General features: G+C 43.2%; 44 protein-coding genes (1 of these 44 running past the window's edge). 15 read left to right on the plus strand and 29 right to left on the minus strand.

Annotated features, from left to right (window positions below):
- Positions 1 to 220: 220 nt before the first annotated feature.
- The 3 genes from csrA to recA form a co-directional block, all read right to left on the minus strand.
- Positions 221 to 418, minus strand: coding sequence for a carbon storage regulator CsrA (gene csrA / locus L2748_RS10245; protein WP_006082602.1), 198 nt, complete (start codon positions 416 to 418; stop codon positions 221 to 223).
- Positions 419 to 1,084: 666 nt separating this feature from the next.
- Positions 1,085 to 3,712, minus strand: coding sequence for an alanine--tRNA ligase (alaS, locus tag L2748_RS10250; RefSeq protein WP_220781120.1), 2,628 nt, complete (start codon positions 3,710 to 3,712; stop codon positions 1,085 to 1,087).
- A 300-nt stretch (positions 3,713 to 4,012) separates the two neighbouring features.
- Positions 4,013 to 5,089, minus strand: coding sequence for a recombinase RecA (gene recA / locus L2748_RS10255; protein WP_220781119.1), 1,077 nt, complete (start codon positions 5,087 to 5,089; stop codon positions 4,013 to 4,015).
- Positions 5,090 to 5,406: 317 nt separating this feature from the next.
- On the opposite strand from recA, the gene mutS reads away from it, so the two are divergent.
- Complete coding sequence (mutS, locus tag L2748_RS10260) at positions 5,407 to 7,986, plus strand: DNA mismatch repair protein MutS (protein ID WP_220781122.1); 2,580 nt, start codon at positions 5,407 to 5,409, stop codon at positions 7,984 to 7,986.
- A 105-nt stretch (positions 7,987 to 8,091) separates the two neighbouring features.
- Here the strand turns inward: mutS and rpoS are convergent, their stop codons facing one another.
- From rpoS to rlmD, 13 genes are all read right to left on the minus strand, one after another.
- Positions 8,092 to 9,060 carry an RNA polymerase sigma factor RpoS gene (gene rpoS, locus L2748_RS10265; RefSeq protein WP_220781118.1) on the minus strand — a complete coding sequence of 323 codons (969 nt, stop codon included), beginning with the start codon at positions 9,058 to 9,060 and terminating at the stop codon, positions 8,092 to 8,094.
- Between the two features lie 77 nt (positions 9,061 to 9,137).
- Positions 9,138 to 10,034, minus strand: coding sequence for a peptidoglycan DD-metalloendopeptidase family protein (locus L2748_RS10270; protein ID WP_373317211.1), 897 nt, complete (start codon positions 10,032 to 10,034; stop codon positions 9,138 to 9,140).
- A gap of 50 nt (positions 10,035 to 10,084) precedes the next feature.
- Complete coding sequence (locus L2748_RS10275) at positions 10,085 to 10,720, minus strand: protein-L-isoaspartate(D-aspartate) O-methyltransferase (RefSeq protein WP_220781116.1); 636 nt, start codon at positions 10,718 to 10,720, stop codon at positions 10,085 to 10,087.
- 91 nt (positions 10,721 to 10,811) lie between these two features.
- Positions 10,812 to 11,564, minus strand: a complete 753-nt coding sequence (surE, locus tag L2748_RS10280) for a 5'/3'-nucleotidase SurE (RefSeq protein ID WP_220781115.1) — start codon at positions 11,562 to 11,564, stop codon at positions 10,812 to 10,814.
- Positions 11,561 to 12,628: a tRNA pseudouridine(13) synthase TruD gene (gene truD, locus L2748_RS10285; protein ID WP_220781114.1), complete on the minus strand. Its 1,068-nt coding sequence runs from the start codon at positions 12,626 to 12,628 to the stop codon at positions 11,561 to 11,563. The genes surE and truD overlap by 4 nt, the downstream gene beginning before the upstream one ends.
- Before the next feature lie 88 nt (positions 12,629 to 12,716).
- Positions 12,717 to 13,196: a 2-C-methyl-D-erythritol 2,4-cyclodiphosphate synthase gene (gene ispF, locus L2748_RS10290; RefSeq protein ID WP_220781113.1), complete on the minus strand. Its 480-nt coding sequence runs from the start codon at positions 13,194 to 13,196 to the stop codon at positions 12,717 to 12,719.
- A gap of 67 nt (positions 13,197 to 13,263) precedes the next feature.
- Positions 13,264 to 13,956, minus strand: coding sequence for a 2-C-methyl-D-erythritol 4-phosphate cytidylyltransferase (gene ispD / locus L2748_RS10295; RefSeq protein ID WP_220781112.1), 693 nt, complete (start codon positions 13,954 to 13,956; stop codon positions 13,264 to 13,266).
- Positions 13,957 to 14,025: 69 nt separating this feature from the next.
- Complete coding sequence (gene ftsB / locus L2748_RS10300; protein WP_220781111.1) at positions 14,026 to 14,322, minus strand: cell division protein FtsB; 297 nt, start codon at positions 14,320 to 14,322, stop codon at positions 14,026 to 14,028.
- Positions 14,323 to 14,409: 87 nt separating this feature from the next.
- Complete coding sequence (gene eno, locus L2748_RS10305) at positions 14,410 to 15,705, minus strand: phosphopyruvate hydratase (protein WP_220781110.1); 1,296 nt, start codon at positions 15,703 to 15,705, stop codon at positions 14,410 to 14,412.
- Between the two features lie 124 nt (positions 15,706 to 15,829).
- Positions 15,830 to 17,470, minus strand: a complete 1,641-nt coding sequence (locus tag L2748_RS10310; protein ID WP_220781109.1) for a CTP synthase — start codon at positions 17,468 to 17,470, stop codon at positions 15,830 to 15,832.
- Between the two features lie 115 nt (positions 17,471 to 17,585).
- Positions 17,586 to 18,389, minus strand: a complete 804-nt coding sequence (gene mazG, locus L2748_RS10315) for a nucleoside triphosphate pyrophosphohydrolase (protein WP_220781108.1) — start codon at positions 18,387 to 18,389, stop codon at positions 17,586 to 17,588.
- Positions 18,390 to 18,513: 124 nt separating this feature from the next.
- Entirely contained in the window at positions 18,514 to 20,721 is a 2,208-nt protein-coding gene (relA, locus tag L2748_RS10320) for a GTP diphosphokinase (RefSeq protein ID WP_220781107.1), read from the minus strand.
- A 216-nt stretch (positions 20,722 to 20,937) separates the two neighbouring features.
- On the minus strand, positions 20,938 to 22,275 hold the full coding sequence (gene rlmD, locus L2748_RS10325; RefSeq protein WP_220781106.1) for a 23S rRNA (uracil(1939)-C(5))-methyltransferase RlmD: 1,338 nt from the start codon (positions 22,273 to 22,275) through the stop codon (positions 20,938 to 20,940).
- Between the two features lie 114 nt (positions 22,276 to 22,389).
- Between rlmD and L2748_RS24710 the strand changes: the two genes are divergently transcribed.
- From L2748_RS24710 to L2748_RS10335, 3 genes are read left to right on the plus strand one after another with little or no spacing between them, the layout of a single operon-like run.
- On the plus strand, positions 22,390 to 23,277 hold the full coding sequence (locus L2748_RS24710; protein ID WP_444544726.1) for a HAMP domain-containing protein: 888 nt from the start codon (positions 22,390 to 22,392) through the stop codon (positions 23,275 to 23,277).
- 18 nt (positions 23,278 to 23,295) lie between these two features.
- A complete protein-coding gene (locus tag L2748_RS10330; RefSeq protein WP_444544725.1) occupies positions 23,296 to 25,164 on the plus strand; it encodes a response regulator in 1,869 nt (622 codons plus the stop codon).
- A 1-nt stretch (position 25,165) separates the two neighbouring features.
- Positions 25,166 to 25,771: a YjaG family protein gene (locus tag L2748_RS10335; protein ID WP_220781105.1), complete on the plus strand. Its 606-nt coding sequence runs from the start codon at positions 25,166 to 25,168 to the stop codon at positions 25,769 to 25,771.
- Positions 25,772 to 25,865: 94 nt separating this feature from the next.
- Here the strand turns inward: L2748_RS10335 and L2748_RS10340 are convergent, their stop codons facing one another.
- On the minus strand, positions 25,866 to 26,768 hold the full coding sequence (locus L2748_RS10340; RefSeq protein ID WP_220781104.1) for a LysR family transcriptional regulator: 903 nt from the start codon (positions 26,766 to 26,768) through the stop codon (positions 25,866 to 25,868).
- Between the two features lie 319 nt (positions 26,769 to 27,087).
- Between L2748_RS10340 and L2748_RS10345 the strand changes: the two genes are divergently transcribed.
- The 3 genes from L2748_RS10345 to recN all read left to right on the plus strand — a co-directional run bounded on the left by L2748_RS10345 (position 27,088) and on the right by recN (position 34,511).
- Positions 27,088 to 30,687: an ATP-binding protein gene (locus tag L2748_RS10345; protein WP_220781103.1), complete on the plus strand. Its 3,600-nt coding sequence runs from the start codon at positions 27,088 to 27,090 to the stop codon at positions 30,685 to 30,687.
- Positions 30,688 to 30,774: 87 nt separating this feature from the next.
- Complete coding sequence (locus tag L2748_RS10350) at positions 30,775 to 32,409, plus strand: response regulator (RefSeq protein WP_220781102.1); 1,635 nt, start codon at positions 30,775 to 30,777, stop codon at positions 32,407 to 32,409.
- A 440-nt stretch (positions 32,410 to 32,849) separates the two neighbouring features.
- Positions 32,850 to 34,511 (plus strand): DNA repair protein RecN, encoded by a 1,662-nt coding sequence (gene recN, locus L2748_RS10355; RefSeq protein ID WP_220781101.1) that lies wholly within the window; start codon positions 32,850 to 32,852, stop codon positions 34,509 to 34,511.
- A gap of 74 nt (positions 34,512 to 34,585) precedes the next feature.
- Here the strand turns inward: recN and L2748_RS10360 are convergent, their stop codons facing one another.
- The 9 genes from L2748_RS10360 to glyA form a co-directional block, all read right to left on the minus strand.
- Entirely contained in the window at positions 34,586 to 35,080 is a 495-nt protein-coding gene (locus L2748_RS10360; protein WP_220781100.1) for a phosphatidylglycerophosphatase A family protein, read from the minus strand.
- On the minus strand, positions 35,080 to 36,039 hold the full coding sequence (gene thiL / locus L2748_RS10365; RefSeq protein WP_220781099.1) for a thiamine-phosphate kinase: 960 nt from the start codon (positions 36,037 to 36,039) through the stop codon (positions 35,080 to 35,082). The genes L2748_RS10360 and thiL overlap by 1 nt, the downstream gene beginning before the upstream one ends.
- A gap of 169 nt (positions 36,040 to 36,208) precedes the next feature.
- On the minus strand, positions 36,209 to 36,616 hold the full coding sequence (gene nusB / locus L2748_RS10370; protein WP_220781098.1) for a transcription antitermination factor NusB: 408 nt from the start codon (positions 36,614 to 36,616) through the stop codon (positions 36,209 to 36,211).
- 14 nt (positions 36,617 to 36,630) lie between these two features.
- Entirely contained in the window at positions 36,631 to 37,107 is a 477-nt protein-coding gene (gene ribH, locus L2748_RS10375; protein WP_012154420.1) for a 6,7-dimethyl-8-ribityllumazine synthase, read from the minus strand.
- 145 nt (positions 37,108 to 37,252) lie between these two features.
- Positions 37,253 to 38,356, minus strand: coding sequence for a bifunctional 3,4-dihydroxy-2-butanone-4-phosphate synthase/GTP cyclohydrolase II (gene ribBA, locus L2748_RS10380; RefSeq protein ID WP_220781097.1), 1,104 nt, complete (start codon positions 38,354 to 38,356; stop codon positions 37,253 to 37,255).
- Between the two features lie 155 nt (positions 38,357 to 38,511).
- The gene (locus tag L2748_RS10385; protein WP_220781096.1) at positions 38,512 to 39,177 is read right to left on the minus strand and encodes a riboflavin synthase; all 666 of its coding nucleotides are present in this window, start codon (positions 39,175 to 39,177) and stop codon (positions 38,512 to 38,514) included.
- Between the two features lie 3 nt (positions 39,178 to 39,180).
- The gene (gene ribD, locus L2748_RS10390) at positions 39,181 to 40,302 is read right to left on the minus strand and encodes a bifunctional diaminohydroxyphosphoribosylaminopyrimidine deaminase/5-amino-6-(5-phosphoribosylamino)uracil reductase RibD (protein WP_220781095.1); all 1,122 of its coding nucleotides are present in this window, start codon (positions 40,300 to 40,302) and stop codon (positions 39,181 to 39,183) included.
- A gap of 68 nt (positions 40,303 to 40,370) precedes the next feature.
- Complete coding sequence (gene nrdR, locus L2748_RS10395) at positions 40,371 to 40,820, minus strand: transcriptional regulator NrdR (RefSeq protein WP_220781094.1); 450 nt, start codon at positions 40,818 to 40,820, stop codon at positions 40,371 to 40,373.
- A gap of 186 nt (positions 40,821 to 41,006) precedes the next feature.
- On the minus strand, positions 41,007 to 42,263 hold the full coding sequence (glyA, locus tag L2748_RS10400) for a serine hydroxymethyltransferase (protein ID WP_220781093.1): 1,257 nt from the start codon (positions 42,261 to 42,263) through the stop codon (positions 41,007 to 41,009).
- A 279-nt stretch (positions 42,264 to 42,542) separates the two neighbouring features.
- Here glyA and ettA point away from each other — a divergent pair, with 279 nt between their 5' ends.
- The 8 genes from ettA to L2748_RS10440 all read left to right on the plus strand — a co-directional run bounded on the left by ettA (position 42,543) and on the right by L2748_RS10440 (position 53,926).
- The gene (gene ettA, locus L2748_RS10405; RefSeq protein ID WP_220781092.1) at positions 42,543 to 44,210 is read left to right on the plus strand and encodes an energy-dependent translational throttle protein EttA; all 1,668 of its coding nucleotides are present in this window, start codon (positions 42,543 to 42,545) and stop codon (positions 44,208 to 44,210) included.
- Positions 44,211 to 44,481: 271 nt separating this feature from the next.
- The gene (locus L2748_RS10410) at positions 44,482 to 45,681 is read left to right on the plus strand and encodes a hypothetical protein (RefSeq protein ID WP_220781091.1); all 1,200 of its coding nucleotides are present in this window, start codon (positions 44,482 to 44,484) and stop codon (positions 45,679 to 45,681) included.
- A 156-nt stretch (positions 45,682 to 45,837) separates the two neighbouring features.
- A complete protein-coding gene (locus tag L2748_RS10415) occupies positions 45,838 to 46,959 on the plus strand; it encodes an acyltransferase family protein (protein ID WP_246616153.1) in 1,122 nt (373 codons plus the stop codon).
- A gap of 55 nt (positions 46,960 to 47,014) precedes the next feature.
- Complete coding sequence (locus L2748_RS10420; RefSeq protein ID WP_220781090.1) at positions 47,015 to 48,109, plus strand: metallophosphoesterase; 1,095 nt, start codon at positions 47,015 to 47,017, stop codon at positions 48,107 to 48,109.
- Positions 48,110 to 48,541: 432 nt separating this feature from the next.
- Positions 48,542 to 49,654, plus strand: a complete 1,113-nt coding sequence (locus tag L2748_RS10425) for an efflux RND transporter periplasmic adaptor subunit (RefSeq protein WP_220782346.1) — start codon at positions 48,542 to 48,544, stop codon at positions 49,652 to 49,654.
- Positions 49,655 to 52,768 (plus strand): multidrug efflux RND transporter permease subunit, encoded by a 3,114-nt coding sequence (locus L2748_RS10430; protein ID WP_220782347.1) that lies wholly within the window; start codon positions 49,655 to 49,657, stop codon positions 52,766 to 52,768.
- 238 nt (positions 52,769 to 53,006) lie between these two features.
- Complete coding sequence (locus tag L2748_RS10435) at positions 53,007 to 53,216, plus strand: hypothetical protein (RefSeq protein WP_220782348.1); 210 nt, start codon at positions 53,007 to 53,009, stop codon at positions 53,214 to 53,216.
- A gap of 236 nt (positions 53,217 to 53,452) precedes the next feature.
- Positions 53,453 to 53,926 (plus strand): LabA-like NYN domain-containing protein, encoded by a 474-nt coding sequence (locus tag L2748_RS10440; protein WP_220782349.1) that lies wholly within the window; start codon positions 53,453 to 53,455, stop codon positions 53,924 to 53,926.
- A gap of 84 nt (positions 53,927 to 54,010) precedes the next feature.
- On the opposite strand, the gene L2748_RS10445 is transcribed toward L2748_RS10440, so the two are convergent.
- The 3 genes from L2748_RS10445 to L2748_RS10455 all read right to left on the minus strand — a co-directional run.
- Positions 54,011 to 55,723, minus strand: a complete 1,713-nt coding sequence (locus tag L2748_RS10445; RefSeq protein ID WP_246616218.1) for a glycogen synthase — start codon at positions 55,721 to 55,723, stop codon at positions 54,011 to 54,013.
- 3 nt (positions 55,724 to 55,726) lie between these two features.
- Complete coding sequence (gene glgC, locus L2748_RS10450; RefSeq protein ID WP_220782350.1) at positions 55,727 to 56,995, minus strand: glucose-1-phosphate adenylyltransferase; 1,269 nt, start codon at positions 56,993 to 56,995, stop codon at positions 55,727 to 55,729.
- Positions 56,996 to 57,056: 61 nt separating this feature from the next.
- Positions 57,057 to 57,671, minus strand: partial view of a glycogen/starch/alpha-glucan phosphorylase gene (locus tag L2748_RS10455; protein ID WP_220782351.1) — the final stretch only. The gene runs 1,866 nt beyond the window's last position; only the last 615 of its 2,481 coding nucleotides appear in the window; the start codon falls outside the window, past its right edge; its stop codon occupies positions 57,057 to 57,059.

The following is a 57,671-nucleotide window of genomic DNA, read 5'->3' on the forward strand; positions in this document are numbered from 1 at the left end:
TCTCAAATCATTCTGATACAGATCAGAAGTTGCCGCCTTCAGATGGCGTGCCTGACTTTTCAGACTGAATGCGCTGGTAAATCTCTTCACGCAAGTTCATCACACAGAAGAGACTTCTTCTAGTCGTCTATATACGACACTGAAACTGAATATAAAGTAATAAAAAAGCCAGTTGCTTACACAACTGGCTTCTAGAATTCTCAAATCATTCTGATACAGATCAGAAGTTGCCGCCTTCAGATGGCGTGCCTGACTTTTCAGACTGAATGCGCTGGTAAATCTCTTCACGATGTACAGAGACTTCTTTAGGTGCATTTACACCAATTCTTACTTGGTTACCTTTAACGCCTAATACAGTGACAGTTACTTCGTCACCAATCATCAGTGTTTCACCAACACGACGAGTCAATATCAGCATTACTTTGCTCCTTTAGTTCCTAATTCTGCTTTATACGGCATAATTCCGTTATATTTATATTATAAGGTTAGCTTAGTACAATTTAACAGTATTCTATTAGAAAAGCGTCAACTAATTACACCTTTTCTAGTATTAAATCACAGTTTTTTAGTTGAAACCTTTTTAACCACTTTAAGTGTAACTTTAACCAGATAACGGACATCATCTAGCATTATCATTAAACTAACATGAATGAATACAATACCAAAATTAAAGCCCAATTTACCTAACCTTTAACTAAATAAAGCCGCAAAACACCCAAATAAAACACAACGCAAATCGCTTACTAACCAGAAGGAAAATCCATAGCGCTAATATTTTAATCCTAAAGTGAACTTAAATTTCAATATCACTGCGCCTATTTCAACCAGTTAATAATACTGGTAGCTATCACCATAAAGATTTGCTCGCTTGGCAGAGTTTCAAGGTAAGCTCATTGAGCGCTTCTTGATAGCAGCTTTAGCGATACTTAGTGGTTATCGCTTCCGCCCTCCTCCCACAGATCCTATATCTGACTGCCAAGGAAAGGCAAAGCATCATTAAAGCCGCTAAAACTCACAAATATGACGGATTTTTTCCATAAAAAAAGCGCCCTAGGGACGCTTTTTCAAGCTAGACAGCTATAAATTAAGCAAGCTTAGCAGTAATCCATGGAAGCACTTGCTCTAACGCTGCGTCTAAGTTCTCTGGCTGGCTACCACCGGCTTGTGCCATATCAGGGCGTCCACCACCCTTACCGCCAACCTGAACAGCAATAGATGCTACCAGCTCACCCGCTTTAACTTTACCGGTTAAGTCTTTAGTCACACCCACGATAAGGTTAACTTTGTCTTCGCCAGCAATCGCTAATACCACAATACCTGATTGCAGCTTTTGCTTAAGTTCATCTTGTAAGCCGCGAAGCGCACCCGCGTCTACACCTTCAAGCTTCTTAATAAGCACTTTAGCACCGTTAACTTCAACCGCTTCACCGGCAAGGTCAGCACTTGTTGCTGCAGCAAGTTTATCTTTTAACTGTGACAGCTCTTTTTCAAGTTGCTTAGTTTTGTCTAACTGCGCTTTAAGCTTAGCCACAACTGACGCGCTATCGCCTTTCAGTAATGCCGCCGCCTCTTCAAGCTCTGCCTGCTGCTTAGCAACATAGGCCATAGCAGCAGCGCCAGTTACCGCTTCGATACGGCGAACACCAGCGGCAATACCACCTTCAGAAGTGATCTTGAATAGACCGATATCACCGGTACGACCTACGTGTGTACCACCACATAGTTCGATAGAGAAATCGCCCATAGTCACAACACGTACTTCAGCATCGTACTTTTCGCCAAACAGTGCCATTGCACCTTTTTCTTTAGCGGTTTCAATGTCCATCACTTCAGCTGTTAGCTCGTGGTTACGACGAATTTGCGTATTCACTAGCTCTTCAACTTCTTTTAGCTCTGACGCTTTTACGCCTTCAAAGTGAGAGAAGTCAAAACGTAAACGTTCTGGATCAACCAGCGAACCTTTCTGGCTCACGTGCGTACCAAGTACTTGGCGTAAAGCTGCGTGTAAAAGGTGAGTCACAGAGTGATTCAATTCAGTTCTATGACGTAGCTTCTTATCAACATTAGCCGTCAATACTTGACCAACCTTAATAGAACCAGCAGCTACACGACCGATATGACCAATTGCTTGAGCATACTTTTGCGTATCAGTTACAGTGAATTCAATGCCATCGGCAATCAACACACCTTTGTCACCACACTGACCACCAGACTCGCCATAAAATGGTGTGTTATCAAGTACGATAACAACATCATCGCCAGCGTTAACAGAGTCAACCGACTCACCCGCTTTAAAGATTGCCGTCACTGTCGCTTGGTTATTTAGCTCTGTGTAACCAGTGAAACAGCTTTGTTCATCAATTTTTAGACCTTCGTTGTAGTCTGTTTCAAATTGACCCGCTGCTTGTGCACGGCTACGTTGCTCAGCCATTGCCGCTTCAAACCCTGCTTCATCAACAGTGATATCACGCTCACGACAAACGTCAGCAGTTAAATCAACTGGGAAACCGTAAGTATCGTAAAGTTTGAACGCTGTTTCGCCATCTAGAACCTTAGTTGTTAGCTCGTTTAACGCAGCATCTAGAATACCTAGACCACGCTCTAGTGTACGAGCAAACTGCTCTTCTTCAGCTTTAAGCGACTTTTCTACAATCGCTTGAGTTTCAGTCAGACCTTTTGCAGCATCAGCGCCCATCACTTCGATAAGTGTTGGCACCAACTTATAGAAGAAGCTTTCAGTCGCACCTAACTTGTTACCATGACGTACTGCACGACGAATAATGCGACGTAGTACATAACCACGGCCTTCGTTTGATGGCATTACACCGTCAGCGATCAAAAATGCACATGAACGAATATGGTCAGCAATCACGCGTAGTGATTTATTTTCTAAATCAGTTACACCAAGAATTTCTGCAGTTTTCTTAATTAGCGCTTGGAAAATATCGATTTCGTAGTTTGAATGTACGCCCTGCATAATTGCAGCGATACGCTCAATACCCATGCCCGTATCAACTGATGGCTTTGGTAGTGGCTTCATCTCACCGTCAGCTTGACGGTTGTACTGCATAAATACGATGTTCCAAATCTCGATAAAACGATCGCCATCTTCTTCAGGAGTACCTGGACGACCGCCCCAGATATGATCGCCATGATCATAGAAGATTTCAGAACATGGACCACATGGGCCAGTATCGCCCATTTGCCAGAAGTTATCTGACGCGTAAGCTGCGCCTTTATTGTCGCCAATACGGATAATGTTTTCTGCAGCAACACCAATCTTTTTATTCCAGATCTCAAATGCTTCATCATCTGTTTCATAGATAGTGACGCATAGGCGCTCAGTCGGTAGCTTTAATTCTTCAGTTAGGAAAGTCCATGCAAACTTAATCGCATCTTCTTTAAAGTAATCACCAAAACTGAAGTTACCTAACATTTCAAAGAAAGTATGGTGACGTGCGGTGTAACCAACGTTATCTAAATCGTTATGCTTACCGCCCGCACGAACGCAGCGTTGTGAAGAAGTTGCACGAGTATAGCTACGCTTATCTGCACCCAAAAACACATCTTTAAACTGGTTCATACCCGCATTAGTAAATAGCAGTGTTGGATCGTTCGCTGGAACGAGAGAGCTACTATCAACTACCTGGTGACCATTGGTGCGGAAATATTCCAAAAAAGCACTTCGCAGTGCTGCAGTGGTTTGATACATGAAACCGTCCTGAATTAGGTTATGCAAATAGCCCTTAATGAGCTGAGATAAATTTTTATGGATAGCATTATAAGCAGAGTCATGTCTAACAACCAGCCCTGTTGATACAAAACTGTGTCGCGAATGGAGAAATAGCAGAGAGATAGCAATCAGCAACGCATTACAGACATAAAAATCATGCCTATTAATCTTTTCTAACGCGGATAAAACAAAAATCGCGGCGTGCTATTAGCACTGCCGCGATTATCAAGTTCAACAACCTAACTCGATTAGTTAAGTCATTTAGCGAATAACTTACCGTTAAAACACTTCGCCAGTTTCTAAATCTACATTGTCACCAGCGGTGTCTGCTGCATTACCTGCATCAGCTACGTCTTTTTCACCGTTGCCCAAAAGCATAGCGCGCAGTGTAGCCTCAATCTCATCTGAAATTGTAGGGTTTTCGATTAAGTATTTACCCGCGTTTGCGCGGCCTTGACCAATCTTATCGCCTTTATAGCTGTACCACGCACCCGCCTTTTCAATTAGCTTATGCTGCACACCTAAGTCAACTAACTCGCCAGTGCTGTTAATGCCTTGACCGTAAAGGATTTGGAACTCAGCCTGCTTAAATGGCGCCGCAATCTTGTTTTTGACAACTTTCACGCGCGTTTCGTTACCAATCACTTCTTCACGATCTTTAATCGCACCTGTACGACGGATATCTAAACGAACTGAAGCATAGAACTTAAGTGCGTTACCACCGGTGGTTGTTTCTGGGTTACCGAACATTACACCAATTTTCATACGGATTTGGTTAATGAAGATAAGCAAAGTATTTGACTGCTTAAGGTTACCTGCAAGCTTACGCATTGCTTGGCTCATCATACGCGCCGCAAGGCCCATGTGAGAATCACCAATTTCACCCTCAATTTCAGCTTTCGGTGTTAATGCCGCTACTGAGTCGACAATGATAACGTCAACCGCACCACTGCGAGTTAGTGCGTCACAGATCTCTAGCGCTTGCTCACCCGTGTCAGGTTGAGAACAAAGTAAGTTATCAATATCTACACCAAGCTTTTTAGCGTAAATAGGGTCAAGAGCGTGCTCAGCATCGATAAACGCACAAGTTTTACCTTGTTTTTGCGCTGCAGCAATCACTTCTAGGGTCAGAGTTGTTTTACCAGATGATTCAGGACCATAGATCTCTACGATACGACCCATAGGTAATCCGCCAGCGCCTAAAGCAACATCCAAAGCAAGCGAGCCTGTAGAAATTGTTTCTACATCCATTGAACGATCTTCGCCTAACTTCATGATTGAGCCTTTACCAAACTGCTTCTCAATCTGACCTAAAACGGCGTTCAGTGCTTTCTCTTTATTTGGATCTGTCTTCATTCCTATATCCTCTGGAGCACAGTGCGATTTGATATGGGCACTGTATTATCATTTCGGTGACGACTCTTTATGCCTTGGCTAGAGCCTCAATATGAAACTAGTATACTGTACAATCATACAGTATCAAGTGCTGTGTAAAAATATTTTACAAATAAATATAAATCAAACACTTACTGACATCACACACTAATACACAGTATTTTATTCACCAAACACTGTAAGAATTCCGCCTCAAGTGAGCAAAATATTGTTAAGATTGGTGCCAGTATTGTGTAAGGCGCTAATAGACGCCGCAGTAAATGACAGGCAAAAAATCGATGACTGCTATTGATCCCCAAGGTTTAGAAAAACACACCCCAATGATGCGTCAGTATCTCACTCTAAAAGCGCAACATCCGGATATGTTGCTCTTTTACCGTATGGGTGACTTTTATGAACTCTTTTATGAAGATGCAAAACGCGCATCAGAGTTACTTGGGATCTCACTCACTGCGCGTGGTAAAAGTGGTGGCGACCCTATTCCTATGGCAGGCCTCCCCTATCATGCTGTTGAAGGCTATTTAGCTAAACTGGTACAACTAAGAGTATCTGTTGCAATTTGCGAGCAAGTGGGCGATCCGGCTACATCAAAAGGCCCCGTTGAGCGTAAAGTTGTTCGTATTGTTACCCCAGGCACCTTAACCGATGAAGCTCTATTACAAGAGCGTCAAGACAATCTACTAGCGGCACTTTATCAAGGTAAGACTGGCTACGGTTACGCTACTTTAGATGTGGCATCAGGTCGCTTTGTTATTACAGAGCTTGCCAATACCGAAGCCTTAGAAGCTGAGCTACAGCGCACTAACCCTGCAGAACTACTTTATAGCGAAGACTTTTCGCAAATGAGTCTAATTGCAGGTATGAACGGCACACGCCGTCGCCCTGAGTGGGAGTTTGATTGCGATACCTGCCACCGTCTATTACTCAACCAGTTTGGTACTAAAGACTTAAAGGGCTTTGGTATCGAAGACGCTAGGCTGTCGCTTCAAGCCGCTGGTTGTTTAATGCAATACGTTAAAGATACTCAGCGCACTGCTCTGCCGCATATCAACTCAATTGTACGTTTCAATCAGTCAGACAGTATCGTGTTAGATGCTGCAACGCGTCGTAATCTTGAGCTCACAGTAAACCTCCAAGGTGGCCGCGATAATACTCTTGCTTCTGTGCTTGATAACACTGTTACCCCTATGGGCAGCCGTATGTTACAGCGCTGGATCCACCAACCACTGCGTAACCATGACATCATTCGTGCAAGACAAGCCTCAATTGAAGAGTTATTGGGTAACGGCAATCATGAGATCCTTGCAGAAGATTTAAAAGCCCTAGGCGATATTGAGCGTATTACCGCACGTATTGCTTTGCGTAATGCTCGCCCTCGAGATTTTGCTCGTTTACGTCAGGCACTGGCGTTATTACCGCAACTGCAACAAACCTTAACTCAGGCCAACGCACCGCACCTTAAATATCTATCTCAGGTGATTGGCGAATTTCCGCTAGAGCTTGAATTGTTATCTAATGCGATTGTTGATAACCCACCTATGCTGATACGTGATGGCGGCGTGATCCGTGAAGGCTACCATAAAGAATTAGATGAATGGCGTAAATTAAGTGAAGGTGCCACAGATTACCTACACGAACTTGAAGCGCGTGAAAAAGAGCAAACTGGGATCTCAACTTTAAAAGTAGGTTATAACCGTGTGCACGGTTACTACATTGAAGTGAGCCGTCGCGAATCTGACTTAGTGCCACTGAGTTACCAGCGTCGACAAACCCTAAAAAATACCGAACGCTATATTATTCCTGAGCTAAAAGAGCACGAGGAAAAAGTATTATCAAGCCAAGGCAAAGCACTCGCGCTTGAAAAGCAGCTCTGGGAAGAGTTGTTTGACCTTATCTTACCAAAACTACATGAGTTACAAGACTTCGCTCAAGCAGCCGCAGAATTAGACGTACTGTGTAACTTTGCTGAGCGTGCTGAAAGCTTTAATTACCATTGCCCAGAGTTAACTGGCACGCCGGGAATTCAAATAGAATCCGGTCGTCATCCAGTTGTCGAGCAAGTAAGTAAGAGCCCATTTATTGCTAACCCAGTAACTCTGAACAATGCGCGTAAGATGCTTGTGGTTACAGGTCCAAACATGGGCGGTAAATCAACTTATATGCGTCAAGTCGCTTTAATTACTTTGATGGCACATATTGGCTGCTACGTACCCGCTGAACACGCTGTCATTGGCCCAGTCGATCGGATCTTCACCCGTATTGGTGCATCAGATGACTTAGCATCAGGTCGCTCAACCTTCATGGTTGAAATGACGGAAACAGCCAATATTCTGCATAATGCTACGCCGAATAGTTTGGTATTGATGGATGAGATCGGCCGTGGTACATCTACCTATGACGGGCTTTCTCTTGCTTGGTCAGCTGCAGAGTATTTAGCCAAACACTTGCAAGCGATGACACTATTTGCCACGCACTACTTTGAGCTGACTCAGCTACCTGAACAATTAGAAAACGTTGAAAACGTGCACTTAGACGCGGTAGAACACGGCGATAGTATTGTGTTTATGCATGCAGTTCAAGAAGGTGCGGCAAGCCGCAGTTATGGCTTACAGGTTGCGGCACTGGCTGGTGTGCCTAACTGTGTGATTAGCGCTGCTAAACATAAGCTACACCAGCTTGAAAGCCGTGATCACGATCTACAGCAAAATAGCGAGCAACAAAACACCCAACAGAGCATGAGTTTTGCGCCTAGTGCGCCATCTCCCGCTCTAGAAGCACTGCAAAAACTAAACCCGGATGAGCTAACGCCAAGACAAGCACTTGATTACTTGTATAACCTTAAAAAATTAGCTTTATAGCTTGAGCTTGTAGGCATTAAACAATCGCCACAAAAAAAGCGCAGTTAAAACTGCGCTTTTTATTTATCTCATCTCAGACGAGACAGTAATATCAATCAGTATAATTTAAGCTTTAAAGATAGCTTCTACAGAAAGGCCCTGCGCCCCTAGTAAGTCTTTCAAACGCTTAAGCGCCTCAACCTGAATTTGACGAACTCTTTCACGGGTTAAACCAATCTCTTTACCGACATTTTCTAAGGTAGATGGCTCATAACCAAGCAAACCAAATCGGCGCGCTAGCACTTCACGTTGCTTAGTATTAAGTTCATCTAACCATTTGACCACTGATTTAGACATATCTTCATCTTGAACTTTATAATCAGGACCAACATTGTCATCGTCCGCTAATACATCAAGTAAGGCTTTATCACTTTCGCCGCCAAACGGGGTATCAACTGAAGTAATTCTTTCATTAAGCTTGAGCATACGGCTTACATCGCCACTCGGCAAATCCAGCTGCTCAGCAATCTCTTCTGCTGTTGGTTCATGATCGAGTTTATGTGCTAGTTCTCTTGCTGTGCGTAGATAAACATTTAATTCTTTGACTACGTGGATAGGAAGTCGAATTGTACGAGTCTGATTCATAATTGCTCGTTCAATTGTTTGTCTAATCCACCATGTTGCATAAGTTGAAAACCGGAAACCTCGTTCTGGGTCAAACTTTTCTACGGCGCGAATAAGCCCTAAATTGCCCTCTTCGATTAGATCAAGCAGCGCTAGGCCACGATTATTATATCGACGTGCAATTTTTACAACGAGTCTAAGATTACTTTCAATCATGCGGTTACGTGACTTTTCACATCCTTTAAGGGACTTACGTGAAAAATACACTTCTTCCTCAGCACTGAGGAGGGGGGAAAATCCAATTTCACCAAGATACAGCTGTGTGGCGTCTAGGTTTTTTTGCAAGTCATCTTGTACTTGCTGGTCTAACTCAGCTTCCTTAGTATTTTGATTAATATCATTGTTAGTTAACTCATTTACAGAGTCATTTTTTGCTTGCTCTGCTACAGCGGCATTAGTAGGTCTGCCCATAATATCTCTCCCGAATTTTTCCATTAATTTACTGCACTTCACTATCCTCCGATTTGCCAAAATTGGCGGCCAAGAAACTATTTCCTTGGCAAAAATTTAAGCGGGTTAACTGACTTTCCGTGATATCTAATTTCAAAATGTAACATCACTCGATTCGTGCCAGTACTTCCCATTTTCGCAACTGTTTGTCCAACATTAACAACTTGCTTTTCTTTAACTAAGATCTTGTCAGCATGCGCATAAGCACTTAGATAATCATCACTATGTTTGATAATAACTAAGTTACCATACCCCCGAAGTGCACTACCCGCGTATACCACTCTACCACTCGCAGCCGCTCTAATTGCATCACCTCGGTTACCGGCGATCTTTATCCCTTTGTTTCCCTGCTCTTTGGCTGAGAAAGTTCCAATCACTTTACCATTCACAGGCCAAGACCACTTACTCACCTTTGCAGGAAGCTCTGTCGGCTTGTGGATAACCTGGTTAGCATCTTGTTGATTGGTTGTTACAGAATACGCAGGCTTTTGACTTGGATCAAGTTGTTTTTTTGACCACTCTTTTTTACTAGCCTCACTCTCTACACTAGAGGTAGCCACCTGTTTTTCAACAGGTTTATCAGCTTTTACAGGCCATTTCTTTACCGTAGAAGTCGGTTTTGGGCTAGGCTTGCTATTTGTAACAGTTTTTTTAGAGTTTAAACTCAATACCTGTCCAGGGTAGATAGTATAAGGCTTTGGGAGTTTATTGGTGCTCGCAAGGTTTATAAAATCTTTATTTGCCCCCCAAGCAATTGAATAGAGTGTGTCACCCTTTTTGACTACATAACGCGTCCCCGTTATCGACCCTTTACTGATCGACCGTGCTGAAGGACCATTCAATGATTCTACAGGTGCAGGCCTATCGGCCTGAAAACTGCAACCAGACAATAGCAGCGATAAGCAAACACAAAAATAGCAAGCAAACCTCATTATTAACCTATCACCCCTAAACCAGCGACTATTCATTGTATAACCGACTAAAACTAAGCCAATTCGCCATTAACTAATGGTACAAAGCGAACCATCTCAATCACTTCTGAATTGTATTGACTTGCAACACGCGTAACTTTTAACAATTGTTGTGTCTGCTCCCCAACAGGGATAACCAATACACCACCATCAGCTAATTGCGCCAATAATGCTTCAGGTATCGAGCTCGCTGCAGCTGTCACCATAATCGCATCATAAGGGCCTTTACTCGGCCAACCTTGCCAACCATCGCCATATTTAAAAGCGATATTATGCAGATCAAGTCGCTTTAGACGTTGACGAGCTTGGATCTGTAAACTCTTGATCCGTTCAACCGTGCAAAGCTGCGGTACTAGCTGGGCTAAAATCGCTGCTTGATAACCTGACCCCGTACCAATCTCTAACACCTTAAGTGGGTTATTTTGCAGTAGTATTTCCGTCATACGCGCAACAATATAAGGCTGTGAAATCGTCTGTCCTTGGCCTATTGGGAGCGCTGTGTTTTCATAGGCTTTATGCCCAAGTGCCGGATCTAAAAACTGCTCTCGCGGTGTATTAGCTACCGCTTTTAACACTGGCTCATTACGGATCCCTGCCTCATACAGTTTTCTTGCTAAGTTCAATGCTGATGTTGAGGCAACAGGGGTCATAAATCAGTTTTCCAATATTTCAAATATAAACATACTAAAACAGTGTTCTTAGTCGCTAGTAGTCTAAAAGTGACCACGGAGCTTGCACCAGTTAATCAGCCAGCTGAGTTAGCCAGGTTTCTAATGCATTAATCTGTTCAAACGCTGTTAAATCGACCGTTAATGGCGTTATAGACACGTAACCATTAGCGACAGCATAAAAATCAGTTCCTTCACTCGCGTCTTGCTCATCACCCGGTGGACCTAACCAAAATATCTCTTTGCCAGCTGGATCTTGAGTTCTGACCATTCCTTCAGCTCGATGACGGGCGCCTAAACGCGTTATCTTCATGCCTTTAACTTCAGCTAACGGTAAGTCTGGCACATTAATATTCAAAATCTTATCTTGAGCAATCGGCTTATCTTGCAGTGCTTTAACAATTTTTAACGCGTAATGTGCAGCCGTATCGTAATGCTTTAACTCTCGTCCTGCTAAAGAGACAGCAATTGCTGGGAAGCCAAGAAAGCGCCCTTCCATCGCCGCTGCAACCGTACCAGAGTACAAGGTGTCATCACCCATGTTGGCACCCGCGTTAATCCCTGACACCACCATATCGGGTTCATCTTGATAAAGCTCTCTAATCGCAAGGTGCACACAATCGGTCGGTGTGCCACTCACTGACACAAACCCATTGTCTAAGGTATTGAGTCGCAGTGGATTGGTCAAGGTTAGTGAGTTACTTGCACCTGAACAGTTTCTATCTGGTCCAACCGTCAAGGTTTCGGCGATTTGATTCAAGGCAGCTGTTAATGCTGCAATACCTTCTGCGTTCACGCCATCATCATTACTGATCAAAATTTTCATTGCTGTGCCTCTGCATTTCTTTGCTCAGCTAGCATCTTTTGACGTGCGACTTCTTGCACATCCTGATAATTAAATAGCTCGCGCAGTATTGAAGTTGCGTAAGAGCCTGATGGTAATGCAAACTTTAGCGTAATGGTATCTTCATCTACTTGATATTGCAGATGTTGTGGCTCAAGTAACAAAGCACGTCGTTCTTGGTTTAACCCTGCTTGCTCTAAACCATCTTTATCGATTGTTAGCGCTTCAAGTGCTTGTGCCTCACATTCTGCAGCCTCAGCCTGTGCAAGCGCTAAACCACGCCCCCATAACGGCGCCGATAACTGGATATCTTTTTTGGCCAAACGTTCAATTAAAGTATCATCCCATTGCTCAGCTACAAAATAGCTCTTACTGCCGGCAAGCATCACACAGTCACCAGTTAATGTCGCAGTGCCATGTGTCGCTAAACGTGTGGATACCGCAGTATTAAAAAGGTTTGAGCGCACTGCAGACAGATACATACTGCGTTTATTTCTATCTTTTACTTTGCGACCAGTGAACATCTGGCGGCCAAATATCAGGTTCTTGCCATCATGGCCAAAACGCTGCTCACCAAAGTAATTAGGCACCCCTTGATCACCTATAAGCCCAATGCGTTTAATCACGTCTGCTATATCACTGACATTACGCAAAGTTAAGGTAAAGCGATTACCTGCTAATGCGCCTATGCGTAATTTTTTACTGTGACGAGAAGCACTCAACAGGGCAATTTTATCGCTATTTAATTGCTGCCAGTCAGGGGTGTCCTTGCCGGGAATGCGCACACCAAACCATTGCTCTGTAACGGCATGCTTATCTTTTTGCCCCGCATAAGTCACCTCTTTCGGGTGTACATGAGCAAAACTAGACAGCATTTTAGCAACTTCAACCGTATTAAGACCTTCTTTACGAATATGTAATAGGTGGTGCTCACCCTCGCCTGTTGGTGCAAAAGGTAAGATCTCCTGTACCTGAAAATCACTATTATGGGTACGTAGATCGGCAGTTGACGTCGGCTTGCCGTATAAATAATGTAATTCACTCATATCGCTTACTTGTCTCACTCATCTATCTTGCAGCGCAACCAATAAGTTGCTGTTATTTTGGCAGGCTCTTTACCCTTGCCATAAAACGCTAGGCTTTTATCATCAAGACGACGGCTTCAACCGCTATGCCTTCTTTTCTGCCGGTAAAACCTAACTTTTCAGTGGTGGTGGCTTTGACGTTGATATCGCTAATACCCGTCGCTAGATCTGCAGCCAGTACAGCTCTAATCGATTCGATATGCGGCGCCATTTTGGGTGCCTGTGCAATAACTGTCACATCTAAGTTAGATACCCTAAAACCCATATCTGTCGCTAATTTATAACAGTGTCTCAGCAAAACTCTGCTGTCTGCACCTTTAAATTCAGCATCGGTGTCAGGAAAATGCTTACCGATATCGCCTAGCGCCATCGCCCCTAATATCGCATCACTAATCGCATGCAGCACGACATCACCGTCTGAGTGAGCAACTAGCCCGACTTCATACGGCACTTCAACGCCACCTAAAATTAATGGCGGCTCACCACCAAATTTATGTACATCAAATCCGTGTCCGATTCTCACTTTCATTGCTACACCTGCTATATCCGTTATTACCATACCCGTTAGCGTTTTCGGGTGTTTTTTGTATGACTGACTAAATATGACTTTTAAGAAACAACGACGCTAATTGTAAGTCATCTGGGTGAGTCACTTTAATGTTGTCTGCCCGACCGCTCACAACAGCCGGCATAATCCCCGCCCACTCCATAGCAGACGCTTCATCTGTAATAAGCGCGCCTGCAGCGAGAGCATCGGTTAAGTTTTTCTTCAAACTATGTACAGGGAAAAACTGCGGCGTTAATGCATGCCAAAGCTGCTCACGACAAACAGTTGCGGTAATGACACCTTCAGCATTAGTTCTTTTCATCGTATCTCGCACAGGTGCAGCTAAAATAGCGCCCTGTGGAAAAGCACTCGACGATGCTATTAGTTTGTCGATATCAGCGTGGGTCAAGCAAGGGCGCGCGGCATCATGCACTAATACCCAAGCACCTGCATCAGCTATCTGCAAACCAGCTAATACGGAGTCGGCGCGCTCTTTACCCCCAATAACAGCTTCAAGCTTAGGGTGAACCGCTTGTGGCAATTCAGCAAAGTAATCATCTACAGGGCTTAAGGCGACAACCACCTTCTCAATACTTGGATGCGAAAGCAGGCAGTCTAATGTGTGCCCCAAAATTGTTTGTTCATTAAGCGCCAGATACTGCTTAGGTAAGGTAGCGCCCATACGACTGCCTATTCCGGCTGCTGGCACGATAGCAATAATTTGCTGAGGAGTTTGGCTCATGTTTGAGCTCCATAAAATGCTGGCATGATGAAAACCAGTTAAGAGGTTAAACCAAGAAAATGACGAAACTTAGTTATCAGCCAGACCATTACGATCGCCGCCGACCACACGGAAAAATGTTTCTCCGTCTTTAACCATACCAAGTTCGTTTCTAGCACGCTCTTCTAATGCTTCGGTGCCGCTTCGAAGATCATTAATTTCTTCTTTTAGCACTTGGTTACGCGCAACCAGTTCTTCATTGCTTTGCTGTTGCAATCTAATCTGCTCTTGCAGATGAAAAGACTCAGCTAAGCTTTTCTCACCTAACCAAAGGCGATACTGAAGCATGGCGAGTAAAGCAATTAATACAAAAAGAAGGCGTTTCATGATTCAAAATAGAAAATTGAGAATAGTAAACAGATAGTACAACAAAAAAGGCCACCGAGTGGTGGCCTTTTTAAAGTTTATCGCGATTTATGCTTGACCTTTGATCTCTTTAAGACCGTTATAAGGTGCTTTTTCGCCTAACTGCTCTTCGATACGAAGTAGCTGGTTGTACTTAGCAACACGATCACTACGGCATAGTGAGCCCGTCTTAATTTGACCTGCAGCAGTCGCCACTGCTAGATCGGCAATAGTTGCGTCTTCAGTTTCACCACTACGGTGTGAAATCACTACTGTATAGCCCGCTTCTTTCGCCATGCGAATTGCAGCAAGCGTCTCAGTTAGTGAACCGATTTGGTTAAACTTAATCAAGATTGAGTTAGCAATATTGTTGTCAATACCGCGCTTTAAGATCTTAGTGTTAGTTACGAATAAATCGTCACCAACAAGTTGGATCTTGTCACCCATAATTTGCGTCTGGTAAGCCCAACCATCCCAATCAGACTCGTCTAAGCCATCTTCGATAGAAGCAATTGGGTACTGCTCAGTTAGCGACTTAAGGAAGTCAGAGAAACCGTTTGCAGAGAAGACTTTGCCTTCACCAGATAGATCATATTGACCATCTTTGTAAAACTCAGATGCCGCGCAGTCTAGTGCTAGCGTTACATCAGTACCTAGCGCGTAACCGGCTTTTTCTACAGCAACCTTGATGATAGCAAGTGCATCAGCATTTGATGCTAAATCTGGTGCAAAACCACCTTCATCACCTACTGAAGTGCTTAGGCCTTTAGACTTAAGTACGCTCTTTAGGCTATGGAAGATTTCAGCGCCCATGCGTAGTGCTTCACGGAAGCTCTTAGCGCCAACAGGTTGAACCATGAACTCTTGGATATCAACGTTGTTATCTGCATGCTCACCACCGTTCAAGATGTTCATCATAGGAACAGGCATAGAGTACTGACCAGGTGTGCCGTTTAGTTCAGCAATATGTGCATATAAAGGAATACCTTTAAATGCTGCTGCCGCTTTAGCTGCTGCCAAAGACACTGCTAGAATCGCGTTAGCGCCTAACTTATCTTTGTTTTCAGTACCGTCAACATCGATCATGATTTGATCAAGCTCAGCTTGAGCCGTCGCATCTTTACCCACTAACGCATCACGGATAAGTCCGTTGATATTCTCAACAGCCTTAAGTACACCCTTACCTAAGTAACGTGCTTTATCGCCGTCACGTAGTTCAAGTGCTTCACGGCTACCTGTAGATGCACCTGATGGTGCAGCAGCCATCCCCATGAATCCGCCTTCTAAATGAACTTCAGCTTCAACAGTTGGGTTACCGCGAGAATCCATGATTTCGCGACCGATAATGTTAATAATCTTAGCCATAATGCCCTCGATTTAAGTTTTAAAGATAAATTTAAAGATAAAAGTAAAACGAAATTCTGTGCAGTTATTACATCGCTAGAAACAAAAAAACCGCCCCCATAGCATGGAAGCGGTTTTGGCGTAATTAGTCTTCTAAATCACGTTTTTGGTAGGCTGCTGCAGCGGCAACAAACCCTTCAAATAACGGCTGACCATCACGAGGTGTCGATGTAAATTCAGGGTGGAATTGACCCGCTACGAACCATGGGTGGTTTGGTAGCTCAATCATTTCAACCAATGAGCGGTCTGATGATAGACCACTGAAGATTAAGCCTGCTTTCTCAAGACGCTCTTTGTAGTTGTTGTTCACTTCGTAACGATGACGGTGACGTTCAACACAAGTAGTACCTTTATAAGCTGCAGCCGCTTTAGTGCCTTCTTCTAGATGACAAAGCTGTGCACCAAGACGCATAGTACCGCCTAGGTCAGATTCTTCATGACGCTCTTCAACTTGACCATCTTCGTTGATCCATTCAGTGATCAAACCAACCACTGGGTGTGGCGTGTCTGGCATAAACTCAGTTGAATGCGCGCCTTCAAGGCCTGCAACGTGACGAGCAAACTCAATCAGTGCAACCTGCATACCTAAACAGATACCGAAGTATGGAAGGTTGTTTTCACGTGCGAACTTAGCCGCCATGATTTTACCTTCAACGCCACGCTCACCGAATCCACCAGGCACTAGGATACCGTCTAAGCCTTGTAGCACTTCATCGCCCTTAGCTTCAACGTTTTGTGAATCAATATACTTAATATTCACTGATACGCGGTTAAATAGGCCTGCGTGCTTTAATGCTTCATTCACTGACTTGTAAGCATCTGGTAGTTCAATGTACTTACCTACCATACCAATAGTGATTTCACCCGTTGGGTTAGCTTCTTGGTAAATGACTTTTTCCCACTCAGCCAAATCAGCTTCTTTACAATCGATGCCGAAACGCTTAGTCACAAGTTGATCTAAACCTTGTGCTTTTAGTAGCGCAGGGATCTTATAGATACTGTCTACGTCTTTTAGTGAGATAACTGCACGTTCTTCAACGTTACAGAATAAAGAAATCTTCGCTTTTTCGTTTGCAGGGATCGCACGATCACCACGACAAACCAACACATCTGGCGCAATACCAATTGAACGAAGTTCTTTAACTGAGTGCTGTGTAGGCTTAGTTTTCACTTCGCCCGCAGCGCCTAAGAAAGGCACAAGCGTTAAATGCATAAATAGGGTTCTATCACGGCCAAGTTCAACACCTAGCTGACGGATAGACTCTAGGAATGGTAGTGATTCGATATCACCTACCGTGCCACCAATTTCAACGATTGCGACATCATGACCTTCACCACCAGCAAGCACTTTCTCTTTGATAGCGTTAGTAATGTGCGGAATAACCTGAATGGTTGCACCTAAGTAGTCACCACGACGTTCTTTACGAAGGACTTCTTCATAAATACGGCCCGTAGTAAAGTTATTACGACGGTTCATCTTGGTACGGATGAAACGCTCATAGTGACCTAAATCTAGATCGGTTTCAGCGCCGTCTTCAGTCACAAACACTTCACCGTGCTGTGTTGGACTCATGGTACCTGGATCTACGTTAATGTATGGATCCAGCTTCATAATGGTTACGTTTAGGCCGCGAGCCTCTAATATTGCAGCCAAAGAAGCTGCTGCAATGCCTTTACCTAGTGATGAAACAACGCCACCAGTAACGAAGATATACCTTGTAGTCATGCTGAACCTGAGAAAATGAGTTGGAAATATGTGCTTGTAAGAAAGCACTAGGACGGGGCAATATTATACCAAAGCCAGCTTGATTCGACAAACTACAATTAACTTAAAAGTTAACTTATTTATTTGCTTCATCCTGTTTAACCTTATCCCAGTAGCCATCAAGCTCGTCTAATGTGTGTTGTTCCATCAGCCTACCGTCCGCATGAGCATAGGCTTCAACCCCGCGAAAGCGCCGCTCAAACTTATGATTTGCTTGCCTTAATGCCTGTTCTGGCTCAACACCTAAATGCCTAGCAAGATTCACTACAGCAAATAATAAATCCCCCATCTCATCCTTTACTTTATCCGCATCCACCGATTCTTGCTTCACTTCATAAAGTACTTCATCAATCTCTTCATGGATTTTCGCCACGACCGGATCAAGTTCAGACCAGTCAAATCCAACACGAGCGACTCGCTTTTGAATTTTAACTGAGCGAGATAACGCTGGTAGGCTTAGCGGTATATCATCTAATACAGAATTAAGTTCGCGCTCACTGCGCTCGACGGCTTTTAACTGTTCCCAGTTTTGTTTGATCTCAGCAGTGCTGCTTGTCGCTATTCCATCAAATACATGCGGATGGCGCCTGGTTAGCTTGTCGCAAATCCGCTGCACAACGGTATCAAAGTCAAATAAGCCCTGCTCCTTACCTAGCTGGCAATAAAAAACCACTTGAAACAACAAATCGCCTAGCTCGTCAGGCAACTCATCCATCGCCATACGTTCAATGGCATCTGCCACTTCATAAGCTTCTTCAATTGTAAAAGGGACAATTGTTTTAAAATCTTGCGCTTTATCCCAAGGGCAACCCGTTTGCGGATCACGTAACTTCTGCATTATTGCGAGTAACGGTTGGGTATCGCCCATTTGCTTTATCATCCAAGTTTCCTAATTTGTGTAGTAAGGCTATTGTTTCGTGGCTCGCTATTATTGTAAATACGATTGGTTACGCGACCAACAAAAACGGCAACCGAGGTTGCCGTTTTATCAAAGCCTATTGGTTCTACAGCCTACGGGCCTGCATCACACCATCGACTTGGTTTATCTTAGACAGTACTTTCGATACTCCTTCAAGATTATAAAGCTCGAGTTCAAGCTCGATAGTTGCTGTCTGGGTTTTCACATCTGCGGTAGAGCTCATCGCCATCACATGAGTTTTTTCAGCGGCCAGCACTGAAGTTAAATCTCGCAATAAACCTGAGCGGTCATTGGCTAAAATGCTTAAGCGAATTTTATAGCCGCCAGAGTAATTTTCCCCCCACACTACTTCCACAGAGCGCTCAGGAGAGGCACGCACTAACTCTTTAACTTGGTCACAATCAGCTCTGTGTACCGAAATACCGCGACCTTTGGTAATAAAACCAAAGATTTCATCGCCAGGAACAGGCTGACAACACTTCGCAATGTGGCTCATTAAATTACCGACACCACTGACTTCAACCTGACCTTTACCTTTTTTAATCGATTTACTTTGGCTCTTCTTAACTAAATCTTCAAGCGCGGCTTCATCACTTAAGTCTTTAGTTCGTAAACGGCTTTGAACGTGATTAACCACTTGGTTAAGACGCACATCACCGCCACCAATACCCGCAAGCAAATCATCCATACTGACTAAATTAAAACGTTCAACCGCTGATTGTGCGTCTTTTAGCAGTAAGTTACTTCTGGCTAGCTCAGCTTCAAGCATCTCTTTACCGGCAACAATATTCTTATCTCTATCTTGTTGCTTAAACCAATGCAGAATTTTCGAGCGCGCACGGGATGTGCGTATATAACCTAAGTTTGGGTTTAACCAATCGCGTTTAGGATTCGGGTGCTTAGAGGTAATTATCTCAATTCGCTGCCCGGTTTCCACTTGATAAGTAAACTGCACAATGCGGCCGTCAACTTTAGCGCCAATACATTTATGGCCCACATGGGAATGAATGTAATAAGCAAAATCAAGCACGGTTGAGCCTAATGGTAAATCAACGACTTCGCCGCTAGGAGTAAATACATAGACCCGGTCTTCAAATACTTGGCTGCGAACTTCATCGACTAAATTACCGCTTTCTGCGACATCTTCTTGCCACTGCAAGATCTTACGTAACCAGTTAATCTTCTCTTCATAACCGCTTTGCTTACCGCTGGCACTGCCTTCTTTATACTTCCAGTGCGCAGCCACACCCAGCTCAGCGTCTTCATGCATCTGCTCGGTACGGATTTGAATTTCAACCGTCTTCTCTTCTGGCCCGACGACAACAGTATGAATAGACTGATAACCATTAGGTTTAGGGTTAGCCACGTAGTCGTCAAACTCACGTGGAATATGGTGCCAAAGCGTATGCACCACACCCAGTGCGCCATAACAGTCTTGTAGGCGGTCGGTGACAATACGCACCGCGCGCACATCAAACAGCTCATCAAATTTAAGCTGCTTGCCTTTCATCTTCTTCCAGATGCTATAGATATGCTTAGGTCGGCCGTATACTTTGGCGCGAATTTGGTCTTTATCTAAACGCGCTTGTAACTGGCTAACAAAGTCATCAATAAAGGTTTCTCTATCTAAACGCTTGCCATCAAGTTGCTTAGCAATATCTTTATAGGTTTGCGGGTGCAAGTAGCGGAACGAGATATCTTCTAGTTCCCACTTTAATTGACCAATGCCTAAACGGTTAGCTAGCGGCGCATAGATATCAGCAATCTCGCGGGCAATAAGCACTTTGACTTCTTCATCGGCGTTCTTAATTTCACGAAGCAAACAAATGCGCTCAGCAAGCTTTATCACCACCGCACGCACATCTTCAACCATGGCTAATAACATCTTACGGATGTTGTCGATTTGCGGTTCGCCATTACGGGTTTGATTATCAATTTTTAACGCGCCGATAGCGTTCATGGTTTCAACGCTAGACACTAAGACTGAAAGCTTTTTGCCAAACTTATCTTCAATATCTTCTTGCGTAATTAACTCAGCATCAAATACCACAAACAATATTGCGGCTTGTAAGGTTTCAATGTCCATATTCAGCGGCGCAAGAATTTCAATCATCTCACGCGCACGCTGGAAGACAGTAACGCTCGTCTCTTGCTTTTGTCCCACGAGTAGTTCAACCTGCTCAATTAAGGTCAAAAGGGTTTGAGCTTCAGAAGCATCACTAAGATAACGTTGTACCCACTCTTCAAGTTGAAAGTCAGGATCGCTAAAATGTGCTTCACGAACAGATACCATCTTATTTAATTCCTTTACATACTGCTGACAGAGGTTAACAGCCGCTTAACCCCATCGTTTTAATTCATACGCTCTATATTCGCGATTCAGCGATCATTGTCAATCAACAAAAGTAGCCAATTGCTACTTAAAACGCCTATATCGCCTGAGTTTGAATTGTATGAGTTATATTTAAGCAAAAGGTTTCACAAAATGTATCTATTTGTGTCTTTTTGTTTATTTTTTTAACTCAAACAGTGCCATTGACTCTAAATGATGTGTTTGTGGAAACATATCAATTAAACCGATTTTTTTAAGCTGATAACCTTGCTTTAAAATCACTTCGCTATCGCGCGCAAGACTGGCTGGATTACAAGAAACATATACCAATGCTTTAGGTTTTAGCTTCTTTAATGATTGCATGCTTTCATAGGCGCCAGCGCGAGCCGGATCAATTAGCATCTTATCGACTTTACCCAACCAAGGTTCTTTCGACAGATCGGCACTTAAATCAGCGTGATAAAAAGACACGTTTTCTAAACCGCTGTTTTTAGCATTGTCTCGAGCTTGGGCAACCATAGCAGGCACCCCTTCAACACCCACGACTTCGGCACCATTTCTCGCCAAAGGCAAGCTGAAGTTACCAATACCACAAAATAGGTCTAATACTCGCTCACCCGCTTGTGGCGATAACCAGTTAACCGCTTGACTAACCATCGCTAGGTTAACCGCGCCGTTAACCTGAATGAAGTTGCCAGGAGAGAAGTTAAGCTTTGTTTGACTATCTTCAAAACCATAAAAAGGCTGTTCACCCGAACCATTGAGGTGTTCACAATGACCATCGTCATCTTGCAGTAGCACTATCACTTGATGTTTATCTGCAAATTCAGCTAAACGGGCCTTATCTTTATCAGACAAAGTTTTAGTGACTCGCAAAACCACAAAATTACCGTTATCTGCTTGAGTTAGCTCTACGTGACCTAAGGCTTTTTTACCGCTTAATTGATTAAGCATAAAGGCCAAGTCAGGGAGCAACACAGATAACTCTTCAGCCAATACCGCACAAGACTGGATCTCAACAACATCACTGCTGCTACTCGCCCTAAAACCTAGGCTAATATGCTTGGTATTTTTATCATACCAAGTGGCTAAACGCGCACGGCGACGGTAGTGCCAATTCTTATCGCTAATGGTTTCACAGATTTCACTCGCTTCAGCTTGGGCAAACTTACTCACTAAGTCGACTAAGGTTGCCGCTTTATGGGTGCGTTGGGCATCAATATCAAGGTGCTGCAAATCACAACCACCACACTTAGCAAAGTGCGGGCAAGCCGGTTGCACACGTTCACTTGAGGCTTGTTCAACCTTAAGCAATTTAGCACGAGAAAACTTCTTCTTTTGTTCGGTCAATTGCACCGAAACCGTTTCCCCAGGTAGGGCACCATTGATAAAAACAATTTTGCCATCGTGATGGGCGATCCCCGCCCCAAGATGATCAAGCTGGGTCACCTTTAGAGACAGTTTTGACGATAGTTGCTTAGATCTATTTGGTTTTGCTTTAAAAAATTGTGCCATGTTGCTCTCTAGTAGATAAAAAACTAGCCAAAATAGGTTAACTTCTGGCAGTCTATCGAATACTCACACTATATTTAATGGTAACCCATACACAGAATGAATGATGCCAACAATATGACCAAGTACAGCCTTAGATCATGGGTTCTGGTATTGGCGTTAGCCCCAACTATTTTAGTGGGGATTTTATTGGGTGGCTATTTTACCATAAATAGATTCTATGAACTTGAAGATACGCTCATAGAACAAGCAAGTAATATTATTGAGCCACTTGCTATTGCCGCAGAAGTGGGCCTAGAAAGCAAAGATTTCGAAACCACCAAACGACTGATCACCTCCGCTCAACTCAATAAAGCCTCTTTAGTGCAATTTATTGCGATTTTTGACGACGATAACCGAGTGGTTGTCACGTCCCATCATTATAAAAATCACGAACTGATGCGCTTCGACAAACCGCTTGAATCTATGCTCCGTACTGAACTTGAGCTGGTTGGCGACAGCATAATTCTACGCAGCCCTATTTTTAAAAGTAGCAATGCCCCAGTCCAAGGTCTCGCTAACGCACAACAAGCAGCCAATCAAGGCATTGTGAAAATTGGCTACATCGCTATTTTGATCAATAAAGAAAATGCGCTTTTAGAACAACATCGTGCTGCGGTTGCAGCTTTTATCATTGTATTAATTGGTGTCCAACTAAACTTATTTTTTACCTTCCGCTTAGTTAAAAATGTGACTCAGCCTATTACTGAAATGGTGAGAGTGGTCGCGAAAATCCGCGAGGGTAAACTCGATACCCGTTTAACCGGAAACTTAATTGGTGAACTGGATTTACTCAAGCGTGGTATTAATGCCATGGCAGGCTCATTATCTGAGTACCACGATGAAATGCAGCAAAACATCGATCAGGCGACGTCAGATTTACGTGAGACCCTAGAACAGATTGAAATCCAGAACGTTGAGCTAGATATGGCAAAAAAACGCGCTCAAGAAGCCAGCCGGATTTAATCCGAGTTTTTAGCCAACATGTCCCATGAATTGAGAACCCCGCTCAATGGCGTGATTGGTTTTGCTAAACAGCTATTAAAAACCCCATTGCACTCGAGTCAACAGGACTATATTCGCACTATTGAACGCAGCGCAACCAACCTGCTTAGCATCATTAATGATATTCTAGATTTCTCTAAGCTTGAAGCTGGCAAGATGGTACTTGAAAACATCCCGTTTTCTTTACGTGAAACCATTGAAGAAACAGTAACAATGCTATCGAGTACTGCCAGAGAAAAAGAATTAGAACTGGTGATTGATGTTGACGCTAGCATACCGGAAGAAGTAACCGGTGATGCCATGCGCTTTAGTCAGATCATTACTAACTTAGTCGGTAACGCGATTAAGTTTACCGATAAGGGCAGTGTGCAGCTCAAACTGCATCTAGAAGATATATCTGAAGAAACGGTACATATACGGTGTGAAATCATTGATACCGGTATTGGCATTGATGAGCAGCAACAGGTGTCTCTATTCCAAGCCTTTGGCCAAGGAGACTCTTCTATATCTCGCCGCTTTGGCGGTACAGGCTTAGGACTGGTTATAACAAAACGCTTAGTCAATCGTATGGATGGACAAATTGGCTGTCATTCGACGCCAAATCAAGGATCAACTTTCTGGTTCTCACTGCCACTTAATATTAGTCAATATTCTATCAATAGCGTGTTACCGCTCGCGCCTTTAAAAGGAAAAAGCGTCCTGCTATTTGAATCAAGTGAGCTTTCACGTCATGTTATTGAACGCATGTTGCAGCGTTGGGGACTAAAAATCACTCTCGTTAAAAATGCCAAACAGCTGGAATTTATTGCCACGCAGTCTAATCATATTTTCGACTTTGCCATATTCGGTTGCCGTACCCTGACAGCTTTTAATGAGCCAGCCAACATATTGAAGCAAGCAAAAAGTAAAATCGATTACCTATTGCTGATATCTGACTGCGCAGAGCAAGAGGAAGTGTTCTCGCAACTTAGGCCCTACGTCGATAAACAGCTGCCTTTACCTGTAGGGGAAAAGTTATTATCCAGCTCGTTGCTAGACCCTCACTCAGGCCGTTTCAATGAGCACTTCATCGCTATTGAGCCTATTGCAACGCCTGCGAAACTCGAAAACCTAAGTGTGTTAGCGGTCGACGACAATCCAGCCAATCTAAAGCTCATTGATACATTGCTCAAAGAGTTAGTGACACAAGTACAAGTGACAGACAATGGCGAAAAAGCAATACAACTCGCTAAAGAGCGCAGTTACGATTTAATCTTTATGGATATCCAAATGCCTGGGACAGATGGCATTACTGCAACAAAAGAAATAAGAAGCAATTCAGCAAACCGTAATACTCCAATTATTGCAGTGACGGCCCATGCTATCGCAGAGGAAAGGGAACGGATTTCAACCAGTGGTATGGATGGTTATTTACCAAAACCGATTGATGAAGCCGCGCTAAAAGGCGTTATCACTCGCTGGAAGACCAAACCTAAGTTTACCCATTTTGATCAACGCACATTGAATTGGGATCTATGCTTAACTCAAGCGAATAACAAACCAGACTTAGCGCTGGATATGCTTAAGATGTTGTTAAAGTCTTTACCTGAAACTGTGGAGCATATTGAACATGCACTCAACACGACAGATAAAGATAAAATGCTAGCCTGTATTCATAAACTACATGGCGCATGCTGTTATTGCGGAGTCCCTACAACCCAGATGCTTTGCCAAGAAATTGAGTCCAGTTTAAAGCGCGACGTGATGATTGATGACGTTGAACCCGAAATACTAGAGTTACTTGATGAGTTAACTAAGGTAGAATCGGCCGCTAATCAAGTGATCTCCCAGCTATCAGTGGATATATAAGATGACAAACAAACAGGGATTTTTTAAACGTCTAAAAGCGCTAGAGTTGCCTCAGAAAAAGCTTTTTGCGGTTGCCCTATGCCAACGCATGCTACCTAATTATCAGCTTTTCTCTGAAGTATGTGAATTTGGCGATCCTAAAGTACTCGACACTTTGCTGAACCTACTTTGGCAATCGATGTACGACAACAAGCTAAAACTGAATATTGATATTTACCTTGAGCGACTTGAAGCCAACACGCCAGAACCCGCTGATTTTGACGTATATGGTGTCTACCCTGCGATGGACGCTGTTGTCGCTCTCACTTCACTTATCAGTGCGCTACAAAGTAAAGTTGAAGAAGATATCGTCAATATCAGTAAACTCTCTTCAGCCACTGTAGCTAACTACATTGAAGCAACCTGTGAGCAAGAGTTTGATAATGAAGATGCACTCGATGATTACATCTTTGCTCATGAAGTGATGCAAGAAGAAAAAGAGATGCAAAGCTCTCTTTTAGATATCATTGAAGACAATCTCCATATGAAGGCAGACTTTATTAAAGAGTTACGCCGAGAAATTGTTGAAATTGGTGTATCAAATATCGGTATCGAGGCGAGCAGATAAGCTCAAACAAGTATATACCGAAACAACAAGCGCATTAAGGTTAACCTTATGCGCTTTTTTAATGTCTGTAAAAACCATTATACAGTAACGCCAATCAGCTATGCATGGAAAACAAGCTTTCCGCCTTAGACTGCATAAACTCGATAAACAGTTTTACTTTTAAAGGTTGGTGGCTACGCTGATGATACAAAATTGAGATGCGCCTTTTCTCTCCCACCCACTCGGGTAACAATGCTTGAAGCTCTCCTGCCGCTAGCTGTTTTTTGACAAATAACTCTGGACCATAAAGAATGCCACCGTTATCCACCGTAGCTTCTACTGCTCCATGTAGATCGCTTAAAGTAAGCTTAGCTTTGCCGTCGTAATAAAAAGACTCACCATTAGGGTGCTTCAAAGACCAATTATACAAAGGCCACACTTTGATCAAATCATGCAGCCCTAGCTCGTTTGGATGGGTTAACGCTGGCGCGTTTTGCAGATATTGCGCTGATGCAAATAAACCATAATTAAGTACGCCTAAAGAGCTTGAGATCCAAGATGAATCAGGCTGCGTCCCACCAACAATAGCCACATCAACCCCTTCATCAATTAAATCAATGACATTATTGTTCTGTGCTATGTGTAATTGAATATCTGGGTAGGTTTCACAGAATTCATTTAAGGCCTTAATAAAAATCATCGAGATAATGGACACAGGGGCAGCAATACGCAAGGTTCCCTCAGGTTTATCAACCGTAACGCCACTGATACTATCAAATTGCGAAATAATCGATTGATACTGCTGAAACAGCGCAATGCCCTCTTCAGTCAATCTCAATTTACGCGTGTTACGCATTAAAAGCTGTTTGTCTAATACAGTTTCTAACTTAGTTAATTTGCGGCTCACAGTCGCTATAGGCATATCTAGCTCTTTGGCTGCTTGAGAAAAACTGCCCGCATTCACTAAGTGAACAAATTGATAGATTAGTTGTAACTCTAAACCAAAGTTAGTACTCATCAATGTAAGCCCTAGTGTAGAAAATAGATTAAGCATCAACGTACGATATAAAAAAGCAGTATATCAAAGTTAAACCACAACCTCTTTGGCTTTGCTAAACTTTGCCTTTGCTAAGTAAGCAGCTCAATGCCCCTTAAGTTAGCAACGGGCGCCCCACAAGTAAGTAACCAATCTAACTTTTACCCAACCTAAACTAGCCTAACCGAATCAGACAATAACCCCAATTATCGTCTATCTCAAAAATGTCAAAATTAGATTGGTCAAAAAGTAATTTGTGGATTATCATTCGCCCCCTTTTTTTTCATTCACTGCTCAAAAAATGACACGAATTGTTATTTTCCTCCTGTTAGTTACTAGCTTGTTCTGCTCGGCATTTTCCTACGCTATCGAGCTAAAACCTGAAGCTAAGGCGTACTTAAAGAAAAAAGAAGCTATTGTTGTTGCTATGCCGAGCACAGGCCTACGCGCGCACTGGAATACCCATTCGCCTGGTGCTCTCGGTATCTACACTGACTATATTCGCACCCTTGTCCAAGAGCTAGGCATAGCGGTTCAATTTAAAGGATATGAGTGCTTAGATGAATTACAGCAAGCAGTGGCATCAGGAGAAGCAGACTTATCTCTCGGCTTTATGCCAACAACAGAGCGTGAAAAGAGTCTACTCTTCTCAGTTCCCGTTTTTGAAAACTATCAGCTAAATTGGTTGCGTAACTCTAGCTACCGCAATACCCCTGCGTCAGATATGAACTGGGTATGTGTTGAAGGCTCGTTCTCTTGTGAAGCGACTGCCCAAAATGGCTTCCGCACCCTAACGAAAGTCAAAACGCTAGATAGCTTAATCCACTACCTATCAACAGGAAAAGCTGACGGAGCCATAATCCACTTTGGAACTGTGCACCATTACTATCAAACTGTTGCTGTGGGCGACTGGTTAGGTGACATCGTATTTAATGAAAACAGTCAACCTATGTTGTCATCTTTTATTACTGCTAAAAACAACCCTATATTGATGGATATACTTAATCAATATCAGCAGGAAATGCATAACAACAAAGTCATAAAACCATTCAAATTTAAAAACTTAAGCATGCTTCATAATGAGCAGGCAATAGAATCTATCTATCAGCAATATAATAGGCAAACGATTCGATATAGCATAGAAAACGATCTCTACCCACTCTCATACATCTCAAAGAGTAACGGTGAAATCTCTGGCTATATTCATGACATTATAAAAATATTAGCCCGAAAATCAGGGCTAAATTTTGAATATGTTGCCCCTATGGGTCAAAGCATTGATGATATGCTCAATCAAGGCGTCATTGACCTGATCCCAGGCGGGCTTATGTCAGTAAACGAGACGTCAACAAAATTCCTAACAACACACCCCTTTTATACTATTAATTGGTCGTTTATCCGTACCACTAAAACGTATCAACAACAAAAAATCGCGGTATTAGATCGCTCCGGCAACCTGCCTGAACAAGGCATTTTTAAATTTATCGATAAACCCATTATCTATACCGATTTTGCACTGCTCAAAAAAGACATAGAAAGTGGTGTGGTAACACATGCCTATATTCCCAAGAGCATTGCTGAAGACTATTTATACTATGGCAGTGAAACAAAATTTGAGCTAGTAAATAGCCCTAAAAAACAACTCATTAGCTTAATGGGGATCAAGCTAAACTTAAGCTCAGAGACGTTAAGGGATATGCTTGATGCAGCTATAGCCGTAACAACAGCTAAAGAGATTTCTTTAGCTGTTAAGAGTCATCAGGTCATTCACACTAAATATGGTTACGATAAAAAACAAACTAAAAACACTGTCGTCTTTTTGTTGGTTTTATTAATTTTAGCCGGTGCTGCTAGTATTTTATGGAGCAAAAAACTTAAAGGCTATTTACGAGAAGCACGTGCCAGTGGCAAAAAATCTCACGACCAAATGCAGTGGCTGACAAGCGTATTAAATAGCTTTCCTGGCATGGTATTAATATCCGATGATAAGGGATCGCCTTTATTATCTAACAAGGCATACAGTGAATGCTTTAAAACTTGTATTAATGGCCAATGTAAAGAGAGCCAGGACACGTGTGCTTTCTTAAATGTAATAAACACTGTTGCGACCGACATTAACAATGATGCGGTCTATGTCGCTAATGATAAATGTACTATTGCAGGCAAGTACTACCGGGTATCTCGTGACGTTGTAAATCATGACGATGGTAACCAGTACCATATTACTGTTTTCACTGACTTTACAGAACTGAAACAACGGAAAGAAGAGCTGATTCTTTCCAAGCAGCAAGCTGTTGACGCATTAAAAACACGAGAATCTTTCCTCGCTGTGATTAGTCATGAACTCAGAACCCCTCTCGCCGCCATGATAGGCCTAATGGAGTTACTCAACCCTGAACTAAAGTCAGCTAAGAATAAAGAACTAGTAAGCAATGCACTAGCATCGGCGGATAGGCTCAAAGGTTTAGTTAACGATATTTTGGACTTTTCTAAAATGGAAGCTGATCAGTTACAGCTTGACCTGCACCAAAGCAATCTATTTATCGAGTTGGGTTCAACATTAAGACTCTTAGAAGCCAGTCTAGATAAAAAAGAGGTCAACTTCATTATTAATTGGCAACCAACCAAGCTTTGCAATGCAGAGCTAGACTGGTCGCGCCTAAGCCAAATAGTCAATAACCTCGTTAATAACTCAATAAAGTTTACTCAAAAAGGCACCATTACCGTTAGCGTTAGCAATACCCAAGAAACATTAACATTAACGGTTGAAGATACTGGCTGTGGCATGACCGATGAACAGCAACAAAAGCTGTTTCAGCCTTTTGTACAAGCAGATGCAAGTATCAACCGCAAATACGGTGGTTCGGGCTTAGGTATGTCGATCGTTCAGCATCTTGTTGAATTAATGGGAGGAGCGCTAAAGGTTTCCAGTAAGCTTAATCAAGGAACAAAAGTACGCCTGTCTTTACCGGCTAACTTTACAACGATTAAACAAAACTTGGTTACCAGCTGTTACACCCAAAAAGCAACAACTCAAGACTGGTTAGTTGAGTGGGGAATCATACCGGCTAAAGTCAAAAATGACGCGGTTGTTAGCCTTTGCACCTTAGACACTGACGGGAATACCTACCCAGATCTATTGCTAAGGCAAGTCGCTATCATGCCTGTAAAAAGCAATACGAGCCCATTGCTTAAGCATGCTAAATATTCTGGTACTGTGCTGGTTGCTGATGACGACCCTATCAATTGTTTTCTATTTCAAAAGCAACTTAAGAAACTCGGGCTTGAGGTCATCACTGTTCACGACGGTATGGAAGCATTACTTTATTTAGCCGCCAATAAAAACGATATTTCATTACTGATCACCGATTTCCACATGCCGAACTTAAATGGCTACGAGCTAGTGACTCAGCTTAGAGCTAAAGCTGAGTTTGCAAGTTTCCCGATCATTGGCTGCACAGCAGAAGACTCAAGATTAGTTGTAGAAAAAGCAGCTAAAGTCGGCATGACAGAAGTGATGTACAAACCTTACTCATTCCAATTGCTTGGTGAGGTTATTAGTCGCTATTGCCCAGAACAAAGCCCTGATAGCACTCTAGATAGACTCGATTGGTTAATAGAATATACAGACGAGGAGCAATTAGAACTCTCTGCAATAGTCAGAGACTCTTTACTTGTCGATAAAGCACAATTAGTTGACAAAACATTGCCTATAACAGCCCTTGCTCATCGAATAAAAGGGGCTGCAACCGCAATCGGCCTAACTCAGTTAGCCACCATAGCCAGCGACTGCGAAGCCGCAGCAGAACATGAATTACCTGAAGCAACGGCACGGCTGAGTGCTGAAATTGATATTATCGTTAGCACTATTAATAATTGGCTGGCAAAGCAATATCAATAACAGCAGTGATTAACGTCATTACTTATAATGCGCCACAGTCAATTATGGCGCTTAAAATAACTGTTTAAGTTTTGGGATACACATTCAATGCAATCTTTTCAATCATTAAAGCTGCTTATCATTGATGATGCGCCAACGTTTCTATTTACGATTAGAAGCATGTTGGTAAAGCTAGGATTTATTGAAACCAACTTATTCACCGCCAAGTCAGCAAAGTTGGCACTTGATCTTGCGGCAAATAAACAGTTTGACGTAATCATCTGTGATTATAATTTTGGCTTAGGTATGAATGGCAAACAGCTATTCGAAGAACTTAAACACTTAAACTTGCTCACCGATAAAGCGGCTTTCATTCTGGTGACTGGCGATAATACCGCGGCAACAGTCAGACCAATACTGGAACTTAAGCCTGACGAATATTTGCTAAAACCCCTTAATGCCGTCACCTTAAAGCAGCGTTTGTCTATTGCTATCCGTCGCAGAGAGAAACTTGCGACGCTATTCACCGCAGAACGGCTTTTAGATGCCGAAACAGGTCTACGACTATGCGATGAAATGCAGCCTTTTTATCCGGAATACTATTTTGTTATTGAACGATTTCGCGGCACCTTCCTCACTATTTTGCAGCGTCATGAGCAAGCTAAAGGGGTTTATCAATCTACCTTGACCAAAAAGGAACTCGACTGGGCAAAAGTAGGTCTAGCCAATTCACTCGCTTGCCTTGGACAAGTAGAAGAAGCTGAAGCGCTTATTAATCAATTACTCTTAGCTGCGCCTATGGATACCAGAGTGAGAACTGAAGCGGCCCACTTACAACTTAAGAAAAGTGATATTCCAGCTGCGATAGCCCACTTAGAGTTAGCCAGTAAAATTGTACCGGGTAACTCTGAGCGCGAGCTTGTTATTGTTAATCTATGCTTATCGGTTGAAGATTATGCGCAGGCGCTTGAACGATATAAGCTCTACCTTGACATCAACAAAGAAACCTACCGCAATAACGACTTTTCCAAATTGAGTTTAATTAGGTCGTTACTTTATGCAGCGCACAATAACCCTAATAAACAAGCGTTAATAGAAGAGGCTAAGCATCATCTAAGACTTTTACTTGGCTCAAATGATGAATCGATAAGCAATGAAATAGAGTTAATTAAGGCGCATATTTCAATGGAAGTGGGTTACTACCGTTCGGCACTGAGTATTCTTAGGAAACTGCATAACAAAAAATGTTTCCAACATTTTTATGCCGCATACCATTACGCTTGGTTATTGAATGTCATGAGTGTCGAGAATGAATTTGAGCAAGCTATTCAATGGTGTGGTGAAAGCTTAGGCTTTGAGCAAAATCAAATCATTTTCTCAAGTAAAGTCTCTATGTTAGATGGTTTAAGAGACTGTAATAAAGCAAAAAAAACTTGGTTAAAAAACAAATATCAGATGGTCAAAGATAGCCATTTAGACAAACTGGCTTTACTTGAAACCTATTTGTTGATTAACAAGAAAGCACCACTTTTAAAAACAGTTTGCTTAAATATCATCATGACACTTGCTCATGTTTGGCCAGGGCAATATGGTGTAAACCAAGTAAAAGTCATTATCAACCGCTGTGATAATGTTATAAAACAGCTCTATAGCGATGAGGAACTCATAAAGCTTGAGTATCAGCAGCACCATCAAGCGGCAATAGACAAATGTAGAAGCAAGATTTTTGAACTAACAGAATAATATCTATTATAAAACCTAAACCAAAGCTCATACCTGTCTTGGGCTTTCGTTTTATTAGCGCCATCAATCCCCTTTTAACAAGGTCATCTTATAACAACATCCGCCAAGTCAGCATGGGCATTCCGTTAATCAAAATCGATAGTGCAACATAAAGAGGTTAAGCATTAGTCTATACCTCCACTCAATAAAACCTGCAACACTAAATAACAAAAGCCACAAGAACAATCTAAGATTCTGAATAACAAAAGATTATTGCAACTAGGTTATTTGCTGTAACGCCGCTTCCCTCAAAAGCAAACCTACTCATATCGCATAAACCCCTTATACTGATCTCAAACGAAAATGTGATTAAGCTCTATTGATTAACCAAACAGGTATTTACTGTATAGATAAACAGTATATACTGTGTAGTTATACAGTGTTTTGAAAAGGACATCACTATGCTTTGCCAACTCAGTATCAACAACTTTGCTATTGTGCGTTTTTTAGAGCTCGATTTTAAAGCCGGCATGACCAGTATTACTGGCGAAACAGGCGCAGGTAAATCGATTGCTATCGATGCTCTGGGCTTATGCCTAGGTAATCGAGCTGACGCCAATGCGATAAGACCTGATGCGACCAAGGCCGAAGTAAGTGCCCGTTTTTTATTAAATGATACCCCAGCAGCTAAGCGCTGGCTTGAAGACAACGATCTTGAACTTGATGATGAATGTATCTTACGTCGCACCATTAGCAGCGACGGACGTTCACGTGCCTATATCAATGGTAATCCGGTACCACTAGCGCAAATCAAAGCGCTTGGGCAGCTACTTATTGGTATTCACGGTCAACATGCGCACCACGCCATGTTAAAAAGTGAACATCAATTGACTCTGCTAGATAGCTACGCAAACCATAAAATGCTTATTGACAGCGTTACCGCCAGCTATCACAGATGTAAAACCATTGAGAAACACCTGCACCAATTGCAGATGTCGCAGCAAGAGCGCTTGGCCCGTAAACAGCTTTTGCAATACCAAGTCGAAGAGTTAAATGAGTTTGCGATTGCTAAAGGTGAATTTGAGTCCATTGAGGCAGAACACAAAAAGCTCGCTAATAGCACAGCGTTAATTGAGCTTTGCCGTAGTCAATTGCACATACTGCAAGAAAGTGATGACGGCAGTGTAGAGTCACTGCTTAATACCAGTATTAGCCAAGGCCAAGATCTGGAAAACTATGATCCAGAGTTAGGCAATGTAGTATCAATGCTTAACGATGCGCTGATCCAAGTGCAAGAAAGCAGTAGCGAACTCGAACGCTATTTAGATGGCTTAGAGCTCGACCCTGAATATTTTGCACACTTAGAGCAACGGATCTCTAAGGCGATGCAGCTCGCCCGCAAACACCAAGTAAGCGGCGAAGAACTTTATAGCTACCATCAAACCCTGTTAGCAGAGCTTGAAGATTTAGGCTCTGATGACGACAAGCTTGATGATATTAAACAAGAGTTGCAAGCTAGCCGAGATGCATACTTACAACATGCCAAAAAGCTTAGCCAAAGCCGCAGCCGCTACGCTAAAGAGCTTGATAAGCAAGTGACTCACTCGATTCATGAACTAAACATGCCAAAAGGTAAGTTCAATATTGCCGTTAACTTTAACGAAGCCATCATTACACCAACAGGCTGCGATAATATTGAGTTTTTAGTGTCAACCAACCCTGGACAACCATTACAACCTATTGCCAAGGTTGCATCCGGTGGTGAACTGTCACGTATTGGTCTAGGCATACAAGTGATAACCGCTAAGAAAGTATCTACGCCAACGCTAATTTTTGATGAAGTCGATGTCGGGATTTCAGGACCAACAGCCGCTGTTGTAGGCCGTATGCTACGCAGCCTTGGTGAGTCAACCCAGGTATTTTGTGTCACCCATTTGCCGCAAGTTGCCGGTAATGGTCATCAACATATGTTTGTCAATAAGAGCAGTAAAGCAGGTAAAACAGAAACCTCTATGGTGGCGCTTGATAAGACTCAACGTATTGAAGAGTTAGCCCGCTTGCTCGGTGGCGACACCATTACTAGTAATACCTTGGCTAATGCTAAAGAGTTACTGCTGAGCTAATACCAATGACGTAAGCGTTAAAACAAAAATGCAGAGCCTTAGCTCTGCATTTTTTATCGTGACAATTAGCGCAGTTAAGCAAAGTAATACGCTAAACCTTGTAAGCATAGCAAAGAGAAAATACCCGCTAAAACGTCATCAATCATAATACCAAAACCGCCATGCACTTTGGCGTCAAGCCAGCGAATTGGCCACGGCTTTAAAATATCGAAAAAACGAAACAGCGCAAAACCAATCACTAGCCATTGCCAACCTGCAGGCGCGGCAATCATAGTAATTAATAGCCCAGCGACTTCATCCCAAACAATGGCGCCATGATCGTGCACGCCCATGTCTTTTGAGGCTTTATCGCAAATATAAAAACCTGCTAACACGCTAATTAGTGTTAAGGCTATATACCAAGGCAAGCTTAGTGGCGCCATAAGTAGATACAGCGGAATAGCCGCCAAGGTACCAAAGGTACCCGGCGCTTTAGCAGCAAGCCCAGTGCCAAAGCCCAAAGCTAAAAAGTGAATAGGATTCTTTAATGACAGCTTAGCTAAGGCTGCATCTTTAGAGAGTAAGTTCATTAATTAAAGTGCTCAAAGCCTAAGTTAACTGGCTCAAAAGGTTTATTTTCATTTAACAGGGTTAACTGGCCGCCAGTACAGATTTGACCAATTTGAGTAAAGCGTACACCAGTTTCAGCTAACGCCATCTCTAATGCACCCTTTTGTGCTTCCGGTACGGTAAAGAGTAGCTCATAATCTTCACCGCCAGTTAACGCGTAGCTCAGTGCCATGTCGGCAGTGGTATTTCGCACTAGTTGCTCAGATAGCGGCAAGCGGTCAACATTAATCACCGCGCCCATTTGTGAGCTTTTGATGACATGTTGAATATCAGACATAATGCCATCAGAGATATCAATCGCACTTGACGCAATAGTTCTTAATGACTGACCAGCAAGTACCCGTGGTGTTGGCCTATAATGACGATTAACTAGGTAAGCCCTATCCTCACCATCTACTGCGGCTTTATCACGTAGGATATCGAGACCAAGTGCCGAGTCACCTAAGCTACCAGTAACGTAAATCCAATCACCATTTTTAGCGCCACAGCGAGTTAATCCCACATCTTTTGGCAACTGACCATTAATGGTGATAGTAATAGCACGCGGACCACGAGTGGTATCACCACCAATAAGTGCCACACCATAATATTCGGCGATTTCAAACAGGCCCTCACTAAACTCAGCGAGCCAAGTTTCATCAACTTCAGGCAGTGTTAACGCTAATGTCATCCATGCAGGCTCAGCCCCCATTGATGCCAAGTCAGACAAGTTTACCGCTAATGATTTATAACCAAGATCCTTGGCTGGCATATCAGGGAAAAAGTGCACATTCTCTACTAAGGTGTCACAGGAAATAGCAATCGACTTATTAGCATTTAGCTGCACAATGGCACAGTCATCACCAATACCCATTACAACGTCTTTGCGCGACTGGGCGCGCCCAGTAAAGAAGCTTTCGATTAATTGAAATTCTTTCACAATACCAATCACAAATATAAGAGAGAGTTCAGGGAAGTTGCGGCAAGAAACCTGACCGTTGCTTTAGCAAAAATGAAAAATAAAATGCTTTGCTTAAAACACAAATGCGCGGACGAGTGTAGCTCCCTACCGGATATAACAAAAACGGCATCCGAAGATGCCGTTTCAATTATTTATTGCGTGCTACCAGCTTATCTAGAATGCCGTTAACAAACTTATGTCCATCTTCTGCGCCGAATGCTTTTGCAAGCTCGATAGCTTCGTTAATCGCTACCTTATAAGGCACATCCTTGCGGAATGTCAGTTCATAAGTTGCGATACGTACAATCGCTTTTTCAACTGGATCCACTTCATCAAGTGGACGAGTCACGAATGGAGCAATAAGCTCATCCAATTGACTCTTCTTTGTTGCAACGCCGCCTAATAGCTCACGAAAGTAAGCGATATCAACGCCAGCAACATCTTGTTCAGTTAGAAACTCATGCTCAACATCAGCAATATTGTTACCACTTAGCTGCCATGAGTAAATGGCCTGAACGGCTAAACGGCGGGCCTTACGGCGCTCTGAAGGCTTCATTAAATTGTCCTAAATTACAGCTGTTCTTCAAGTGCTTGCAGAACGTTAACCATTTCTAGCAGACCAAGTGCAGCTTCGCCGCCTTTGTTACCTGCTTTAGTACCCGAACGCTCAATAGCTTGTTCAATGGTATCAGTGGTTAAAACGCCGAATGAAACAGGAATATCAAACTCAAGTGCAACTTGAGCTAAACCTTTATTACATTCGCCTGCAACAAAATCGAAATGAGGTGTACCACCACGGATTACCGCACCAAGTGCGATGATTCCGTCAAATTTTCCGCTTGCCGCAACACGACGTGCCGCAAGTGGCAGTTCAACAGCGCCAGGCACTTTTACTACAGTGATGTTTTCATCTGCAACTTGGCCGAAACGCTTAAGAGTGTCAACCGCGCCATCGAGCAAACTATCAACAACAAAGCTGTTAAAACGTGAAACTACGATCGCAACTTTGGCGTTTTTCGATTCGATATTACCTTGAACTACGTTCATTTATCTTACCTAAATTAGCTTAATTACCCTGCATAGGGACGGAAGAGGCGGTATGATACCACAGCACTTCGCCCTGATCTCTATGCAATTAATAAGAAAAGTGTGAATTTAAGCTCCAAGCTGACTACCAGCTTAGAGCAAGTTTTTATTCTGCTATGTAATCAGTTACTTCTAAACCAAAGCCAGAAAGTGAGTGGTAGCGCTTTGGCGAGCTTAGTAAACGCATGGTGGTCACGCCCACATCAGCCAAAATTTGCGAGCCTACGCCCACTTGACGAGATGTGCCTTTCCATGGGGCTGAAGCTGGTGTGCTGCCGTTATCTTCTGCTTCAAAGGCTTTAACTTTCGCCAGAATGTCGCTGCTGTGCTCTTGGTTGCCCAATAACACTAATACACCGCCTTCATTACTAATACGTTCCATTGCCTTTTCCAGCGGCCAGCTGCGCTGCTGATCACGCTCTGAGTGCAATAGATCGTTAAAGGTATTTTGCAGGTGAACGCGCACTAATGTGTTGTCAGTCACTTCACCTTTTACCAAAACGTAATGTAATTGGTTATCAATGGTGTCGCGGTATGTCAGCATATCGAACTCACCAAATCGAGTCGGCAGTTTACATTTAGCTTCACGAACAACACTGGTTTCTTTAGTGTTACGGTATTCGATAAGATCAGCAATGGTGCCCATCTTCAAGCCATGTTTCTCTGCGAAAATCTCAAGATCTGGGCGACGAGCCATAGTGCCGTCGTCATTTAGAATTTCCACAATCACAGATGACGCTTCAAAACCAGCAAGACGCGCTAAATCACAACCCGCTTCAGTGTGACCAGCACGAATAAGTACCCCGCCTTCTTGCGCCATTAGTGGGAAGATATGACCAGGCTGTACGATGTCAGCAGGCTTAGCATCTTTACCGACAGCAGCAAGCACAGTTACCGCACGGTCTTGCGCTGAAATACCAGTTGTTACCCCTTCAGCCGCTTCAATAGAAACAGTAAAGTTAGTCGAAAACTGAGCGTTATTGTTGGTCACCATTAATGGCAAGTTCAACTGTTGGCAGCGGGCTTTAGTCATGGTTTGACAAATAAGACCACGACCAAACGTCGCCATAAAGTTAATCGCGGCTGGCGTCACCATGTCAGCTGCCATGATAAGGTCGCCTTCATTTTCTCTGTCTTCGTCGTCCATCAAGATAACCATCTTGCCTAGACGAATATCTTCAATGATCTCTTCTATACTATGTAACGCCATACTCAGACCTTTATTTTTTAGTCACTGCGACGAGCGGTTTGCATTGAGGTCAACGCTCCAATACAGTGAGTTATTTAATGATTATGCTTGTATTTATTAGTTGAAATATACTCATTACGACAAATCTAATCGCCATGATAAGCATAAGCCAGTGTTTATCTTAAAAATCCTGAGCGAGCTAACAATTCCATCGTCACTTCCGACTTAGGTCCGCTATCTTGCTCTTGGCTGCTGTAGCTCATCAAGCGCTCTAAGTGTCTTGCAATTAAGTCCACTTCGATATTGACGCTATCGCCAGCTTTTAAATCCACTAATGTGGTTTCACCTGCTGTGTGCGGCACAATAGTCAGTCTAAATTTATGCCCTTGCACTTCGTTAACCGTTAAGCTCACGCCATCAATGGTAATTGAGCCTTTATGGGCAATATAACGGCCTAGCTCTGCTGGAGGTGACAACCAAAATTCAATCGCTTGACCACGAAGCTGTCTATCATCGACATGCGCAATACCATCAACATGACCACTAACCATATGCCCGCCTAAACGGGTTGTGGGTGTCACCGCTTTTTCAAGGTTAACGGCTTTTCCAACCTGATAATGAGAGAAACCCGTCAAACTGACAGTTTCAGCTGAAATATCGGCAACATAACCGTCACTCATAAGCTCAACAACAGTCAAACAGACACCATTAGTTGCAATACTGTCGCCCAATTTAACGTCTGATAAATCTAACTTGCCGCTAGCAACCGTTAAGCGAATATCATCTCCGCGACGTTCAACTTTTCTTAAATGGCCTACAGATTCAATAATCCCAGTAAACATAAACTAGTTACTCACTCTTAACGTTAAACGGGTATCTTTACCCACTTTGCGTTCATCGATTAGGTTAATACGCGGTATATCAGACATGGTCTCAAAGTCGTCTAACGCCAGCAAGTTTCGGCCATGACCACCCAAAATTTTCATCGCCTGATAAAGTACAATCTCGTCAGTAAGGCCTTGGTTAACAAAGGCTCCCGCTAACGTTGCACCAGCCTCGATCAATACTGAATTACACGTTTTACCTAAAAATGCTAATAAAGCCTGTAAATCAATACGTGATTCAACAGCAGCAATAATTTGATGCTCAACATGGGCTGGCCACGTTGCTTTAACCTCTTCTGGGTAATCTTTAGTTGATACCAATAAGATAGGGCTATCAATTTGAAATAGGCTTAACTCCCCTTTTAAGCGAGCCTGACTATCTAAAACAACCCGCAATGGTTGATGTATTTCTGCTGGCGCGAGCTGGTTTGATAATGATCCTAGCTCACTATGACGTACATTTAAACTGGGGTTATCCGCAATAATGGTTTCAATACCAGTCACCAAAGCGCAGTGGCGAGCACGTAAACGCTGCACATCGCTGCGAGCTTCTGGTCCAGTAATCCATTTAGACACACCATTTGATAATGCGGTTTTACCATCAAGACTGGCTGCAAGTTTTACCGTCACCCAAGGCAGGCCTTTTTCCATACGCTTTAAAAAGCCCAAGTTGACCTGCATTGCTTCTGTCGTCATTAACCCCACATCCACTTGAATCCCCGCATCGCGTAACATAGCAATACCGCGACCAGAAACTTCAGGATTAGGATCCGTTACCGCAATAACAACACGATTTACACCATGTTCGATAAGGGCCTTTGCGCAAGGAGGTGTACGGCCGTAATGACTGCATGGCTCAAGAGTGACATAAGCGGTGGCGCCTTTAGCATCATCGCCCGCCATATTCAGCGCATAAACTTCAGCGTGAGGACCACCGGCGCGAATATGGTAACCTTCTCCAACGATTTCGCCGTCTTTAACGATAACGCTACCAACACTTGGATTTGGACGGGTGGTGTACATGCCCTTTTGTGCCAACTCAATGGCAAGGCTCATCATTTGACTGTCTTCAATAGACCACATAATGGCGGCACTTCCGATTATTCGATTGATGGAGGGCTAAGTTAATGACCTAACCCTTGTAGCATAGGTTATTTTTGCAGCTTAGCGATTGCGTCGCCAAACTCTGAAACATCTTCAAAAGCGCGGTAAACTGAAGCAAAACGAATATAAGCCACTTTATCTAAGTTAACTAAGTGCTCCATCATCAGGTTACCTATCATTTCAGATTTCACTTCACGCTCGCCTGTTGCGCGCAAAGTTGATTTAATCTTAGTCAATGCCTGCTCAATTTGATCCATTGAAACAGGTCTTTTCTCAACGGCTCTTAACATGCCGCCACGCAGTTTTTCTTCATCAAATGGTTGACGACTACCGTCTTGCTTCACCACTCGAGGCATCACAAGCTCTGCGCCTTCAAAAGTGGTAAAACGTTCGTGGCATTGAACACACTCTCTACGTCGACGCACCTGATGGCCGTCTGCGACTAATCGCGAATCAATCACTTTTGTGTCAGTTGCGCTGCAAAATGGACAATGCATTTAGCCTCCGTTTAGAAAAAATGTTACGACACGCGGGTTTTAAGTCTATCTCATTAATTACGTCACTTTTAACAATAATTAAAATGTGATTAATACGACTTAATACTCCAGAAAATATGCACTATTACATACAAAAATGGCCGCATAAATGCGGCCATAGGAGTCTAACTGATTTAACCCTTAAGGTTAACCGTAAACAGGGAACTTAGCGCACAATTCTAGAACCTGAGCCTTAACGCGCTCGCTAACGGCTAAATCTGAAATGTCGTCTAAGATGTCACACATCCAGTTAGTCAGTAACACAGACTCTTCTTCACCAAAACCACGACGAGTGATTGCTGGAGAACCAATACGTAGACCAGATGTCACAAATGGTGAACGAGGATCGTTTGGCACTGAGTTTTTGTTTACAGTGATGTTAGCGTTACCTAGGGCAGCGTCAGCATCTTTACCAGTGATATCTTTGCTGATTAAATCAAGCAAGAACAGGTGGTTGTCAGTACCGCCAGATACCACATCGTAGCCACGCTCGATGAAAGTACGTGCCATTGCTTTAGCGTTAACAACAACTTGCTCTTGGTAAGTGGTGAACTCAGGATCTAGTGCTTCTTTAAATGCAACCGCTTTAGCAGCGATAACGTGCATTAAAGGACCACCTTGGCCACCAGGGAATACCGCAGAATTCAGCTTCTTGTAGATATCTTCATCGTTGATAGCAGAAAGAATCAAACCACCACGAGGACCTGCAAGCGTCTTATGGGTTGTTGTAGTGACAACGTGTGCGTGTGGCATTGGGCTTGGGTAGATACCAGCAGCAACTAGACCGGCAACGTGAGCCATATCAACAAATAAGTATGCGCCAACTTTGTCAGCGATTTCGCGGAACTTGCCCCAATCAATGATGCCAGAGTAAGCGCTGAAGCCCGCAATAATCATCTTTGGTTGATGCTCAACAGCAAGACGTTCAACTTCTGCGTAATCAATCTTACCAGTGGTTTCATCAATACCGTACTGAACGGCATTGTATAACTTACCTGAGAAGCTTACATGAGAACCGTGAGTCAAGTGACCACCGTGCGCTAGGCTCATGCCAAGAACGGTATCGCCGCCTTGAAGCAGTGCCATAAATACGGCCGCGTTAGCTTGTGAACCAGAGTGTGGCTGCACGTTTGCGTAAGTCGCGCCGAATAGCTCTTTTGCACGAGAAATAGCAAGTTCTTCAACAATATCTACATGCTCACAACCACCGTAGTAACGCTTACCAGGGTAACCTTCAGCATACTTGTTAGTTAGCTGTGTACCTTGCGCTTCGATAACACGAGGACTAGTGTAGTTTTCTGAAGCAATGAGTTCGATGTGCTCTTCTTGGCGGCGCGTTTCATCTTCAATTGCTGCAAATAGTTGTGGATCGTAATCCGCGATATTCATATCTTTTTTCAGCATTACTCACTCCAGCTGTAAAATTGTTCTAGTAGGGTTGCGCGGTATGATACAGCGCATTCGATCACAATCCCAGTATTTACAACATGAAATTACTTGCAATTCTAGATGAGTGAGTTTTGCAAAAAGCACTAATAGTGACTAACAACAAGCAAATCTTGTTATAACTGTTCTCAACCTAGCACTCACTGAAACGCACTAATTCAGATTTAAGTTCTGCATTGAATCAAGTAGAATTGCCGACAATCAACATAGAAAAAATACAATCAAAGAGAATTAAACATGGCTCAATTTGTATATAGCATGCTTAGAGTGGGCAAGATTGTCCCGCCTAAAAAACAGATCTTAAAAGACATCTCATTAAGCTTTTTCCCTGGCGCTAAAATCGGTGTTTTGGGTCTAAACGGCTCTGGTAAGTCTACCCTTCTTCGCATCATGGCAGGTCTTGATACTGAAATTGAGGGTGAAGCACGCCCAATGCAAGATCTTAAAATTGGTTACCTACCGCAGGAACCAAAGCTAGATCCAAACCAAACAGTTCGTGAAGCCGTTGAAGAAGCCGTTGCTGACGCCAAAAACGCCCTAGTACGTTTAGATGAAGTCTATGCACTTTATGCTGAGCCTGATGCAGATTTTGACGCACTTGCAAAAGAGCAAGGTGAATTAGAATCGATAATCCAATCTCAAGATGCGCACAATCTAGATGTGGTTTTAGACCGTGCAGCTAACGCACTGCGTCTTCCTGATTGGGATGAGAAGATTGAAGTGCTATCAGGTGGTGAACGTCGCCGTGTAGCGATTTGTCGTCTGCTACTAGAAAAGCCTGACATGCTGTTACTTGACGAACCAACCAACCACTTGGATGCGGAATCGGTTGCATGGTTAGAACGTTTCTTACAAGAGTATACGGGTACTGTTGTGGCAATTACCCACGATAGATACTTCCTTGATAACGCAGCAGGCTGGATCTTAGAACTTGACCGTGGTGAAGGTATTCCATGGGAAGGAAACTACTCTTCTTGGCTTGAGCAGAAAGATGCCCGTCTAACGCAAGAATCTGCCACTGAAAGCGCACGTCAAAAGACTATCGCCAAAGAGCTTGAATGGGTACGTCAAGGCGCTAAAGGCCGTCAGTCTAAAGGTAAAGCACGTATGGCTCGCTTCGAAGAGCTTAATACTAACGACTACCAAAAGCGTAACGAAACCAACGAACTCTTTATTCCGCCAGGACCGCGCTTAGGTGACAAGGTTATCGAAATCAATAACCTGACAAAATCTTATGGCGACCGCGTATTGATTGATAACTTGAGCTTCTCAGTACCAAAAGGCGCAATCGTCGGTATTATCGGTGCTAACGGTGCGGGTAAATCAACATTATTTAAGATGATTTCCGGCGCTGAGCAGCCAGATAGCGGCACCGTAGAGCTCGGTGAGTCTGTTCAAATCGCATCGGTTGAACAGTTCCGTGATTCAATGAACGATAAGAACACGGTTTGGCAAGAGATCTCTGACGGCCAAGACATTATGCGTATCAACAACACTGAAATTCCAAGCCGCGCTTATGTAGGCCGCTTTAACTTCCGTGGTGGCGATCAGCAAAAGATCATCGGTACATTGTCAGGTGGTGAACGTAACCGAGTGCATTTAGCTAAGCTTCTACAAGCTGGCGGTAACGTACTGTTACTCGATGAGCCAACCAACGACTTAGACGTTGAAACATTGCGTGCACTTGAAGAAGCACTACTTGAGTTCCCAGGTTGTGCCATGGTGATTTCACACGACCGTTGGTTCTTAGATAGAATCGCAACTCACATCCTAGACTACCGCGACGAAGGTAAAGTTAACTTCTATGAAGGTAACTACACTGAGTACTCAACATGGTTGAAAGAAACCATGGGTACAGACGTTGTTGAGCCGCATCGCTTAAAATACAAGCGTATGGTTAAATAGTCGGTAAACGACTCTATAGCAAGAATAAAACAGAGACTTAAGTCTCTGTTTTAGTATCTAGCACTTAATCACACTATTAAAGGAGTAAGGCACTCCTCTGTCGTGCGTCAAAATATTGCCACTTCAATACACTCCCCCCATTGTAAAGCCAAACTAACTTGAGTAGTATTCGTTCCACATTATGAGCGATAACAACCCATTATCTAGCTAGCTACATCTTAGACACTGGATTGTTACCATCAATATTGGATTAACGTAAATGGAGTTTTCAGTGAGATACGGTTCAGTAACCCTTGCGCTTGTTTGTTTGTTCTCAAGCAATGCTTTCGCAGCTCTACAAGTCATCAACTCTGCAGAAGAAGACAACTTAAAGCAGATTGAAAGCCAATATAATATCGATTCCCAGCTCATTACTGTTAATGACAAATTCTCACAGCTAAATAAGCGCCATTACGATTTACAAGAATTAAAAGAGCAGATTACCGCCAATGAAGCAGCTTATGCTCAGCTCATTGCACAACTGCCAAATAAGATTCTTGCCAAAACCAACATGGCACAATTTTATAGCCAAATTGAAGCCAACATCAATTCGACTGCTAGCTTAACCCAAAAAACTAAAATAGATGCTGCTGCGATTGAACGTCAACGTGCAGTAGTTCAAAAAGAGTATGAAGTGGTTGATCAGCAGCGCCTCGATAAAAGTCAGCAGCTATTTAAACTAAAAACCGACATTATCAATCGTTTATTAGCCGATCTATCTAAGAGCACAAGCTCATTACCAATCAGTCTCAATGGCACCACACAATGTTCCAAATTTCAGTCAATTTCCGACTGTTTGAAGAAATCTAAGAATGAAATTCTAGCCACAGTTCGCAGTGAATCACCATTCTTAAACGACAAAAGTGTTTTGCTTTCTTATGACGTTGCCGACGCCAGCATGAACATGCAGGGTAATTTACGCTATAAAGTAGACATGAACTTTAAGCCCTCTTATAACAGCAAAATCGATACTGTGCTCAATGATAGATTGGGGCTAAGATCGGCAATGATAACCTTAGTCAGTAACGTCTCTGCAGACTGGTATATCAATGGCGTAAAAATTGGTTCGGGCACTAAATTATTCCATGAAGTGCCGCTAGGTAAGCACGGTATTTTGGCTTCTTACCAAAACCAAGATAAATCGAGCATCGAAAAAATTGAAGGAAATGGTGTCTTTAGCTATAAGTTTGAAGGTAATACCACTAAGCATGTAGTTAAAACAAGCAATAGTGTCGAACGTTTGCCTGCGGCAACAAACAAAGCCACTAAAAAGCCAAAAGCCAAATTCACTCTCTTGGCTGATAGCACAACCATCCCCACTCCGGCTAAGCCTGCTAAAGAAACAAAAGGCGATAGTGAAGCCTATGAGTATTTTATCGGCATCCCTGCAGCAACTAAAAAACAGAACCTAGAGTTTGTTAATGAGCCTTAACAATTAATCTCGATGCCAGTAGGTTTAGTTATATCTACTGGTATCGCAAGCAAACATGTCCAGCTACTAATCGATAATGGATGCAGAGAATCTAAAGACTTCCCCCCCTAAATGCAGGTATGCTAAGCGTATAAAATAACAACAAGTTGGTATGACATGGATGATCACAACCCTCAGCCTATAACGCCACAAGGCACTCAGCCATCAACCACAAGCCAAGCAGCACAAGCTAAGCCCAAAGCCTTTTTAAACAGCATTAACCATTTTCGCGGTATTGCGATTATCTTTATTGTGATGGCGCATTGTTACCGCCCTGCGGGCTGGGAAGTGGAAACCTTTGCCGACAAAGCTTGGTTTAATTTGATGATGAACGGCACGGTCTTTTTTGTGTTTATCTCAGGCTTTTTGTTCCACCATGTGTTCTATCACCGCTGGGACTACAAAAAGTATATGAAAAGCAAAACTAAATTTGTTTTCCTCCCCTACTTACTTTTGTCTTTGCCATGGATTGTTTGGCACCTGACAGTAGGGACTGACCCGATGATGCACAAGGAGATGGCTGACATTTCAGGGCCTGCTGCCGCGGCAAGCTGGTATGTAATAACCGGTCGTACCCTGACTGCCTATTGGTATATCCCTATGGGAATGATGCTATTTGCCCTTTCGCCTTGGGTAATGGACCTCATTAAAAAACAGCAAGTCCTCTACTACGCGATTCCTCTGTTAGTCATTGCGATTATGGTACATAGACCCATTTCAAACCTAAATGCGATTCAATCTTTAGTCTACTTCTTGCCCGTCTATTTGCTTGGAGTTTGGGGCTCAGCCCATCGCGATAAACTGTTCCCTTTTATCGATAAATATTGGCTCGCTATGCTAATAACGGGTATTGCCCTAGCACTTATACAGGCGCAATACTTTGGTGCTGGCACGCTTAACAAAGCCCCATTTGAAATGACAGTGCCAGACTTGATGCTGCCGCAAAAAATCTTACTCACACTGGTAATCTTGGCGATTTTAAACAAATTTGAGCATGTATCAATTGCGCCACTACAAAAGTTAGCAGAGGTAAGCTTTGCGATTTACTTTATTCACCCATGGATCACCACCCCATGGTGGATGCTTTATGACAGCCCTGATCTACTCGGACTTGCTGGCAAAGGTAATCAGTTTACCACCTTACTCGTCACCTTAGGGGTAATTGCTATCTCTTACGTTATTGCCATCATCATTAAAAAGCTACTGAGTAAACGCAGCCGATATTTAATTGGCTGGTAAACAACTTAAATACATTGAAACTTGATTTAAAGACACTCAAATAAGAAGTATAAAAATGACAAAATCTTTATTGTTGGCGGCCAGTCTATTGACCGCCACGATGCAACTACAAGCATCAGAGCCACTTGCTTATCAATTTGATGGCCCTTATGTCTTCGATAGCCCAGCCATATCAAAGACGGCAACACAAACAGACAAACCGCAAACAGCCTACTGGATCTGTAATGCAAAGCTACATTCCAGCGTAGTTAGCAATAATAGCCTTAAGCGCCCTGATAACTGTGGTCAATTACCTGAGCCGCAGCTCAGCGATGCCATTAAACAAGTCATGCCAGACAGCTATAGGGGAGTTAACAATGTCGTTGCCCTCAGTGATGTTCATGGTCAATACGATGTTTTAATCAGCCTGCTTAAAAACCAAAAAATCATCGATGCTGATAACAACTGGGCTTTCGGTGATGGCCATATGGTTATTACCGGCGATATGTTTGACCGCGGCGACAAGATAAACGAAGTCCTGTGGTTTGTTTATCAACTGGATAAACAAGCAAAAGCAGCAGGCGGCATGCTACATCTACTCATGGGCAACCATGAACAAATGGTACTTGGCGGCGACTTAAGGTATGTGCATGAGCGTTATGATCTTGCCAGCGAATTAATGGCAAAAAGTAACGATGAGCTTTATGGCGCCGACACAGAAATCGGCCAATGGCTTAGAAGCAAGCACACACTAGTAAAGATCAACGACGTACTTTATATGCATGGCGGTATTAGTAGTGAATGGTTAGATCGCGGACTGACAATCGCGCAAGCCAACAAGCTATTCCGTGACAATATTGGTAAACCCAAAAGCGAGCTTAAACAGGATGAGTTATTAAACTTCCTATTTTATGGCAATGGCCCCACTTGGTATCGTGGTTACTTTAAAGACAACTTTACTGAAGCTGAGCTTGATAAAATCCTCGCCTATTTCAAGGTTAACCATATTACCGTAGGCCATACTTCACAAAAGCAAGTCTTAGGTCTGTTTAATAATAAGGTGATAGCCATTGATAGCAGTATCAAACTCGGTAAACAAGGTGAACTATTGTTGATTGAAAATAACCAGTTTAGTCGCGGTTTATTCGATGGCGCACGCAAGCCGCTTTAATTACCCAAAGCGACAGCAAATCAACTACCTAACAATGCTAGCAAGCTAACCATTTAGCTTGCTAGCTTTTGATATTAGCTCTTGAGTATTAGCTTTTTAGCATTACCAGCTTCGCTCTTAACAACTTAAACCATTTGAATTACAGCCTTAACAAAAGCGATTCACTAAGCAGCCTATCAGATAAACGAGTGACTTCACTCAACTCACAAAATCAACGTAACCTCAGCACCAACTAAACAACTCGTCAGATTTAACACCCAACAAAATGAAGCCAAAATGATAACCAAGATAATAAAAGGTTAAATTTGATCTTATACAGATAAATCTAAGTAAAACATTAACTTATTATTTTCCTTACTTTACATTGCTTTACCCTACGGCAGTTTTTTTTATCTAAAATATTGCTAACTTTGGCAGTGTAAGTAATCATCCATGAAACCATCTTATATTATTATTCCTTTAATCTTGATTGTCGTAGGCGCAGTTTCCTATAGCAGCTACTCAGAAGCTAAACGCAGCGACAGCAAAGAACGCCCAGTGCGCACCGTTCCGGTGGTAACAGGCTTGGTCGAACAACATGATTTATCTCAATCACTGTCCTTGATTGGCAAGCTTGATGCAGAACAATCTGTATTTATTGCGCCGCAAATTGCAGGCAAGATTAAATCGATTCAAATTAATACTGACCAAGAAATTAGCCAAGGTCAGATCTTAGTACAACTTGATGACGCCAAAGCACAAGCTGCACTAGCAGAAGCCAACGCCTACCTTGCCGATGAAAAGCGTAAGCTAAAAGAGTTTCTCAAACTGATTGATAAGAATGCCATCACAAAAACCGAAATCGATGCGCAAACTGCTAGCGTCGACATGGCTTTAGCACGTTTAGCTGCGGCTCAGGCCGATCTTGATTACCACTACTTAAGCGCACCATTTTCAGGTACAGCAGGCCTTATCGATTTCAGCCAAGGCAAAATGGTCAGCGCAGGCACTGAGCTTTTATCCCTAGATGATCTTTCAAGCATGCGCCTTGATTTACAAGTGCCAGAAAACTACCTGTCTCAGTTAAGTGTTGGCATGGCCGTTAGTGCTAAGAGCCGTGCTTGGCCAGATCAAGCCTTTATCGGAAAAGTCATCGCCATCGACTCTCGCGTCAATCAAGACACCCTAAACCTCAAAGTCAGAGTGCAGTTTGATAACCCTCAGCATCAGCTAAAGCCTGGCATGATGATGTCTGCAACCATGTTATTCCCGAGCGTTTCTGAGCCAGTGATCCCAGTACAAGCGCTAGAATACTCAGGGACTAACCGCTTTGTTTATGTTATTGGCACTGATGGTATTGCTAAGCGCACTAAAGTTACTTTGGGCGCACGTATTGATAATGAAGTACTAATCACAGAAGGACTTAGCATTGGCGATAAAGTGGTGGTTCAAGGTTTAGTGAATATGCGTGATGGTCTGCGCGTGGATGATTTAGCCGAATCAGCCCTAGCTAAAAAACCAGCCAATGAAGCGAAAGAAGAACAACAAGCAAGAGGAAGCATCTAAATGTGGTTGTCTGATGTTTCAGTAAAACGCCCGGTTGTTGCCATAGTACTGAGTTTATTACTCTGCGTGTTTGGCGCAGTCTCTTTCACTAAACTTGCCGTACGTGAAATGCCGGATGTTGAAAGCCCAGTGGTTACCGTAATGACCACCTATGAAGGTGCATCTGCCACCATCATGGAAAGCCAAATCACCACCGCATTGGAAAGTGAGCTAACCGGTATTAGCGGTGTTGACCAGATTCAGTCAGTTACCCGTAACGGCATGTCACGAATTACGGTCACTTTTCTATTAGGCTGGAACCTGACTGAAGGTGTCAGTGATGTACGTGACGCCGTTGCCCGCGCACAGCGCCGTCTGCCCGATGAAGCAAACGATCCTATCGTCTCTAAAGATAATGGTACCGGTGAGCCATCGGTATATGTCAATTTAAGCTCGTCTGTCATGGACAGAACCCAGCTAACAGACTACGCGCAGCGGGTACTTGAAGACAGATTCAGCCTAATATCTGGCGTAAGTAGTGTCGATATCTCGGGTGGCTTGTATAAGGTCATGTACGTTCAGCTTAGCCCAGAGTTAATGGCTGGTCGTAATGTTACTGCCGCAGACATCGTAAAAGTACTCAATAAAGAAAACGTTGAAACACCCGGCGGTGAAGTACGTAACGACACCACAGTCATGGCTGTTCGTACCGCGCGTTTATACCAAAGCCCTGAAGACTTTGAATACCTTGTTATTCGTACAGCAAATGATGGTTCACCTATCTATCTAAAAGATGTGGCTAAGGTATTTATTGGCGCAGAAAACGAGAATTCAACCTTTAAAAGCGATGGTGTGGTTAATATCTCATTGGGGATCGTTGCGCAATCTGACGCTAATCCGCTGGAAGTTGCGCAAGATGTACATAAAGAAGTTGACCTCATTCAAAAGTTTTTGCCGGACGGCACTAAGCTGATTGTTGACTATGACTCCACGGTATTTATCGACCGCTCGATTGATGAAGTCTTCAGCACACTCGCCGTTACCGCTCTATTGGTTATTTTAGTGCTGTACATCTTTATCGGCCAAGCAAGGGCGACATTAATCCCCGCGGTAACGGTACCAGTATCACTAATTTCCGCCTTTATCGCCGCCAACATATTTGGCTACTCGATTAACCTTTTAACCCTAATGGCATTGATTTTATCAATTGGCCTAGTGGTTGATGATGCCATCGTGGTGGTAGAAAACATCTTCCATCATATAGAGAAAGGCGAGCCGCCAATTTTGGCAGCCTATAATGGTACCCGTGAAGTTGGCTTTGCCGTTATGGCTACCACCGCGGTACTGGTGATGGTCTTCTTGCCGATCTCATTTATGGAAGGCATGGTTGGCCTACTGTTTACTGAGTTCTCGGTTATGCTAGCAGTTTCAGTACTGTTCTCGTCGCTAATAGCACTGACCTTGACCCCAGTCCTTGGCAGCAAGATTCTTAAAGCAAACGTAAAACCGAATCGTTTTAACTTGGTCGTTGATAGCGCCTTTAGACGCCTTGAAGACGGTTATCGTAAAATGGTAACCAAAGCCGTATCACTGAGATTGGCTGCGCCATTAGTGATTATTGCCTGTATCTTGGGCAGTGGCTGGCTAATGCAACAGGTTCCAGCTCAGCTTGCGCCACAAGAAGATCGCGGGGTAATTTTTGCCTTTATTAAAGGCGCTGAAGGTACCAGCTATAACCGTATGGCTGCCAATATGGAAATTGCCGAAGACAAACTGATGCCGCTTTTAGGCCAAGGCGTAGTCAAGTCTTTTAGTATTCAAGCGCCTGCTTTTGGTGGCCGTGCCGGCGACCAAACCGGTTTTGTGATTATTCAGCTAGAAGACTGGAACGAAAGAACCATTAACGCTCAGCAAGCGCTCGGCGTGATTTCAAATGCATTAAAAGGCATCCCTGATGTTATGGTTAGGCCGCTACTACCAGGCTTTAGAGGTGGCTCAAGTGAGCCAGTGCAATTCGTTTTAGGCGGCTCTGATTACCAAGAGCTATTTAAATGGGCGACTATGCTCGAAGAAGAAGCGCTATATAGCCCGATATTTGAAAGCCCTGAAATCGACTATAAAGAAACTTCACCTGAGCTGGTTGTTACCGTTGATAAAGAGCGTGCAGCCGAGCTTGGAATTAGTGTTGCTGAAGTGTCTGAAACCTTAGAAATCATGCTTGGCGGTCGCAGCGAAACCACCTTTGTTGAGCGTGGTGAAGAGTACGATGTTTACCTGCGCGGTGATGAGAGTAGCTTTAGTAACGTGGCCGATCTTAGCCAAATCTATATGCGTTCTAGCAAAGGTGAGCTAATCACCTTAGATACCATTACCCATATTGAGGAAGTGGCATCGGCGCTTAAACTGAGCCACAACAACAAGCAAAAGTCGATTACCCTAAAAGCCAACTTAGGCGAAGGTTACACCTTAGGGGAAGCACTCGACTTCTTAGATCAAAAAGCGATTGAGATCCTGCCTAGTGACATTAGTGTTGCTTACACAGGTGAGTCTAAAGACTTTAAAGAGAACCAAAGCAGTATCTTTATAGTATTTGGCTTAGCGCTACTGGTCGCTTACTTAGTGTTAGCTGCGCAGTTTGAGAGCTTTATTAACCCATTAGTAGTGATGTTTACCGTACCTATGGGGGTGTTTGGTGGTTTCTTAGGTTTATATCTAACGGGCCAAGGACTGAATATCTACAGCCAAATTGGTATGATCATGCTGATTGGTATGGTGACTAAGAACGGTATTTTGATTGTTGAATTTGCTAACCAACTACGAGATAAAGGCCTTGAGATTGAGCAAGCGATTATCGACGCATCGACTCGACGTTTACGCCCTATCTTGATGACTGCGTTCACCACCCTTATTGGTGCAATACCGCTAATTCTATCTACAGGAGCAGGCGCAGAAAGCCGCATTTCCGTCGGTACAGTGGTGTTCTTTGGTATGGCCTTTGCTACTTTTGTAACCTTGCTGGTTATCCCAGCCATGTATCGCTTGATTTCGGTAGCAACTAAGTCGCCAGGTTATGTAGAGTCGCAACTTGATAAAGCGATTGAAGAGCATAAACAGCTAACGTCACAATCATCTTAATATTTAGACTTGATGATAACTAGAAAACGGCTCAATAGATAACAGCTAAGTAGCAATTATCTACCTCACTAAAAAGGAGTTCATATTAATAATATGAGCTCCTTTTTGTTGATCCTTAGCAAGCCATAACGAGTAAAAATACACTGCAAAGCTAGATATTGATTCTATACTCAAAGTAAGGCAGGAGGATTTACTGCTAGTTTTTAAATCTGTTTATTAGCACAAGGAGGTCACGCTTATGGATGAAACTGACTTTACTCGCAACAATTACACTGATAATTCAACAGCGCCCGATGATAGTAATATCTATGATACTGTGCATATTGACGGTCAATTTATTGTAGAAAGACGAACTGGACGCGACAATCGATCTAACAGCAAACTAAGAGCCTACGATAGACGCCAATCACCACAAAGCTGCCTTCCAGATATTGATATCTATATTTAGTGAGCTATTTTGAAAAAGCCGCTAACAACATAGTTAGATATAGTTAAATGCCAACCGCGATAAAAGATGATGAGCTAGCCTCATGAGTTAGTGCTAGTGTACTGAGTTAGTGATAGTCTCATGAGTTAGTATCAATCTAGCTAACAACTTCTGACTATGCTCAGCAAAACCAAGTCTAACTAATTAAGTCTAACTAATTAAGTTTAACTAAATGAGCCTAACTAAATGAGTCTACTTTGAAAAAAATCGCTCTGTTTGTTGATGTGCAAAACATCTACTACACCTGTCGCCAAGCATACGGCCAACAGTTTAACTATCGTAAACTATGGCAACATTTAGGTTATGAGGGCGACATAGTACAAGCCACCGCCTATGCGATTCACCGTGGCGATGACGGCCAACTAAAATTTCAAGACGCTTTAAAACACATTGGTTTTGACGTGAAGTTAAAGCCCTTTATTCAGCGCAGTGATGGCTCAGCTAAAGGTGATTGGGATGTGGGGATCACCATCGATATTATGGAAGCCGCTAGTGAAGTCGACTGTATTATTTTGCTCTCTGGCGATGGTGATTTTGACTTGCTTATGCACAGGATCCAGCAAAAATATGGTGTTGAAACTCAAGTGTATGGCGTGCCAAGCTTAACCGCAAAGTCGCTAATTGATTCTGTTAACCAGTTCCATGAAATCGACAGTAGCTTGTTGCTTTAGCATTTTAATTGACAATAAAAGCATAAATTAAAAAAGGCTCAACCATGAATTGGATGAGCCTTGACTATAATAACACCGCACTCGCTAAGCTAAATCATAAAGCGCATTTTTATAGCGTTTTGCTTGGCTTAACCAGTCAAAACGAACAGACTTAGCGCATTGCTGCATTTGCTGCCATTTAGCGCTGCCAGACATAGATAATGCCTTATCAAACGTTGCTAGCAATGATAAACCTTGCAGCTGTATATCTTCCCCCTCAAAGACAAAGCCAGTCTCTAAATGATGTACCGTATCTTTAAGGCCGCCGATATGATTGACTAAGCACAACTGCCCTGCTCGCATCGCTAACATCTGACTGATGCCACAAGGTTCAAATGAGCTCGGCATCAAAAACAATGAACCTAACCCATATAACTGTTTTGATAATTGCTCATCGTAACCATCCATAAAGATAAACTGCTTATGTTTGGCGGCGATATCAGCAAACTCACGAGCAATGTTATTATCACCGCTACCTAGCATCACAAAGCGAGCGTGGCTATCATGCTCTGCAAGTTTAGTGAGCAGCACTTCTAACACCGTTTTGCCACGCAAACTTTTGTCACTCAACTCAAGAGAGAAGCGATGACGTAATATCATCACCTTTTGATCGGTTAAGCGGCCAACAGAAGTCAACAAAAATGCCTGCTGCGCTTTCGAACCTTTAGTATTCCTAAGGTTAATTAAGCTCTCAGATTGCCATTGCAGTAAACGACTCTGCGCAATAAAGTCCTGAGTTCTTACCTCTAATTTACCCACTTGCCAATTAATAAGCTTATCTAAAGCTTGCTCAACAAAACCCAGCTTTGAATAATCACGATCAGCTATAACATCCGTTCCTTGCATATCATCGGGATACATACAGCCATTTAAAATTCCTACTAATGCCTGATTATCTAGCTTTACTTGCAAGTCATGCTCTAGTCCCTCACCACCAAAAAAACCTTGTTCAGGTGAAGATGGCCTAAGCACTTCATGGGCGTAACTCGGAGACACTAAATGCACTTTATCGCTAAGCACAATCCCAGCGCGCATCGGGTTTACACAGTTGTAATAACGCGGATCCTGCAACAAACAAAGCTGTTCAGGGCTAAGATCTGCACTTAAGCTTGGATACCAAGCTGCAAGCGATGATGAATCACCACTTAGCGGCCTAATGCCCTGCAATGCCAAATTATGAATACTAAATACACAAGGCAAGTCTTGTAAAAAACGGTAGCGGCGATCAAAAGCGCGCAGCGCTGCAAACATCCCCGTATGCCAATCATGCAAATGAATATGGCTAGGAAGCTCATCAAAAACTTGCCGCGGTTTATCGGTATAGAAATCCTGACTTAAGGCTTCAGCTACCGCCAAGTTGAACAGTGCAAACTTTGTAGCATCCTCAGCAAAGGGACGTTGTGCGTCCCCTTGCGAATAAGCGCCAAGGCTGCCATTAAACAGCTTATGTTCAAAAAGGTAAAAGTGGCTGTTTTCAAGCTTTGGGTTAGCTGCGCGGTAAACCGCTACGCGCTGATGTTGCCCTTGAAAATCAACGTCAATGTTAGCCACCCAATGTGCGTTTGCTGAGGCGATTAATGAGCCGAAGCTTGGCATTATCACATCAACCGCGATATTGAGTTTTGCCAGCGCAAGCGGTAGATCATGTAACACATCAGCCATGCCCCCCACTTTAGCGCCGGGGATGGCGCCGTTTTCAGCCGCAAGCATTAACACTCTAGGCTGGGGGTTATTATATTGATTATCCAATATCGACATAAATTATTCGTACCCTACTGGTAAACCTAGCATGTCACGAGTGACTAACACTTTGCCTTTTTCAGACACTCTAAAGCCCTTGGCTTTATCTTGCTCTTGGTTGTAACCAATCACACTGCCCTCAGGAATAATGCAGCCTCTATCGATAATCGCATTCTTGATCTTACAATTACGCAGCACGACAACGTCTGGCAATATCACTGAATCTTCAACTGTTGAGTAAGAACAAACCCGCACTTCATTAAACAGCACACTTCGGCGCACCGTTGAGCCCGAGATAATGCAGCCTCCTGAAATAATCGAATCAAGCGCCATACCACGGCGGTCTTCATCATCGAATACAAATTTTGCCGGTGGTAACTGCTCTTGATAGGTCCAAATAGGCCATTTAGCATCATAAAGGTTTAGCGCTGGTGTCGGTGACAATAACTCCATATTGGCTTGCCAAAATGAGTCTAATGTACCCACATCACGCCAATAGGCTTCTTCATTGGGTAGTGCACTACGAAAACGATGGGCATACACTTTATGCTCTTTGATAATCGATGGAATAATATCTTTGCCGAAGTCCCTATCTGAGTCGGCATTTTGCGCATCGCGCTTAAGCTGATCAAATAAAAACTCAGTATTAAAAACGTAATTCCCCATCGAGGCCAAACACATCTCAGGATCTTCAGGCAGATGCTTAGGCAATGCAGGTTTTTCCTCAAAACCTAAAATTCGCTTTGACTCGTCAACTTCCACTACACCAAATGCTCCAGTCGCTTCAGCAACCGGTACCTCTAAGCAGGAAACTGTCATATCCGCGCCCGACTCAGCGTGAGTCGCTAAAAGGCCGGCATAATCCATGCGGTAAACATGATCGCCTGACAAAATCATTACGTACTTGGGTAATTCATGGCGGATAATATCGATATTTTGAAAAACAGCATCCGCAGTACCTTGATACCAGTCATCGGAGTAACGCTGAGAAGCAGGCAAGATCTCAACCGACTCACCTAACTCCTTTTTAAAGTGACCCCAACCGCGCATAACATGCCGAATAAGTGAGTGAGATTTATATTGGGTCACAACGCCAATTCTGCGGATCCCAGAATTGATACAGTTCGATAGAGGAAAATCAATAATTCTGAATTTACCGCCAAAATAGAGAGATGGCTTTGCGCGCCAATCCGTCAATTCATGCAAGCGAGAACCGCGACCACCAGCAAGAATAATGGCGTAGGTATCACGAGTTAAATTACTAATATAACGTGGGTTGGTTTTGGTCATTAACGTTCACTCCTTGAACTAAAAACTAAATTGATTCGAACTAAACAGGTGTTAATCATCATTAGGCCTTCCAGATTTCATCGCGATATTTAGCAATGGTCACGTCACTCGAGAAACGGCCACTCGCTGCCGTGTTACGAATACTCATTTGAGTCCACGCCGTTTGGTTCTTATAGACTTTCGCGACGTGCTCTTGGCTTAAACGGTAGGACTCAAAATCAGCTGCGGTCATCCAAGGGTCATCGCAACTTGTAATTGCAGTGATTAACGGTGAGAAGATCCCCGGCTCTAACAAACTGAAATGGCCGCTATCGATAAGCGTTAGCACTTCATTTAGTGCCGGTGATGCATCAATGAAATGCTGCGGACGATAATCTTGGCGCTGCTGCATCACTTGCTCTGCAGTTAAACCAAACAAGAAAAAGTTGTCTTCACCCACCTCTTCAAGCATCTCAACATTGGCACCATCTAAAGTGCCTATGGTCACCGCACCGTTCATCATGAATTTCATGTTGCCCGTCCCCGACGCTTCTTTACCGGCAGTAGAGATCTGCTCAGAAAGGTCCGTAGCTGGGCAGATTTTTTCCATCGCGCTAACGTTATAATTCGGCAGGAAGGCTACTCTTAAGAAAGGCGTGACACTCGGATCAGAATTAACCATGTGCGCCACATTGCT

The sequence above is a fragment of the Shewanella sairae genome, assembly GCF_023283535.1.
GTDB lineage: Bacteria > Pseudomonadota > Gammaproteobacteria > Enterobacterales > Shewanellaceae > Shewanella > Shewanella sairae.

Bases quoted from the DNA above. Each gene is read 5' to 3' on its own strand.
- alaS (WP_220781120.1), bottom strand. From the start codon at position 3,712: ATGTATCAAACCACTGCAGCACTGCGAAGTGCTTTTTTGGAATATTTC.
- mutS (WP_220781122.1), top strand. From the start codon at position 5,407: ATGACTGCTATTGATCCCCAAGGTTTAGAAAAACACACCCCAATGATG.
- nrdR (WP_220781094.1), bottom strand. From the start codon at position 40,820: ATGCATTGTCCATTTTGCAGCGCAACTGACACAAAAGTGATTGATTCG.
- eno (WP_220781110.1), bottom strand. From the start codon at position 15,705: ATGGCTAAGATTATTAACATTATCGGTCGCGAAATCATGGATTCTCGC.
- L2748_RS10335 (WP_220781105.1), top strand. From the start codon at position 25,166: ATGACAAACAAACAGGGATTTTTTAAACGTCTAAAAGCGCTAGAGTTG.
- surE (WP_220781115.1), bottom strand. From the start codon at position 11,564: ATGAAAATTTTGATCAGTAATGATGATGGCGTGAACGCAGAAGGTATT.
- csrA (WP_006082602.1), bottom strand. From the start codon at position 418: ATGCTGATATTGACTCGTCGTGTTGGTGAAACACTGATGATTGGTGAC.
- glgC (WP_220782350.1), bottom strand. From the start codon at position 56,995: ATGACCAAAACCAACCCACGTTATATTAGTAATTTAACTCGTGATACC.
- L2748_RS10330 (WP_444544725.1), top strand. From the start codon at position 23,296: ATGTCCCATGAATTGAGAACCCCGCTCAATGGCGTGATTGGTTTTGCT.
- rlmD (WP_220781106.1), bottom strand. From the start codon at position 22,275: ATGGCACAATTTTTTAAAGCAAAACCAAATAGATCTAAGCAACTATCG.
- ribBA (WP_220781097.1), bottom strand. From the start codon at position 38,356: ATGGCGTTACATAGTATAGAAGAGATCATTGAAGATATTCGTCTAGGC.
- mazG (WP_220781108.1), bottom strand. From the start codon at position 18,389: ATGATAAAGCAAATGGGCGATACCCAACCGTTACTCGCAATAATGCAG.
- L2748_RS24710 (WP_444544726.1), top strand. From the start codon at position 22,390: ATGACCAAGTACAGCCTTAGATCATGGGTTCTGGTATTGGCGTTAGCC.
- recA (WP_220781119.1), bottom strand. From the start codon at position 5,089: ATGAAGACAGATCCAAATAAAGAGAAAGCACTGAACGCCGTTTTAGGT.
- L2748_RS10350 (WP_220781102.1), top strand. From the start codon at position 30,775: ATGCAATCTTTTCAATCATTAAAGCTGCTTATCATTGATGATGCGCCA.
- L2748_RS10425 (WP_220782346.1), top strand. From the start codon at position 48,542: ATGAAACCATCTTATATTATTATTCCTTTAATCTTGATTGTCGTAGGC.
- ribD (WP_220781095.1), bottom strand. From the start codon at position 40,302: ATGTGGTCTATTGAAGACAGTCAAATGATGAGCCTTGCCATTGAGTTG.
- glyA (WP_220781093.1), bottom strand. From the start codon at position 42,263: ATGCTGAAAAAAGATATGAATATCGCGGATTACGATCCACAACTATTT.
- L2748_RS10415 (WP_246616153.1), top strand. From the start codon at position 45,838: ATGGATGATCACAACCCTCAGCCTATAACGCCACAAGGCACTCAGCCA.
- L2748_RS10445 (WP_246616218.1), bottom strand. From the start codon at position 55,723: ATGTCGATATTGGATAATCAATATAATAACCCCCAGCCTAGAGTGTTA.
- ispF (WP_220781113.1), bottom strand. From the start codon at position 13,196: ATGAAAGTGAGAATCGGACACGGATTTGATGTACATAAATTTGGTGGT.
- ettA (WP_220781092.1), top strand. From the start codon at position 42,543: ATGGCTCAATTTGTATATAGCATGCTTAGAGTGGGCAAGATTGTCCCG.
- truD (WP_220781114.1), bottom strand. From the start codon at position 12,628: ATGAGTGAATTACATTATTTATACGGCAAGCCGACGTCAACTGCCGAT.
- recN (WP_220781101.1), top strand. From the start codon at position 32,850: ATGCTTTGCCAACTCAGTATCAACAACTTTGCTATTGTGCGTTTTTTA.
- ftsB (WP_220781111.1), bottom strand. From the start codon at position 14,322: ATGAAACGCCTTCTTTTTGTATTAATTGCTTTACTCGCCATGCTTCAG.
- L2748_RS10435 (WP_220782348.1), top strand. From the start codon at position 53,007: ATGGATGAAACTGACTTTACTCGCAACAATTACACTGATAATTCAACA.
- L2748_RS10430 (WP_220782347.1), top strand. From the start codon at position 49,655: ATGTGGTTGTCTGATGTTTCAGTAAAACGCCCGGTTGTTGCCATAGTA.
- L2748_RS10420 (WP_220781090.1), top strand. From the start codon at position 47,015: ATGACAAAATCTTTATTGTTGGCGGCCAGTCTATTGACCGCCACGATG.
- relA (WP_220781107.1), bottom strand. From the start codon at position 20,721: ATGGTATCTGTTCGTGAAGCACATTTTAGCGATCCTGACTTTCAACTT.
- ispD (WP_220781112.1), bottom strand. From the start codon at position 13,956: ATGAGCCAAACTCCTCAGCAAATTATTGCTATCGTGCCAGCAGCCGGA.
- rpoS (WP_220781118.1), bottom strand. From the start codon at position 9,060: ATGGGCAGACCTACTAATGCCGCTGTAGCAGAGCAAGCAAAAAATGAC.
- L2748_RS10340 (WP_220781104.1), bottom strand. From the start codon at position 26,768: ATGAGTACTAACTTTGGTTTAGAGTTACAACTAATCTATCAATTTGTT.
- L2748_RS10310 (WP_220781109.1), bottom strand. From the start codon at position 17,470: ATGACTACAAGGTATATCTTCGTTACTGGTGGCGTTGTTTCATCACTA.
- L2748_RS10275 (WP_220781116.1), bottom strand. From the start codon at position 10,720: ATGACCCCTGTTGCCTCAACATCAGCATTGAACTTAGCAAGAAAACTG.
- nusB (WP_220781098.1), bottom strand. From the start codon at position 36,616: ATGAAGCCTTCAGAGCGCCGTAAGGCCCGCCGTTTAGCCGTTCAGGCC.
- L2748_RS10345 (WP_220781103.1), top strand. From the start codon at position 27,088: ATGACACGAATTGTTATTTTCCTCCTGTTAGTTACTAGCTTGTTCTGC.
- L2748_RS10385 (WP_220781096.1), bottom strand. From the start codon at position 39,177: ATGTTTACTGGGATTATTGAATCTGTAGGCCATTTAAGAAAAGTTGAA.
- ribH (WP_012154420.1), bottom strand. From the start codon at position 37,107: ATGAACGTAGTTCAAGGTAATATCGAATCGAAAAACGCCAAAGTTGCG.
- L2748_RS10360 (WP_220781100.1), bottom strand. From the start codon at position 35,080: ATGAACTTACTCTCTAAAGATGCAGCCTTAGCTAAGCTGTCATTAAAG.